Genomic DNA, 54,432 nt, shown 5'->3' with positions numbered 1-54,432 from the left:
TCAGGCACCGGCCTGCACGTTCGACGGAGATCCGCCGGTGGGCACGCTGGGCCGGTACCGTACGTTCACGACCGCCGTCGGGTCGCCTTCGCCGACCCGGTGGAGGCGGATCGGCTCACCGCCGGGGTTGTCGTAGAGCCGGATGCCCTCGCCGAGCAGTACCGGGGCGATGTGCAGGTCGATCTCATCGATCAGGCCCAGTTCGAGAAGCTGACGGCCAATGCCGGGCGAGAACACTTCGAGGTTCTTGCCACCGGCCGCCTCCAGCCCGATGCGCACCGCCTCGGCCGGGCCGCAGTTCAGGAACGTGACACCGTCGGCGGGTGTCGCGTCCTCGGGATGGTGGGTGAGCACGAAGACCGGGCCCTTCCAGGCGCCGCCGTACGGGCGGCTGCCGGGCGAGGCATCCCAGCCGTCCCGGCCGCCCAGCACGGCGCCCGTGGTCTGGACGTACTCGTCGATCAGGCCCGGACGGGCCGAGACGCCGGTGGCCATCCAGTCCATGGCGTGGTCCGGCCCGGCCACGAAGCCGTCCAGTGACATCGTGAAGTGCCAGAGCACCTTCCCGCCCGCGGTCTGCGGCTCGGTGTCGATCATTTCGTCGCCTCCTGCGATCCGCATACGAGGCTCGGCCCCCAAGCCCCCGGCCAGGAGCGCATCGGCGCGCCGCCCTGGCCGCGAATACCAAGCCAACAGGGGACCTTACGGCACGGAACCGGAGATACGCGCCGCGACCTGACCGAACTCCCGGCGGCCCTTCCTACCGAAGACGGACACGCCACTGACCCGAAACGCTCTTTCCGACCAGGGGCGATGGCACCGGCCGCCGGATACGGTCAGGGCCCGGCCTGTGGGCGGCCGGCGCGCAAAGGGGCGATCCCCCCGCCCCTGCGAGGCGGATGGGGCTTTTGGCACCGGCCTATTCGATTAGGGCCTGGGGCTCTGGCCTGACCGTGCCAGCGTACCCTTGCGCTGACAGGCGACCAGTGCGGTGGCCGCGCAGTGCCCGCAGAACGCGCCCGATCTGCCCTCAGCACAAGTGCAGAACCAGCACAACGAGCCCTCCACGATGGTCAGTTCGACGCGGGCCGCCGCGTCGTCGACCTCGGCGGTGACCACCAGCGGGGCGTAGCGCACGAGCTGCACCGCGCCCTCCCGCTCCAACTCCACGCCTCGGGCGCGCACCGCCTGCGACACCCGGGCCACCTCCGACTCGACCAGTTCCGCGACCGATGGCATGCGCCTCTCCCCCTGTCGCTCCTTACCTTCAAGACGTGCCCGGGAGCCGGATGGTTCCGAAGTCACCTGGAAGCCAGAAAACCGAGCTGGTTGAGTATGGAGACATGACGACTGTGGATGATGTCCGCTCGATAGCGCTCTCACTTCCGGAGGCCACCGAGAAACTCGCCTGGGGCCTGCCGACCTTCCGGGTGCGCAACAAGATCTTCGCCTCGATCGGCGACGACGACGCGGCCATCGGCGTCGCCGTACCCCGCCCCGAACGCGCCCACCTGCTCGCCGCCGAACCCACCAAGTTCTACATCCGCCAAGGCCACGACGATAACTACGACTGGATGCGGGTCCGCCTGGCAGCGGTCGACCAGGACGAGCTACGCGAACTGCTGACCGACGCCTGGCGCCTCAAGGCCCCCAAGCGGCTGATCGCCCTCCTGGAATGAGATCTCCGGCCGACCGATCACCATTGGCACGTGCCACACGGTCACTCAAATCTCACCACCGAACAACCACATGCCATTGCGCCGCACCCACTGGACAGCCGCCCAAGGCCCCCCACTCCACCCGCTTGTGCCTGGCACCGCAGGGTCGGGCGCAGCCCGCGCTGCGGCCCCCTGGACCTTCACCCGGCGGACAGCGCCCTCGCCCAGCTCCTCGTTCAGCCGTCTGACCAGCGCCGTCGCCGGCAACCGCACCTGCGTCGCCCGATCCGTCGAGTCCGCCGAACCATCCGTAAATCTCTCCGGCCTAGTGTGCGCCCCCAGATGGCGTCCCGCCGAGTGGTCCAAAGGCCCGATGGTCACGCTCATGTCTCACCGGCCGGCAGGAACGGCCGTCGTCCACCGCGTCCTCACCGCCTGGCCGCACCACCCATCGGCGCCGCAACGGCGAGAGGCACGACGGCGGCCACCGGCGCCCGTCAACGGCGACCCGCCGGAATGCTGGGCCCGGCGGAATGTACACCACTCCTGGGGACGCGATTCGCCCCCCCAGATCCGTCCCACGATGTCGCACCAGCACCCGAAGCCCCCCGACCTCGATCTCCTGCCCACCCCCGGTAGGCCAGCCGCTCGCGGATCACCGCGCCGAAGACCGGGGATCGCCTACCTCCCCACGCGCGCCGCGTGCGTCGGCCTGGGCGTGGGCCTGGGCCTGCGTGCGCCGAAGTACCCACACGGCGGGGTGCGGTTCCAACACACCCGGGGCCGACCCGACACACCCCAACGCCCGGCCTCGTGTACCGGCCTCGTGTACCGGCCTCGTGTACCGGCCTCGTGTACCGGCCTCGTGTACCGGCCTCGTGTACCGGCCTCGTGTACCGGCCTCGTGTACCGGCCTCGTGTACCGGCCTCGTGTACCGGATGCGAAACGCTTCAGCATGCTGTGACGTTCCCGGCCGAAAAGGAATTGCTGCGGACCGGGCGGCTGTGATCGCCTGGATCATGCCGACTTTCCCGTCCTACGACGGCACGCTCCTCGTCTACCACATTCTCGGACAGGGCCCCCCGCTCATCTGTCTCCCCGGTGGGCCCGGGCGGCCCTCGGGGTACCTGGGCGATCTGGGCGGCCTCGGCCTTCACCACCGGCTGATCCTGCTGGACGGCAGGGGTACGGGCGAGTCCGCGACCCCCGGGGACCCGGGCACGTATCGGGCCGACCGGCTTGTGGCGGACGTCGAGGCACTGCGGGCGCACCTCGCTCTCGACGCGATCGACCTGCTTGCTCACTCGGCCGCGGCCGACCTGGCCGTCCTCTACGCCGCTCGTCATCCCGAGCGAGTGCGCCGGCTCGTCCTGCTGACTCCCGGGCTGGCGGCGGCCGGGATCGAGGTCACGGACGAGGAGTGGATCGCCGCCGTGGAGCGCCGCTCGGCGGAACCGTGGTACGGCACCGCGTGCGCCGCACTCGACGCCTGGGACGCCGGGGACGATCGCGAAGAGGTCCGGATGGCGGCACGACCGTTCTTCTACAACCCATGGAACGCGGCGGCCGAGGAACATGCAAGATCATTCCCGTCCGCGCCGGCCGCCGCAAAGGGCTTCGCCGAGGAAGGCGCCTACCACCCGGCCACCACCCGCGCCGAACTCTCCCGGCTCACCGCCCCGGTCCTCGTGGTGTCCGGAGACGATGATCTCTCCCCCACAGCCGTCCAAGCGGAGTCCCTGGTCACGATCTTCCCCGATGCGAGAACCATCTCCGTACCCGGCGCACACTTCCCATGGGTCACCTACCCCCGCGAACTGTCCACCACGATCACCTCCTTTCTCTCAGCCGGCACCGGCATGACACCACCCTGGTGGTAGCCCACCATGCGGAGCTCATCGACGCCCGGCCCGACGCTTCGCCACCGCCGACCGGCGAATGCGCGCCCCGCCCCCTTGGCACGCCACGCGCGCGAGAGCGAGCGCCACTCACTGATCACGAATGCCGATGATGCCGACCCCGGCTGCGGGCAGAGGCAGAGACGTACGGCGAGTGGCGAAGGCGGAACGCCGACAAGCGCTCCACGACCTGGGCCGGACAAGGTCGTCGAAGCCCTTGTCGCCTCCCCGGTTCGTGCAGCACTGGGCGGCTCACGCCGCAGCGCACGTTCTCAGGACTAGCTGAGCAGATCCTCCGGACTGGCCGAGGACGGGAACCCCGCACTGGCCCCCCACAGCTCCGCGAACCGGCCATTCTCAATGCGGAAGGTCTCGACAACATGGGCTGCGCGTCGCCGCCCGGGGACGACCAGGGGCCCGGGACGGCCGGCATGCCTGGCATGGGCAGTCGGCCTGATGGCCGACGGCACAGGCCCGGCCGCGGTCGAGGGCCCAGGACGCGGCCCGGCGATGCACCGCGGGTCCTGTGGCCGTTGGGGCGGGCGAGTGGCGGCGCCGGCGGCGGCTACGGCGTGCGATCGGACCGACGTGGGAGTCCGGTGTTCTGTTGGAGATCACTCCCCCTCCGGCCTGGGCCGTACGACGCCACCGGCGCAAGGCACATCAGAGACGGGGGCGTCTGGTCAGACGCACCTCCACGCTGATCCCGCTCGTGTCGACCTCGCAGGCGCCGAATGCGCTTCCAGCGGCGAGGTGTTGGAAGTCGGCGGGGGAATAGGCGCGGCGGCGGAGGCCGCGTAGCGGGACCTTGGTCATCAGGGAGTTGATGCGGCCCAGTTCCATGCCGCGCACCTCCTCGTTGATGGCGGCGTTGGACGCCTCCTTGTTCATGTCCTGGATCACGGCGGTGCCACCGTCGCCGAGGACCCGATGCATCTCGTTCAGAGCCCGGTCCGGGCTGCCGAAGTTCTTGAACGCCGCCACGCAGACGATCAGGCGGAAGGTTCGGTCGGCGAACGGCAGGGCCGCGGCGTCGCCGCGTTGGAAGTCGACGTGCACGCCCGCCTGGCGGGCGTTGTCGGCGGCGATCTCGACCAGTGTCCGGCTGAGGTCGAGGCCGGTCACCTTGAAGCCGAGCCGGGCGAGCTCGATGGCCAGGTAGCCGGGTCCGGGGCCGATTTCGAGGACGGCGGCGCCGGCCGGCAGGCCGTCGCCGAGGCGGGTGGCGAGCCGGCGTACCTCCGCGAGCTGAGGGGCGGAAGCGCGCTGGCGCGCGTACCAGCGTGCCATCGCCCCTTCGATGGACACCGCCTGGGTGTGCTTGCGTTGCGTGTTATGCATGGTCACTCCGGTTTCGGATCTTGTGATGTCCGAACCGGCCCAGGGACGGAACCCCGCTATCCTTACGGTTGGCACCTTACGGCCGGATTTCCGTTCCACGGGTTTCGGTTCGAGGTCAAGGGCCTGGCGGCGGTGTTCCCGCACCGCCGCCGGGCCCCTTAATGCGGTTTCAGTCGCCTTGCTCGCCCCTTTCGGTGGGGGATCGCACCTCGGACGGCAGGCGGCCGGTTTCGTACCACTCCCGCCATGCGCCCAGGTCGGGGAACGAGCCTGTGGTCAGCTCGTCGAGCAGCGATCGGATCCATGCCGCCTCGGCCTCGCGCATGGCCAGGCCGTACTCCGACTCGACGAGGAAGATGCGCGGCAGGTCGCCGGCATAGCCCATCAGCGTGGTGCGCCGCTCGGCGATCTCCGTGTCGAGCAGGGTGAGCCGCTGGCGGAGCAGCCGCATCGCCTCCTCCGGCCCGAGGACCTGCCACACCGAGAGCGCCGCCATGAACTTCGGCTGCTCGCGTTGGGGCTCGGCGAGCAGATCCCGCACCCAGTCGGCGAACTCCACCCGCCCCTCCCGGGTGAGCTGGTAGATCGTGCGCTCGGGATGCGAGCCATCCCGGACGCTCTCCGAGACGGTGATGAATCCGTACTTCTCCAGGTTGCGGACCACAGTGTAGAGGGTGCCCCATTTGATCGGCATGTCCTCGTCCTTGCCGCGTTCTCGCAGGACGGCGGCCATCTCGTAGGGATGCATCGGCCTTTCGGCGAGGGCCGCCAGCACGGCCAGGCCGAGCATGTTGTTCACCTTGCGCCGCCTGGCCATGACCACCCCCTACTCGTAGACGAGTATACGTATGCGAGTAAACCAGATCAATCCTCCAATATCGCCCATTGCATTGCGGTGAATGGCCAGGCGGATGGCACACCGGCTCCCATGTCGATCGATCACGGAGGGCGTCGCCGGGCGGCGCGGACCCGGGACATCACCGCGAGGAGGTGGTCGTGTGAGGGCTTCCAGCCACGTTCGAGCAGGGCGTTGGCGACGATCTCGATGTAGTCGGCGGTCCGGGCGGGGATGACGTCGCGGCGGACGGGGATGATCCGCCAGCCCAGCTCCCGCAACCCGGCACGGCGAACCTCGTCGTGGCGCCGATCGGCGGTGGCCGTGTGGTGCTCTTCGCCGTCGTACTCGGTCGCCAGCCGGAACTCCTCCCAGCCGAGATCGAGGTAGCAGGTGCGATCGCCGCCGGGAAGGCGCACCGGGATCTGGGTGCGCGGCGCCGGAAGCCCCGCGTCGCACAGGGCCAGCCGGATCCAGGTCTCACGCGGGGAGGCCGCACCTCCGTCGGCCAGGGCCAGCACGCTCCGGACACGCCGGCGGTCGCCCTCCCTGCGCAGCGCGGCCACCCGCGCGGCCAGCCGGCTCTCCGCGAGCCCCGCATGCAGGAACTGGTCGAGAACGGTCACCGCCTCAAGGCGAGGCAGATGCAGGGCGCAGTCGATCGCGGTACGCTCCCGCCCGGTGAGCCGGACGCCCAGATGAGTCGTCACATCAGAGTCGGCGACGCCCCCCTCCCGCACCAGGCACCCCGGTGGATCACCGAACCCCGGCGGCACGATGAACTCCATCGGCCACGGCTCGGCGGGCGCCCTCGCCGCCGCCGTGTCGATCCCCCACAGATGCGCCGCCGTCTTCCCCCACGCGACCACGCGGGGATCGAGCCCGGACACCAACAACGCATGGCCGAGAAATCTCGGCGTAACCGTTTCCGTCATGGACAGCAGCATGCGCCACCCGGCCAGGCCGCCCACCCGCCGAATCCCATTCTGTGGACAACCACCGAGCGCACCGCACCGCCACCTGTGGACAACCCGCTGCGGCGTCTCATGGGACGCGATGACCTCCTGCCGAGTGGCGCGCTTTCCGGCCGCCGTACCGGCTTCGCGCGGGAGTACCGCTGCCGCAAGGGGAGCAGGGGGAGCAGCCTTGGCTACGGAGGTTCCACCATGCTGACGGCCGCACAGGGCTCGCAGAAGACGGGATCGCAGGGTGCGACCGGAAGCCCCACGATCCGGTGGCTGTGCAGCTCCCATGGACCGAAGACGCCCGCGAACCGGAGCACGGCAGGGCGACGCCCAGGCCATGCCCTGGAGTCCGGTCCGCATGACGCCGGCTACCGCGACCATTCATGATCAGGTTCCTGCCGGCTCTACCCCGGGCACTCGCACAGCAGGTGGCGTTCTTTTCGTCGCTTGGCGCCCCACGAAACCGCCCATGTTGAATGGAAGCGAGTGATCAGTGGCGAACGGCCGATGCTCTGACGGGCACGGTGTACGTCCACGCGAGCGGCGGCGTACCTGACAAGGCCGTCATCACTAACTGGACGCCGAGCGAGACATGCTCGGATCGCAGATCACCGACCGCCTGACCGGCTCCGTCGATAATGCCGGACTACTCCGTGTCCTTGGAGTGCCGAGGCGATGCGTAGATCACCCAGACGGTACGTGTCGTGCCATCGATGGCATGGCGCACTCGCCCGCCATTGGTGACCTCGAATTCGCATCGTGGCGATGGCTCGCGAGGTCACCGCGTAGGCGATGTTGACGGTCGTGGCCGACGCCCGAACGAGGATCTACGCGCAAAATCTCGAAGCATCGACGCGTGTTCGCCAGCGCATGGCGGCACAGTTCTTCCCGGCCACGGGCTGCGTCACCGGTGCCGAACCGGACATCCCATTCGTCCTCCGGCGGCGGCACTGTTACCCGATCTCCGCGCTTCGGGCTCACGCCGAGACCTGCACCGGCCCGAAATCGCCACTTGTGGCTTTGCGGGCCTCGGCGTAACTGGCGTGGTCCGCCTTGATTCTGGCCGTGGATCGCCAGCCCGCGATGACCTCACGGGTCGTGACATCGGCATCCAGCTCAGCGGCATCGGAGAGCGCTTCGACGAGTTCCAGCGTGAAGGCGCGTAGTTCGTCCGAAGACAGGTGGCGAACCCAGGGGAAGACCTCCGGCATGGCTATGACCAGCGCACGCGCGGTGGGGTCGCGCTTGATCAACGCCAGGAACGGCCGGGACGCGGTGGCCAGCGTCCGGTCGCGTTCCTCTTCGTGGTCTGCTGCGGTCAGGTAGAAGTCTGGAGCATCCCGATGTGTGACACGAACCCGCCCCAGACGTGCCGCCGGCTCGGCGACCGCGCGCGGATTTCGCGACAAGTCCGAGAAGGTCACTGCGTCAGCATGGCCGGCTCTCGCCCGGCAAGGCTATGTCAGAACACGTTCCGATGTTGGCGATGCCGGTAAATCCAGGGAAACGTGGTCGCCAGTGTAGGCGGGCCCCCCCAGGGAGGCGCCTTAGGTGGCCCTTATGTGGCGCCTCGGCTTGCTGCTTGATGGCGGGCGGGTCGCACCTGGGTCATGGCGCGTCGAGGGGGGCGCAGGGCCTGTGTTGCCGAGTGCGTCGCCACGCGGACGCGCGCATGACCCCTGGTACGAAACTCCGCCGGGCGTCCTCTTAACCCGCTGGAGGCCCGGCGGGAGGGATGTCGCTCACTTACCGGCGGACGCGATGCCCACCGGGCAGGAGACGCCGGTGCCTACGGGTGCAAGACTATGTAACCGAAAGTTTGTGATCTTGAAAGCATATCAGCGCTGATCAGCGCGTTCTTGCTCACGATACCGCCGATGTCAACGGACCGCACGGCAGCGCGTCACGCTCCGTTGCGCCGCGTCTCGCCCTGAGGCGCAAGGAAGTGGGTGGCCCCGGCTACCGGAGGACCGAGGCCACCCGCCCCGGCCCGCACCCACGGGGAAGACAGGGCTTTGCTCACGCGGGCCGGGAGTTTCAGGTGGTCTCGACAGCCCCCTCGGGGTCGGGCGGCCGGTGCGGGCCACGGATGGTCTTGATCCTTTCGGCCTTCTCACACTGGGCAGGTGGAAGCGTCTGGGCCTCCACGGCTATCCAGACGAGGCCCCACACGTTGCTCAAAGTCCTCACGATCAGCAGGCCACAGGTTTCGCAGCGAACCTCAGGCAAGTGCAGTGGGTTCGGCAGGCTCCAGCCGCTCTGTAGCGACTCGGGTGATTGCTCGGTCACACATCGCCGCACGGATCGCGGCCGGTGAGTTCACTCCCGGCGACCGTTTGCCGTCCGAGCTCGATCTCAGCAACTCGTATGGAGTGGCGAGGATGACCATCCGCCGCGCCATGCAGGAGCTGACGGAACGCGGGCTCGTGTGCCGCGTTCACGGCAAGGGCACGTTCGTACAGCCGCCGCCGAGCGAGGAGCCGACCGAGTAGGGGTTGCTATCCCAGCTTTCGCCAACCCCGTAGCCCTCTAGCCTTACCCCTACCGCTTGTATTTGCTCACCCATCGGGTCTTCTGGCACCGCCGCGCCGCCGATGCCATGCAATGACCTCATGCTTCCGAAACCCAAGCCACGCCTACAGCGATCCGAAGCGGAGCGGAAGGCGTCACGGTTCAAAACCTTCACTGTGATCTTGATGACCTTCGTGGTACTGGGCGCCGTTGCCCTCATCCAGCAAATGCCACGGTCATCAGCCTCTGGGGACTGGGCGGCAATCGGCATCGTGATCTATATCCCAATGATCGTGTTCTCAGCGCTCGTCACCCGGATGCGGCGACTAACAGCCGCAGCACGGGAGCAACAGCAGGAGGCCGAGGCAGACCCTCGCGAACGGCTGCACAGGCGTATTGCTGCAATCAACACCACCTTCGCCGACGCGGCCACCCTCATGAACGAGCTACGCCGCGATCTCGAAGCCCAGCAGGCCGTGCGCGATGCCCTCGTCGCGGAAACCGAAGAACATCGCGAAGTCCTCGCCATAGAGCCCGAGCGGGCACAGAGGATCCGCCAGATCCTCGTCGGGGAGACGAAGGCCACCATCCGTGCCGAGCGTCGTCAGCAGTGGATATTCTTCGCCCTCGGGGTGGCTATTTCGGTTCCGATCGGCGTGCTGATCAACCTTTTCGTACCCTAGCTTGCAACTTACTAATAAGTAACTTTTGAGAATCTTCATTCTCGTGAGTTGCATACAAAGATCATTTGTGTGCTGAGCGCACGTCACGCACTGCTGAAACCACCCCAAAAACAAGATCATCGTTCGACGCATACCGATCGACTCAGCGCGCGAGCACGGCTCTGCGAGCGACAGAGACGCATCCACCTACGCAGGTTACAGACCCGCCCATGTTGCCTGCGGAGCCCTGCGCAAGAGCCGGGCCCGCCGCCCAAATAGTCCACAAATCGGCCGATCTTGTAGGTCAGCATCGGTCAGCCCGCATCAGGGTGGCAGCTCAGCCCGCCCGCCACGCACCCCGCAGCTCGTCCACACTGCGCGTGGCTCGCGTCTCGACGAAGTCCCCGCCGGAGCGTCCGGCCGCCCGGCCGCTGCCCACCTGCTCGATGTCGATGACGCGCCGCGCACGGCGCAGCACCCCGGCCGCGTCGCGCTCCAACGACTCGATGAAGGAGCGGGCGGCGGCGACGGCGACCCGATCTTCCTTGACGCGCTCGGCCAGTTCGTCCAACTTCTGCACGGCGGCGGCCCGCAGTTCGTCGGTCAAGTGCGGCGGGTCCATGCGCACCAACTCGGCGATGAGCTCGCGTTGAACCGTGTTGGCAGCATTCGCGATGGTGGCCATCTTGATCTCCCTGTAGGCGGCGATGGTGCCCGTGGCCGCAGGCGCGAGACCGGGCGGCCGCAGGCGTGACGATTAGCTGGCCCGCTGGGTGGGCCAGACGGGGGACGTGCCGTGACCGGTCGGGTCAATGGTCGGTTCACGCCTGTGACCTTGAGCTGACTGGACCGACTGAACCGACTGGAGCACAGTTGGCTCAGTTAGTTCAGTCAGATCGTCTCCCCTAGGCGAATGGCCCGACCCTTGAATCGACTGTGCGTCGAGGGGCAGCGACCAGTAAGTACGGCGCGGGAAGGTGTCAGTGGACGTGCTGTCCACCTGGGCCTTCTTGCGAGCGCGCTTGATCGCGGACTCACTGTGTCCGGCCGCCTTGCCCGCCGCCATGATGGCGTGGCTCTCGTCCACGCCAGCCCTGCCCCTCAGATGCGCGAGGAGCCATTCCGTCGCCTTGCCCACAGCCGTGGTCATGCCCTCCGCCTCGGCCGCCACGCTCCGACGGAGCGCGTCGGCGATCGTGCCCTCCACGGCCTCGCCCCACACGAGGCGGCCCGTATTCGCGGGTCCCTCCTCGGTGTCGATCGCATGGCCGACGATCGTGAACGAGAGCGTGGACAGGTCCGTGCGGCCGAGGTTGTTCTTCGGCGTGCCGAACAGACGACGCTGCTCGGTCTCATCGTCCGGATCTTTGATGACCGTGTGGACGGAGCGGGCGACGGCGGTGAACGCCTTCGAGGCCATCACCAGTTGCAGCGGGTCGGATGAACCGGACTTGTTGTGGTGCATCAGCCCGAGAACAGCCATGCGTACGCGATCTGCCAGGGCCACCAATGGCTCAAGGGCACGCCGAACGTCGGCGTCCTTATAGCTGTCCAGCGCACCATCCAGACGCGACATGAGCGGGTCGAGGATCATCAGCGCGGCCTCTACTTGCTCGGCTGCGGCCTCCACCCGGGCAGTGTCCTGTGGCAGTGAGAGGCCGACCGTGATGTCGTCAGCGGCCTTGATCTCGACGCGGAACACGCGGTCGAGGTCAGCCCCGGCTGCCATCAGGCGAGGCACGATGGTGTGCTCCCAGGAGTCCTCCGCCGCGCACACCAGCACAGCGCGCGGTGTGCCTTGGTACTCCCCCGGCAGCGCGCCTCTGGTGATCTCGGCGGCGATCGTATAGGCGAGCGTGGACTTGCCCAGCCCTTCGCCTCCCGCGAGCAGTCCTAGCGTGCCGAGTGCCAGGCGCCCCTTCCACAGCCACCGCACCCGGCGCGGCTTGATGGCGGACGCCGGGGTCAGCACGACCCGGCGCCCTACGGCCCGATCGTCGTCGGGCGGCTGCCCAGCGGGTTCGTCGGGGAACGGCACATCGCGGCGCTCCGCGCAGTCGCAGCCCTTCACCGGCAGGTCGGCGGGCTCGGCCAGGATCAGCTTCACACCGCCCTCAGTGAACGAGTCGAACTCACTCCCGGCGCTGTCACGATCCTTCCCCACGTTTTCCACGAACTCCGCCCGGATGAACGTCAGCGCGGCAAGCACGCCGGGGTGCCGGGACTCACCCGCGCGCAACAACGCCAGCACAGCGTCCCGCGTGCTGTCGTGGCGGCTTCCGGCCTCCCCTCGTGCCGCAGCCAGGGCCTTAGCCGCGCGTAGCCGGACCAGCGTGCACGGCTCCCTCGCCGGCAGTTTCGCCAACCAGTCCCGCACGTTCTGCACGCTCACCTGAACGCCGCTAGGTGTGCTGCTATTAGTGTGGCTGCGGCCATTCTTGTCGCCCGCGCCCGTGCTGCCGGTCAGCCCAGTGACCCACGCGTCCGGTAACGAAGGGATGTCGCCGAACTCGGGGATGCCGCAGGGCTGGCCGTCCGGTCCGAGCCACCGGTAGGTGTCGCCGGTGTCGGGATGGACACTCGGCCACACGATGGCGTACCGGATTCCGTGGTGGACGATCTCGATATCCGAGCCGGCCTTGCCCGGCCACATCAGCCCAGCCGGGACGCGGTACAGGCGGATACCCGAGACGCCATCACGGCGCGAGGTCGTGATATACGTCGGCGGCAACTCGCCCCACCTGGCCCTCAACGCGGCCAGCGTCCTCGCGCCCTGCTTGGGCGGGTATGCGTCCACGTCGATGCCTACGATGATCGGGGGCAAACGCAGCGCGATGTTACCGACCTGATGGTCCACGAGGTGACCAGTGTCCCGGTCAGTCGCGTTCCACCCCCTGGCTCGCCACACACGAATCTGATCGGTGGTGGGCATGGAAGGTCCTCTGCCGGTGCACCCACCGGGCGGAGGAAACTTCGCACCGGGCGGCAGAGGGATGGTACCGGTCCACCCGCGATTGCGATACTCCGAGGCATGGTCGAACGGCACCCCCGTCAGCAGATTCTCCGAATCGGGTTCCGAGACGCAACGCCTGGCGTTGCGCGGCCTGGGTCTCCGCATGCCATTCGGGCCGTCAACGGCGGCTAGGCTGGCGTCACGGATGGCGTTGGCTGCGGACCGGTCCTCCACACCTGGAGTCGGAGGTCCGGTCCGCTCCACGTCAGGCTGCACGCCTACGTGCCTCCCGCTCCTGCTTCGGCGGCGTCGTCGGCATGTTGCGCGCCCGGCGGTCGGCCTCTCGCAATATGGATGCCACCTTGTCCAGCACCACCGGGTCGGAGATGAGGAACGGGACGCCCTGGGCCTCACAAGATCGCCTGACCCACGCGCGCAGTTCCTCACGCGGCATCATCCGGCAGCCTCGAACAGGTCGTCGATGCGGCACGACAGTGCGTCGGCGAGGCGGCCGAGCCGGTCGGCGGACGGGGCGCAGTGGCCACGCTCGAACCGGAAGATGGCGTCAGGAGTGCAGTGGGCTGCGAGCCCTAGGGCGTGTGCTGACAGACGCGCGAACCTCCGCCTGTCGCGGAGGCGCGCGCCAGAAAATTGGCGCGCCAACGTGAACCTTTCCCGATATTTGAACGGCACGACTAATAGGGCCTAACGGCCCGGACGAGACCGTCCAGAAGACCTTTAATTGGTCCATGCATCGGGTGGGGTAGAGCAACACTCAGAGTACTAGACGTGCATCTACCTGCGCAAACAGCGCAAAAGTAGCGAGCCTGTCCGGGTTCCTCGAAAAGCGCGACTCAGTCAGCCTTTTCGTCCAACGTGCGGCGAGCAGCGTCTGTTACGGCGACTCACGCCTTCCAGACGATCTCGAACCGCTTCGGGTCGGTCCGCTTGCCAGGAGTGTTCGGCTTGACCTTGATGTGGTCGATCACAGCGCTGAGCAACGCTCGCCGCTGACCTATTGTGAGCTGCGCCCACTTGTCCTCGAAGTCGCCTTCCAACTGCTCCAGTACCACCAATATCGCGCCATTCTCGGAGCGTGCCAGCATGCGCCGTAGCTCCTCTCGCTTAGCATCGGCCACGCCCTTGGCCGCCTTCCACTCGGCGCGGGTGAGGACGCCAGCGCCATAGTCTGCGGCGATGTACTCCAGTCGCTCCTCCACCGCTCGCAGTGCCTGAGTCACCGCGTCGGCGTCCACGTCCCTGCGATACAGGCGGTCAACGAAGTCCGCCGACTCCAACCGCACCCCTGCGGCCTCGCGTACGTGCTTGTCCACGGGATCCATCGCGGCGGTGATCTTGCCGCAACCGCCGCGCCCATCGGGGCTGGGCGCGCAGATGTAGCGGGTCTTGCCCTTCTGCGATCCCTTGTCGTGGCGAATCCGCCCGACAAGGCCGTGGCCGCACCAGCCACACTTCAGGATGCCGGACAGGAGGTAGCGCCGCCCGGTCGAAGCACCGTTGGTGCCATGCGGGATGGAGAAGAACGCCCTGAGCCGGTCGGAGGTCTGAGCATCGATGATCGCGGGCCACTCGGCGGTATCGCAGACGATCTCCCCCATGAGCGCCCGCTTGGTCTCTCCCGATTTGCGGGGGCTGTACTCGCGGCGGCCGGAGATGCGCGCCGACGCCAGCACCGCGCGAAGCGTGGTCTGCGTGAACGGCTTGCCGTTCGTCGAGGTGATCTCTCTGTCAGCGAAGTCACGGACGATGGCGGACAGCTTCTCCCCTGAGAGCGCCCGGCGCGCGGCCTCGCGGACCACTTCCGCCTCCGGCTCGTTGATCTCCTCGCGGAGCACTCGCCGTGGCGGCGTGTCGTGATCGTAGATCAGGGTGTATCCGAACGGGCGGGTGCCGCCGCCGTTCCGCCGTCCCCGTTCTGCGGCCTGCACGCGGGCGCGTTGCTGGCGCTCGGCCTTGTGCTCGGCTTCCTGTCTGGCGGCGGCTCCCAGCATGCGCGCCACCATACGCCCTGACGGAGTCGAAAGGTCGATTTCCCCCGTGACGGTGGCCAGAGCGACATCGTGCCGGTCGTGGAGGTCGATCACGTCTTCCAACTCGCGCGGGCTGCGGGTGAGCCGGTCCACATGCCAGCACACGATGCCGTCGATCTCGTCCGCCCGTACATCGGCGAGAAGCCGCTCCCATTGCGGGCGCGGCTTCCCGGAGTAGGCGGACACGTCGTTGTCGGGATAGACATCGATGACATTCCAGCCGAGTCGCTCGGCTAAGGCCCGGCAGTCCTCTTCCTGGCGAGCTATGCCGAGCCCGGCACCGGTCCTGTCCTGCGAGATTCGAGCGTAGATCGCTACTCTTGATCGTTTTCCCACGGGTTACATACTTTCAGCCCCGTGCCGCCGATGCCGCAGTAGCCGTTGGGGTTGGCCTTGAGGTACTGCTGGTGGTAGTCCTCGGCGAAGTAGAAGGGGCCGGCGGGGGCGATCTCGGTGGTGATCTCGCCGTAGCCGGCGTCGGACAGGGTCTGCTGGTAGGTGTCGCGCGTGGTGTGGGCGGACTTTTCCTGGGCCGGGCCATGCGTGTAGATGGCCGAGCGGTACTGGGTGCCCACGTCGTTGCCCTGGCGCATGCCCTGGGTGGGGTCGTGGGTCTCCCAGAAGACCCGTAGCAGTTCCTCGTAGCTCACCTTGGCCGGGTCGAAGACGACGCGGACCACCTCGGCGTGGCCGGTGAGGCCGGAACAGACCTCCTCGTACGTCGGGTTGACCGTGTGGCCGCCCTGGTAGCCGACCACCGTGGTGATGACCCCGGGGATCTGCCAGAAGGCCCGCTCGGCCCCCCAGAAGCAGCCCAGCGCGACATCGGCGATCTCACTGCCCTCGGGGTACGGCGGGGCGAGCCGGGTGCCGAGGACGAGGTGCCGCTCGGGCACCGGGATCGGGGTGGGACGGCCGGGAAGCGCGTCCTGGGCGGAAACCATGGTGGTCTTGTCTCTGCCGAACAGCCAGCCCATCAGGGACCTCCTCATCCGTTGTCGCCCTACCCCAACCATCCGCGCGTCCCGGTTGTTCCTTGGCGTAAGCAGGACTTAAGCATCCCTACAGAACAGCTTATTTGCCCTAATGTCCGGTAAGGAGGGAAACTTGGCTACATGCCTGACGAACAGCGTGGAGTCCTCTATGGCGCGACCGCCTATGCCCTGTGGGGAGTGTTCCCGCTCTACTGGCCGCTGCTCGAACCGGCCAGCTCCATGGAGATGCTCGCCCACCGGATGGCCTGGTCGCTGATCGCGGTCGTCGGAATCCTCGCGGTCAGGCGGCACTGGTCCTGGGTACGGCCGCTGCTGCGGCAGCCGGGCCGGCTCGGCCTGCTGGCCCTGGCCGCCGTGCTGATCACCTTCAACTGGGGCACCTACATCTACGCGGTCACCACCGGCCATGTCGTGGAAAGCGCCCTGGGCTACTTCATCAACCCGCTGGTCAGCGTGATGTTCGGGGTGGTACTACTGCACGAGCGGCTGCGCCCTGCCCAGTGGGCCGCAGTGGGCCTCGGCACGGTGGCCGTGCTGGTGCTCACCCTCGACTACGGCAGGCTGCCGTGGATCGCGCTGGTCCTTTCGGTGTCCTTCGGCACGTACGGGCTGGTCAAGAAGATGGCGAACGTCGGCGCGGCCGAGAGCCTGACCGTCGAGTCGCTGCTGCTGTTCTTCCCCGCGCTCGGCTACCTGCTGTTCCTGCAAGGTCAGGGCGCCGGGACGTTCGTCGGCCACGGCTGGGGGCACACCCTGCTGCTGGCGACCTCAGGCATGGTCACCGTCGTACCGCTGCTGCTGTTCACCGCCGCCGCCATCCGGGTGCCGCTGACCGTGATCGGGCTGCTGCAGTACATCGCGCCGGTCCTGCAGTTCCTGACCGGCGTGCTGATCGTGCGCGAGACGATGCCCGCGGAACGCTGGGCGGGGTTCGCCATCGTGTGGGTCGCGCTCGGCATCTTCACCTGGGACGCGCTGCGCCAGGCGCGGCGCTCGCGGATCGCGGCGCAGGCCGTACGGCCTCAGCCGGAGCGGGCCACCACGTAGTCGCACAGCGACATGAACGCCTCCCGGGCCGGGATGTCCGGCAGCTCGGCCAGGTCGGCCCTGGCCCGGTCGGCCCAGCGGTTCAGCTCTGCTCTGGCCTGGTCCATCGCCCGATGGGAACGCAGCGCGGTCAGGGCCTCGTCCAGGCGCTCCTCGGGCACCGGGCCGGACAGCAGCTCGCGCAACCCCGCGTCCGCCGGGTCGTCGGAGGCGAGTACGTACAGCACCGGCAGCGTGCGGATGCCCTCGCGCAGGTCGGTGCCGGGGGTCTTGCCGCTCTCGGTCGTACTGGCGGCCACGTCGAGCAGGTCGTCGCTGAGCTGCCAGGCGATGCCGATGGCCTCGCAGGCGTCGTCCAGCCGATCGACGATCCGCGGCGGGGCCCCGCCGAGCAGCCCGCCGAACCGTCCCGAGGTGGCGATCAGCGAGCCCGTCTTGTCCGCCAGGACCTCGATGTAGTGCTCGATCGGGTCATCGCCGGGGCGCGGGCCCCTGGTCTCCCTGATCTGGCCCTGAACGAGCCGGGAGAACGTGGTGGCCTGGGTGCGGATCAGGTCGTTGCCCAGGTCGGCCAGCAGGATCGACGCCTGGGCGAACAGGTAGTCGCCGGTGAGGATGGCGATGGTGTTGTCCCAGCGCGCGTTCGCCGAGGCCGAGCCGCGGCGCATCCGCGCCTCGTCCATGACGTCGTCATGGTAGAGCGTGGCCAGGTGGGTCAGCTCGATCACCACCGCGCCGGGCACGACGCCCGCCGCGGCGGCGTTGCCGAACTGCGCGGCCAGCAGCACGAGCGTCGCCCGGAACCGCTTGCCGCCCGCCTCGATGAGGTGACGGGACGCCTCCGTGATGAAGGCGTCCTCGCTCTCCACCGCGGCGCGTAGCAGCTTTTCCACCTCGGCGAGGCCGCCGGCCATGTCCCGCGCCAGCCGTTCGTCGCCGATGGGCAGGTCCACAACGGGTGGCGCGGCCATAGTGATCCCCTTAACGAATGAACAATGTCGACGCGGCGTCCTCCGCCAGCCGGAGCACAGGCTCCGGGTAGATCCCGAGCACTACGGTAGCCGCTGCCGCGATGGCGACCACACCCGCGGTACCGACACTCGGGACGGCGATGGTCGGGCCGTCCGGCGCGGGCTCGCTGAAGAACATCAGCACGATCACCCGGACGTAGAAGAACGCCGCCACCGCCGAGCTGACCACGCCCACGATGACCAGCGGAACCGCGCCACCGGCGACCGCCGCCGCGAACACCGCGTACTTCCCGAAGAACCCCGACGTCAGCGGGATGCCCGCGAACGCCAGCAGGAAGAACGCGAACACGCCCGCCAGCGCGGGCGACCGCTTGCCGAGGCCCGCCCAGCGGGACAGGTGCCCGGCCTCGCCGCCCGCGTCGCGCACCATGGTGACGACCGCGAACGCGCCCACCGTGGTGATGCCGTAGGCCACCAGGTAGAACAGGATGCCCTTGAGCGACAGCGCGTTCTGCGCCTCCGCGCCGGTGGCGATCACGCCGGTGAGCAGGAAGCCCGCGTGCGCGATCGAGGAGTAGGCGAGCATCCGCTTGATGTCGGTCTGGGTGATCGCCAGGACCGCCCCGGCGACCATGGTCAGGATCGCCACGCCCCACATCACCGGACGCCAGTCCCAGTCCAGGTTGCCCAGCGCGACCCAGAAGACCCGCAGCACCGCGCCGAACGCGGCGACCAGCGTGCCGGAGGCCATCAGCGCGGTGATCGGGGTGGGCGCGCCCTGGTAGACGTCGGGCTTCCACGCCTGGAACGGCGCGGCGCCGATCTTGAACAGCAGGCCGACGCCGAGCATGCCCGCGCCGATCAGCAGCAGCGTGTTCTGGCCGCCCACCGCGCCGAGCGCGTCGCTGATCCCGGCCAGGCTGACCGTGCCGGCGAAGCCGTACACCAGCGCCATGCCGTACAGGAAGAAGGCCGAGGAGAACGCGCCGAGCAGGAAGTACTTCACCGACGCCTCCTGCGACAGGAGGCGGCGCCTGCGGGCCAGGCCGCACAGCAGGTACAGCGGCAGGGACATGACCTCAAGGGCCACGAACATGATCAGCAGGTCGTTGGCCGACGCGAACAGCATCATGCCGCCGATCGCGAACAGCGCCAGCGGGTAGATCTCGGTGTGCGCGCCGCCCGCGGCGATCGCGTCCTCTTCCTCGGGCGTGCCGGGTACGGCGGCGGCCGAGGCGACGAACTCGTTGTCGTCGTTGATCAGCAGCACGCTGATCACCGCGAGCACCAGGATGACGCCCCAGATGAACAGCGCGGGGCCGTCCACCGCGATGGCGCCCTCGGCCGCGGCCTTGGTCGGCACACCCTGCATGACCACCGTGAGCACCAGCGCGAACGCGCCCACCAGGCCGAGCAGCGTGACCGGCATCTGGAGCGACTTACGCAGGTAACGCGGGGCGAGCGCCTCGATCAGCACCCCGACGATGGCCGCGCCGAAGACCAGGAGCAGCGGGCTGAGCTGCCCGTACTCGATCGTCGGCGGTTGGATGCCGTTCAATTGCCGGCCCCCTTCTCCTCTGCCTGGCCTACGCCCGCGACGGGCGGCTGGTCCTTCACACCCACGCTGGTCAGCGTGTGCTGCACGGCCGGATTGATCACGTCGAGGACCGGCTTGGGGTAGAAGCCGAGCCCGATGATCAGCACCAGCAGCGGGGCGATCACCAGTTTCTCCCGAACGTTGAGGTCCTTCATCCCCGAGACCGACTCGGCGGTGGGCCCGTTGGCGACGCGCTTGTACATCCACAGGATGTAGATGGCGGCCAGGACCACGCCGGTGGTGCCGATGATCGCGGACGTGACGAACAGCACCTCATCGCGCTGGTAGGTGCCGATCAGCACCATGAACTCACTGACGAACGACGACAGGCCGGGCAGCGCCAGACCGGACAGACCGGACACCAGGAACGTGCCCGCCAGCACCGGCGCGATCTTCTGCACCCCGCCGTAGTCGTCGATCCTGGCCGAGCCCCTGCGGTAGATCAGGAATCCGGCGATCAGGAACAGCGCGCCCGTGGAGAACCCGTGGTTGACCATGTAGAGCGTCGCGCCCGCCTGGGCGTTGCTGGTCATCGCGAACACGCCCATAGCGATGAACCCGAAGTGCGAGATCGACGTGTAGGCGATGAGCCGCTTCATGTCGGTCTGGCCGATTGCCACGATCGCGCCGTAGACGATGCCGATCACCGAAAGAATGATCACCAGCGGGGTGAAGTCCTTCGCCGCCTGCGGGAACAGCTCCAGGCACAGCCGCAGCATGCCGTACGTGCCGACCTTGTCCAGCACGCCGACCAGCAGCACGGCCGCTCCGGCCGGGGCCTGCGCGGCGGCGTCGGGCAGCCAGGTGTGGAACGGCCAGAGCGGCGCCTTGATCGCGAAGGCGATGAAGAAGCCGAGGAACAGCCACTTCTGCACGCCCGGGTCGGTGACCGCCCCGATCAGCTCGGGGAACATGAACGTGTTCTTGCCGGCGATGACGTACAGCGCGATCACCGCGACCAGCATGAGCAGCCCGCCGAACAGCGAGTACAGCAGGAACTTGACCGCCGCGTAGGACCGCTGCGCGCCGCCGTAGGACCCGATCATGAAGTACATCGGGATCAGCATGGCCTCGAAGAACACATAGAACAGGAAGACGTCGGTCGCCGCGAAGACGCCGATCATCATCGCCTCGAGGACCAGCAACAGCGAGAAGTAGGTCTTCACCGACCGCTTGGGCGGGTTCTCCGCGCCGGTGCCGTCGGCGTCGTGCCAGGAGGCCAGGATCACGATCGGCACCAGCACGGCGGACAGCGCGATCATCACCAGGGCGATGCCGTCCACGCCGACGCCGAAGTGGACACCGAAGGACGGGATCCAGGAGTAGGTCTGCTCGAAGGCGAAGCGCTTGCCGCTCTCCAGCGGGAACTGGAAGGCCATCGCCAGGGTCAGCGCCAAGACCACCAGCGACACCGCGAGGGCGAGCTGTTTGGCGGCCTTGTCGCTGCCCTTGGGCAGCGCGGCCACGCCGACCGCGCCCAGCACGGGCGCGGCGATCAGTATCGGAAGCCAGGGCATCACAGGTTCCCTACAAGGAGCAGAGCGCCGGCCACCACGGCAGCGCCGAAGAGGATGGACAACGCGTACGATCGGGCGAATCCGGTCTGGACCCTGCGCAGCCGTCCCGAGGTGCCGCCGATGCCCGCGGCCAGGCCGTTGACCAGGCCGTCCACCCCGCGGTTGTCGAAGAACACGGCGAACCTGGTGAGCCACTGGCCGGGCCGCATGAACAGCGACTCGTTCAGCGCGTCGCCGTACAGGTCACGCCGGGCGAAGGTGGTGAGGAAGGAGCCGCGTGGGGCGGTGACCGGGACGGGGACCCTGCCGTACCGCAGCCAGGCGATGGCCGCGCCGACCGCGACCAGCGCCAGCGTGGCCAGGCCGGGAACGGTGAATGGGTCGAACGCGGGCGCGCCGCCCTCCGGCATGCCGACGGCGGGGCCGATGAAGGTCATGAACCTCCCGCCCAGGACCAGGTAGCCGCCCAGGAAGATCGACCCGATGGACAGCAGGATCAGCGGGATCGTCATCACCGCGGGCGACTCGTGCGGGTGCGCGTCGTCGGCCCAGCGCTTCTCCCCGAAGAAGGTCATGAAGACCATCCGGGACATGTAGAAGCCGGTCAGCCCGGCGCCGAGGACGGCCAGCCAGCCGAGCACCTGGTTGTGGTGGATCACCGTCTCGATGATCCCGTCCTTGGTGAAGTATCCGGACAGCAGCGGGAAGCCGATGATCGCCAGGTAACCGATGAGGAACGTGTAGAACGTCACCGGCAGCGCCTTGCGCAGCGCGCCGTACCTGCGCATGTTGACCTCGTCGTTCATGGCGTGCATGACCGACCCGGCGCCCAGGAACAGGTTCGCCTTGAAGAAGCCGTGCGTGATCAGGTGGCCGATGGCGAAGGCGTAGCCCACCGGGCCGAACGCCGCGCCCAGCATCATGTAGCCGATCTGCGACATCGTCGAACCGGCCAGGCCCTTCTTGATGTCGTCCTTGGCCATACCGATGATGGCGCCGGCCAGCAGCGTCACCGTGCCGACGATGGCCGCGACCAGCGCCGCGGTGGAACCCTCGGGGAAGAACATCGCGCCGGAGCGGACCACCAGGTAGACGCCCGCGGTGACCATGGTCGCCGCGTGGATCAGGGCCGACACCGGGGTCGGGCCCTCCATGGCGTCCAGCAGCCAGGACTGCAGCGGCACCTGGGCCGACTTGCCGCACGCGCCGAGGAGCAGCAGCAGGCCGACGGCGGTCAGCACGCCCTGCTCGGGCTTGAGGGTGCTCTCGAAGACGCCCTGGAAGGTCACGCTGCCGAAGGTCGTCCAGATGGTGAAGATGCCGATCGCCAGGCCGAAGTCACCGACCCGGTTGACGATGAACGCCTTCTGGGCCGCGGTGGCCGCCGAGGGCTTGTACTGCCAGAACCCGATCAGCAGGTAGGAGGCCAGGCCGACGCCCTCCCAGCCGATGTAGAGCCCGACGTAGTTGTGCGAGAGCACCAGGAGCAGCATCGCCGCGACGAACAGGTTCAGGTAGGAGAAGAACCTGCGCCGTCCGGGGTCGTGCGACATGTAGCCGATCGAGTAGATGTGGATCAGCGAGCCGACCCCGGTGATCAGCAGGGCGAACGAGATCGACAGCGGGTCGATCAGCAGGCCCATGTCCACGAGGCCGGGGATGAACTCGAAAAGCCCGACCGCCCTGCGCCGCTCGTTCTCGGGAAGCCCGATCAGCTCGAAGAACGTGACGACGGCCACCACGAACGAAGCCAGCGACATGGCGACGCCGAGCAGATGGCCCCACCGGTCGGTACGGCGTCCGCCCAGCAGCAAAATCGCGGCTCCGAGCAACGGAAGCGCGATCATCAGCCAGGAGGCCCCGATCACTCCCCCGGCGTGCTCGACGATCTTAGCGGGTTCCACTCGGCACCTCTTAGTACTTCAGCAGGTTGGCGTCGTCCACGGACGCGGACCTGCGGGTTCGGAAGATCGTCACAATGATCGCCAAGCCGACCACGACCTCGGCCGCCGCCACCACCATCACGAAGAACGCGATGAGCTGGCCGTCGAGGTTGCCGTGCTGCCGCGCGAAGGTGACGAACGCGAGGTTGCAGGCGTTGAGCATCAGCTCCACGCACATGAAGATCACGATCGCGTTGCGCCGTACCAGCACGCCGACCGCGCCGATGGCGAACAGCAGGGCGGACAGCACCAGGTAGTGCGTCGTCACTTGCTCTCCTCCTCAACCTCGACGGCCTGCCTGATGGCCTCGGCCAGCCTCGGGTCTTCCGGAAGCGTGCCCTCCTGCACGTCGTGCCGGGCGATGATCCGGTTGACCGAGAGCTCCGAGACCGTGCCGTCGGGCAGCAGCGCGGGCATGTCGTTGGCGTTGTGCCTGGCATAGACGCCAGGGCCGGGCAGCGGCGTGGGGTGCGGTCCGGCGAAGCGGGCCCTCGCCAGGTCCTTCTGGGTGGGCTTGGCCTTGGCGCGCTCGCGGTGGGCCAGCACCATGGCGGCCAGCGCGGCGGTGATCAGCAGGGCCGAGGCCACCTCGAAGGCGAACACATGGCGGGTGAAGATGAGCTGCGCGAGTCCCTGGACGTTGCCGCCGTACTGCGAGGTCGCGCCGCCCAGGCCGGTCGGCCGGACGAAGGCGACGTTGCCGATCGCGAGGGCCAGCAGGGCCGCGAAGCCCAGGCCGGCCACGATCGCCCAGAAGCGCTGCCCCTTGATCGTCTCCACCAGCGAGTCGGTCGAGTCCACGCCGACCAGCATGAGCACGAACAGGAAGAGCATCATCACCGCGCCGGTGTAGACGATGATCTGCACCGCCGCCAGGAAGGGCGCCTCCTGCACCGCGTACAGCACCGCCAGGGAGCCCATCACCACGCCGAGCATCAGCGCGCAGTAGACCGCCTTGCGGCTGAGGACGAGCCCGAGCGCCGCGGCCACGGAGACGACCGCGAGCACCCAGAACGTGATGGTCTCACCCATTGTTGCGTCCAAGCCGGTAGTAGTCCTCTTCGGTCTCCCCCAGACGCATCGGGTGCGGCGGGGTCTCCATGCCCGGACCGAGGGGGGCGAGCAGCATCTCCTTGGTGTAGATGAGGCTCTCCCGGCTGTCGTCGGCTAGCTCGTACTCGTTCGTCATGGTGAGCGCGCGAGTCGGGCACGCCTCGATGCACAGGCCGCACAGGATGCACCGGAGGTAGTTGATCTGGTACGTGCGACCGTACCGCTCCCCGGGGGAGAACCGGGCGTCTTCGGTGTTGTCCGCGCCCTCCACGAAGATCGCGTCGGCCGGGCACGCCCAGGCGCACAGCTCGCACCCGACGCACTTCTCCAGCCCGTCCGGCCAGCGGTTGAGCTGGTGGCGGCCGTGGAAGCGCGGCGCGGTGGGCCGCTTCTCCTCCGGGTACTGCACCGTGAGGGGCTTCTTGAACATATGGTGGAAGGTCACCCCGAAGCCCTTGACGGGGTTCAACCAATCAGTGAATCCCACTGGAGATCTCCTTGCGGTCCGCGCCGTGGTAGTGCGGCAGGTCCAGCGGCGGTACCGGATAGCCTCCCGCGGCCGGCTGCTCTTCGAGCAGCTCGAACTCCTGCTTGAGTTCTTCCGCCCTGGTCTCGCGGCGGCGCTGGAGCACGGTGTCGAAGCGGAAGAACAGCGCCAGGCAGCCGACCACCACGAGCGCCGCGATGGTGAACAGCGCGGTGCGGTCCGCGCCCTCGATGCGGAACGCCCGGACGGTCGCCACCAGCATGATCCACGCCAGGTTCAGCGGGATCAGCACCTTCCAGCCGAAGGCCATGAGCTGGTCGTAGCGGATGCGCGGCATCGAGGCCCGTACCCAGATGAATCCGCCGAACACCAGCACCAGCTTGATGAAGAACCACAGCAGCGGCCAGTAGCCGACGTTGGCGCCCTCCCACAGGGAGATCGGCCACGGGGCCCGCCAGCCGCCGAAGAACAGCGTGATGGACACCGCCGAGACGACGAACACGTTGACGTACTCGCCCATCTGGATCAGCGCGAACTTCAGCGAGGAACTGTACTCGGTCTGGTAGCCGCCGACCAGCTCGCCCTCGCCCTCCGGCAGGTCGAAGGGCACGCGGTTGGTCTCGCCCAGCATGGTGATCGCGTAGATCAGGAAGGACGGGATCAGCATGACCACGTACCACGACGGCATCGGGATGCTGAGCCCGAGGACCTCCCAGGTGCCGCCGCTCGCCTGCTTGGCGACGATCTCGGAGGTGGACAGCGTCCCGGCGAACAGGAAGACGCCCACGAACGACAGGCCCATCGCGATCTCGTAGGAGACCACCTGCGCGCTGGAGCGCAGCCCGCCCAGCACCGCGTACGGCGAGCGCGAGGACCACCCGGCGAGCACGATGCCGTACACGCCGATCGAGGCCATCGCCAGCACGAACAGCACGGCGATGGGCAGGTCGGTGAGCTGTAGCGGCGTCTGCTCGCCGAACATGGACACGGTGGGCCCGAACGGGATCACCGAGAACGCCATGAACGCGGGCACCACCAGGATGACCGGCGCGATCGCATAGAGGAACCGGTCCACCTTGTTGGGGTAGAGGTCCTCTTTGAAGCCCATCTTCAGCGCGTCGGCGATCGACTGCAAAAGCCCGAACTTCCCGGCCCGGTTGGGGCCGTACCTGTGCTGCATGCGGGAGATGAGCTTGCGCTCCATCCACACCCCGTACATGACGGAGAGCAGCAGGAACACGAAGATCGCCACGGCCTTGATGATCGTGATCCACAGCGGGTCGTGGCCGAAGCTCTGCACGTTCGGCAGGGCGGGCTCGGGCGCCGCGAGCACTCGGATCGCGTTCATCGGTCCCTCACCGCTCCGCTCATCAGGGATTCCTCCCGCATCGGTAGCTCACCGCTCCTCATGACGCGCTCCCGATCTTGACGATGTCGCCGGCCCCGGCCCGCAGGTCGCGGGTCACCGAGCAGCCGGCGGAGTTCGCCGGCAGCCAGACCATCCGGTCGGGCAGGTCGGCGACCCGCACCGGGAGCCGGATCGAGCCCTGGTCGGTGGTCACGGAGATCTTGCCGCCGTCGGCGACGCCGATCTCCGCCGCGGTGTCCGCGGACACCAGCGCCTCACTGGCCCGCGCCGTCCCCGCGAGGTACGGCTCGCCGTCCTGCATCCGCCCCGCGTCGAGCAGGTGATGCCAGGTGGCGAGGACCGCCTCGCCGGCCTGCGGCTCGCCCGCGAGCCGGCCGGAGACGGTGGGCGCGGCGGCCCGAGTGCCGCGCCACGCGCCGAGCGAGCCGAGCTCGCGGCGGGCGGCGGCCTCGTCGGGCAGCCCCAGATGCACGTCCATGTGGTCGGCGATGGCGCCGATGACCGCGAGGTCGCTCATCACGCCGGGGGTCTTGATGGCCGCCGCGAAGGTGCGGCCCCGGCCCTCCCAGTCGACGAACGTCCCGGCCTTCTCGGTGGTGGTGGCCACCGGGAGCACCACGTCGGCGCGGTCGGTGACCGCGCTCGCCCGCTGTTCGAGGCTGACGATGAACGGGGTGTTCTCCAGCGCGGCGAGCACCGCGTCGGGGTCGGGCAGGTCGTAGGGGTCGACGCCGGCGACCAGCAGCGCGTCGAGCTGCTCGTCCAGGGCGGCGGCGAGGATCTGCGCGGTGGAACGGCCCGGGGTGGCGGGCAGCGTCGCGACGTCCCAGGCGCGGGCGACCTCGGCGCGCGCCTCGGCCTCGGCGACCGGCCGCCCGATGGGCAGCAGGTTGGGCAGCGCGCCGGCCTCCAGCGCGCCGCGCTCACCGGCCCGGCGCGGGATCCAGGCGAGCTTGGCGCCGGTGGCGGCGCTCAGCCGCGCGACGGCCGACAGCGCGCCGGGCAGCGCGGCCAGGCGCTCGCCGGCCAGCACCACCGCGCCGGGGCGCTTGAGCGCCTCGGCCAGCGGGTGGTCACCGCCGATCAGGCCGCCGAGCACGTCGGCCTCGGCGCCGGGCAGGGCCGAAAGCAGCGTGCCGGACAGCTTGCGCAGCCCCGGCGAGGCGAACGGCGCGACGCTGTAGACCGAAAGACCCCGCTTGCGCACGCCCTTGCGCAGCCGGAGCTGCACGATCGGCGACTCCTCCTCGGGCTCGAAGCCCACGAGCAGCACGACCGGGGCCTTCTCCAGGTCGGCGTAGGAGGTCTCGATGCCCTTGCCGGCCACGGCGTGCGCGAGGAACTGCGCCTCCTCCGCCGAGTGCGGGCGGGCGCGGAAGTCGATGTCGTTGGTGGCCAGCGCGATCCTGGCGAACTTGCTGTAGGCGTAGGCGTCTTCGACCGTGACCCGCCCGCCGACCAGGACTCCGGCCCGGCCCTTGGCCCGCGTCAGCCCGGCCGCCGCGACCGCCAGGGCCTCCGGCCAGGAGGCGGGCACGAGGTTGCCCTCCTCGTCACGGATCAGCGGGCTGCGCAGCCGGTCCGGCTGGGTGGTGTAGGCGAAGGCCCAGCGGCCCTTGTCGCAGTTCCATTCCTCGTTGACCTGCGGGTCGTCGCCGGCCAGCCGGCGGGTGACCTTGCCGCGGCGGTGGTCGGTGCGCATCGCGCAGCCGCTCGCGCAGTGCTCGCAGGCGCTCGGCGTGGACACCAGGTCGAACGGCCTGGCCCGGAAGCGGTACGCCGCGCCGGTGAGCGCCCCCACCGGGCAGATCTGGACGGTGTTGCCGGAGTAGTAGGACTGGAACGGCTCGCCGTCGGCCGTCCTGACCTGCTCCTGGGCCCCGCGCTCGAAGAAGTCGATGAGCGGGTCTCCGGCGATCTCGTCGGAGAAGCGGATGCAGCGGGCGCACTGGATGCAGCGCTCGCGGTCCAGCAGCACCTCGGTGGACAGCGGGATCGGCTTTTCGAAGGTGCGCTTGTCCTCTTGGAACCGGGACTCGCCCTGCCCGTTGGACATCGCCTGGTTCTGCAGGGGGCACTCGCCGCCCTTGTCGCAGACCGGGCAGTCCAGCGGGTGGTTCATCAGCAGCATCTCCATGATGCCGCGCTGAGCCTTCTCGGCGACCGGGCTGGTGAGCTGGGTCTGCACCACCATGCCCTCGGTACAGGTGGTGGTGCAGGAGGCGGCCGGCTTGGGCATGCCCTCGACGGTGACCAGGCACTGGCGGCAGGCGCCGACCGGATCGAGCAGCGGGTGGTCACAGAACCGCGGGATCTGGATGCCCAGCAGCTCGGCGGCGCGGATCACCAAGGTGCCCTTGGGCACGCTGATCTGGAACCCGTCGATGGTGAGGCTGACCAGGTCTACCGGCTGCTCGACCGCGCCTCCTGCGGTCGCCTGGATGGTCATGCGTTCTCCCAGACAGTGGACGCGGCACGATCGAACGGACAGCCGCCCACTTCGAAGTGCTTGAGGTATTCGTCGCGGAAGTGCTTGATCGACGAGTGGATCGGCGCGGCGGCGCCGTCGCCGAGGGCGCAGAACGCCCGGCCCACGATGTTGTCGGCGATGTCGGTGATGGTGGTGAGGTCCTCTTCGGTGCCCTCGCCCTTCTCCAGCCGCTTGAGCACGTGCTTGAGCCAGTACGTGCCCTCCCGGCAGGGAGTGCACTTGCCGCAGGACTCATGGGCGTAGAACTCGGTCCACCGCAGCACCGAGCGGACCACGCAGGTGGTCTCGTCGAAGATCTGCAGCGCCCGGGTGCCGAGCAGAGAGCCCTTCGCGCCGACGGACTCGAAGTCCAGCGGGACGTCCAGGTGCTCCTCGGTGAAGATCGGCGTGGAGGACCCGCCCGGTGTCCAGAACTTCAGCCGGTGCCCGGCGCGCACGCCGCCCGCCATGTCGAGCAGTTCGCGCAGCGTGATGCCGAGCGGGGCCTCGAACTGGCCGGGCCGGGTGACGTGGCCGCTCAGCGAGAAGATGCCGAAGCCCTTGGACTTCTCGGTGCCCATCGAGGAGAACCAGGAGGGGCCGTTCGCCACGATGCTGGGAACGCTCGCCACCGACTCGACGTTGTTGATGACAGTGGGGCACGCGTAGAGCCCCGCGACCGCCGGGAAGGGAGGCTTGAGGCGAGGTTGCCCGCGATATCCCTCCAGCGAGTCGAGCAGCGCCGTCTCCTCGCCGCAGATGTAGGCCCCCGCGCCGGTGTGCACGGTAAGTTCGAGGTCGAAACCGGAGCCGAGGATGTCGGTGCCCAGCAGGCCCGCGTCGTAGGCCTCCTGTACGGCGGCGCGCAGCCGGCGCACCACGTGCAGCACCTCGCCGCGCACGTAGATGAACGCGTGGGCGGCCCGGATCGCGTAGGAGGTGATGACGATGCCCTCGACCAGCGCGTGCGGGTTGGCCATCATCAGCGGGATGTCCTTGCACGTGCCCGGCTCGGACTCGTCGGCGTTGACCACCAGGTAGTGCGGTTTGCCGTCGTTCTGCGGGATGAAGCCCCACTTCAGGCCGGTGGGGAAGCCCGCGCCGCCACGGCCCCGCAGTCCCGAGTCCTTCACCGCCTGGATGACGGCGTCCGGATCCATGCCGAGCGCCTTGCGGGCCGCGGCGTAGTCTCCGTAGCCCCGCAGGGTGAAGGAGTCGGGCTGGTCCCAGTTGCGGGTCAGGACCGGTGTCAGGGTGGTCATTCGCTGTCTTCCTTAGCGGGGGCGGTCCAGCCGTTCTCTTTGGCGATCCGCAGGCCCTCCAGGGAGGGCGCGCCCGCCGCGGGGCCGTCGCCGGCGAGGTCGTCGGGGAAGCCGGCCAGCACCCGCGACGCCTCCTTGAACGTGCACAGCCGCTTGGGGCCGCGGGTCGGCGTGACCTGCTTGCCGGCCCGCAGGTCGTCCACGAGCTGCTTGGCCGAGGCCGGGTTCTGGTTGTCGAAGAACTCCCAGTTGACCATCATCACCGGGGCGAAGTCGCAGGCCGCGTTGCACTCGATGCGTTCGAGGGAGACCTTGCCGTCCGGCGTCGACTCGTCGTGGCCGACGCCGGCGTGCTCGCTCAGCTCGTCCCAGATCTGGTCGCCGCCCATCACCGCGCACAGCGTGTTGATGCACACACCGACGTGATACTCGCCGACGGGCTTGCGCTTGTACATCGTGTAGAAGGTGGACACGCCGACGACCTCGGCCTTGGTCAGGCCCAGCATCTCGGCACAGAACTCCTCGCCGCGGTCTGAGACGTAACCCTCCTCGGCCTGCACCAGGTGGAGCAGCGGCAGCAGCGCTGATCGGGGCTTCGGATAACGCCCGATGATCTCCTTCGCGTCGTGCTCCAGCCGTTCCCTGGTCTCCGGGGAGAATCCACGGCTCATCGGTCCACACCTCCCATGATCGGGTCGAGCGAGGCGACCGCCGAGATGACGTCGGCGACCATACCGCCTTCGCACGTGGCCGGGATGGCCTGAAGGTGCGTGAACGACGGGTCGCGGAAGTGCACCCGGTAGGGGCGGGTGCCGCCGTCGCTGACGACGTGTGCGCCGAGCTCGCCGCGGGGCGACTCCACCGCCGCGTACGCCTGCCCGGCCGGCACCCGAAAGCCCTCGGTCACCAGTTTGAAGTGGTGGATCAGCGCCTCCATCGAGGTGCCCATGATGTGGGCGATGTGGTCGGGCGAGTTGCCGAACCCGTCGGGGCCGAGCGCGAGCTGCGCCGGCCAGCCGATCTTCTTGTCCTCGATCATGACCGGCTTGCCCTTGAGGTCGGGGCCGGCGAGCCGGTCGAGGCACTGCTCGATGATCTTGAGGGACTCTTCCATCTCCGACATCCGCACGAGGTAGCGACCGTAGACGTCGCAGGTCTTCTCGGTGGGGACGTCGAAGTCGTAGGTCTCATAGCCGCAGTAGGGCTGCGACTTGCGCAGGTCCCAGGGCAGGCCGGCGGAGCGCAGGATCGGCCCGGTCACCCCGAGCGCCATGCAGCCGGTGAGGTCGAGGTAGGCGACGTCCTTGGTGCGGCGCAGGTAGGCCGGGTTGGCGTCGAGCAGCTTGCGCATCTCGTAGATGCGCTTGGGCATGATCTTCAGGAACTCGCCGATCTTGTCGACCGTGCCCGCGGGCAGGTCGACCGAGACGCCGCCCGGCCGGATGTAGGCCATGTTCATGCGCAGGCCGGTGATGTACTCGAACAGGTCGAGCACCATCTCCCGCTCCCGGATGCCGAACAGGAACGGCGTGGTGGCGCCCAGCTCCATGCCGAAGGTGGCGATCGCCATCATGTGCGAGGAGATCCGGTTGAGCTCCATCATCAGCACCCGGATCACGTCGGCCCGCTCCGGGATGCGGTCGGTGATGCCGAGCAGCTTCTCGATCCCCAGGCAGTAGGCCGTCTCGTTGAAGATCGGTGCCAGGTAGTCCATCCGGGTCACGAACGTGGTGCCCTGCGTCCACGTCCGGAACTCCATGTTCTTTTCGATCCCGGTGTGCAGGTAGCCGATGACCGTGCGGGCCTCGATCACCGTCTCGCCGTCGAGGGTCAGCACCAGCCGCAGCACGCCGTGCGTGGAGGGGTGCTGCGGGCCCATGTTGATGACCAGGCGCTCCTCGTCGGAGCCGGCGACCTCGGCGACCAGCTCGTCCCAGTCCTGGCCGGTGACGGTGTAGACCTTGCCTTCCGTCGCCTCTTCCTGGGCGTTGTCGTATGCGGTGCTCATGCGTACGACCTCCTCTCGTCGGGCGCGGGGATCTCGGCGCCGCGGTATTCGACCGGGACGCCGCCGAGCGGGTAGTCCTTGCGCTGCGGGTGCCCCTCCCAGTCGTCGGGCATCTGGATCCGGGTCAGCGCCGGGTGCCCGTCGAAGATCAGGCCGAAGAGGTCGTACGCCTCGCGTTCGTGCCAGTCGTGGGTGGGGTAGATCTCCACCGTGGAGGGCATGTGCGGGTCGGCGTCGGGGGCGGCGCACTCCACGCGCAGCCTGCGGTTGTGGGTGATCGAACACAGGTGGATCACCGCGTGCAGCTCGGCGCCGGTGTCGTCCGGATAGTGCACGCCGGAGACGCCGAGCGACAGCTCGAAACGCAGCGCCGGGTCATCGCGCAGGTGCCGGCAGACCTCCAGCAGGCGTTCCCGCTTGACGTGGAAGGTCAGCTCGCCGCGGTCGACCACGACGCTCTCTACGGCCTCGGTGAGGTCGCCGCCCAGGGCACGTTCGAGCTGGTCGGCGATGTCGTCGAAGTCGCCGCGCCCGGACGGGCCGACCGGCCCGCCGTACGGGCGGGGGGTGGACAGCTTGGGCGCGCGGCGCACCACGAGCCCGCCGTACCCGGAGGTGTCGCCGGTGCCGGCCGCGCCGAACATGCCCGTGCGGGCCACCGGCTCCTCGGGCAGGCCCGGGAGGTTGGCGGGCGGGTTGCCGGTCACGATGCCCCCTGGTGGATCAGCGGCAGCGAGCGGAGCGCGCGCTTTTCCAGCTCGTCGATCTGCTTGGCGCGGTGTGCTCCGAACTTGGTGTTCTGGATCTTGTCGTGCAGCTTGACGATCGCGTCCATCAGCATCTCCGGCCGCGGCGGGCAGCCGGGCAGGTAGATGTCCACGGGCACGACGTGGTCGACGCCCTGGACGATGGCGTAGTTGTTGAACATGCCGCCGCTGGAGGCGCACACGCCCATCGCGATGACCCACTTCGGCTCGGCCATCTGGTCGTAGATCTGGCGCAGCACCGGCGCCATCTTCTGGGACACCCGACCGGCGACGATCATCAGGTCGGCCTGCCGGGGCGTCGCCGAGGCCCGCTCCATGCCGAAGCGCGCCAGGTCGTAGGTGGGGCTGCCGGCCGTCATCAGCTCCATGGCGCAGCAGGCGAGGCCGAAGGTGGCCGGCCACACCGAGTTCTTGCGGCCCCAGCCGGCAAGTGCCTCTACCGTGCTGAGCAGGAATCCGCTGGGGATTTTCTCTTCAAGACCCATTGTCAGTCCCAATCCAGGCCCTTGCGGCGCCACACGTACGCGTAGGCCACAAGCACGGTCACGATGAACAGCAGCATCTCGATCAGCCCGAACACGCCGAGGGCGTCGAAGGCGACCGCCCACGGATAGAGAAAGATGATCTCGATGTCGAAGACGATGAACAACATCGCCGTGATCATGTACTTCAGTGGGAATCGCCCGCCGCCGACCGGCTGGGGCGTCGGCTCGATGCCGCACTCGTAGGCGTCGAGCTTGGCGCGGTTCCAGCGCTTGGGACCGGTGAAGGGCGCGATCGTCAGCGAGAAGATGGCGAACCCCGCCGCGAGCACGGCGAGCACCAGGATGGGCACATAAAGCTCCATCGCTACGCTCCCATCTCCGCGTGTCCCCGCTCCTCGTGCCGGGGCGCGCGGTCGGTCGTGATGTGTCGTGCAAGTCTAGGCAGGGCGATCATCGTCATTCGTTCCAGTCGCGGGGGCGTAACGGAGGTCATGCCGACGGCACGACCTTCGACAGGGCGTTGATGATGCGGTCTCCCGCGTCTCCTCGCCGGTCGGTCAGATTACCGAGCAGCTTGAAGGCGAGCCGCATCAACCGGGGGTGCGGAAGTGCGTGCCGGGTGGCGAAGTTCATCACCCCGGGTCTGCCGATCGCCTCGACGAACAACCTGCCCATGGTGAAGTAGCCACCGTAGGCCTCCTTCAGCACACCAGGGTATGCCCGCAGCAGGCGCTCCCGTTGCGCAGGGGTGGACCGGGGCAGCGCCTGCGCGATCGTCCGGGCGGCGATCTCGCCGCTCTCCATGGCGTAGGCGATGCCCTCGCCGTTGAACGGGTTGATCATGCCACCGGAGTCGCCCACGAGAACGAGGCCGCGCGTGTAGTGGGGCTGGCGGTTGAAGGCCATCGGGAGCGCGGAGCCGCGTACCTGGCCGCGCATGTTGTCCTCGGAGAAGCCCCACTCGGGCGGCATGTTGCGGACCCAGCGGCGCAGCAGGGCGCGGTAGTCGACGTCCTTGAACTTGTCGCTGGTGTTGAGCAGGCCGAGCCCGACGTTGCTGGTGCCGTCGCCGACGCCGAACACCCAGCCGTAGCCGGGCAGCAGCGTCGCGCCGTCCCACAGCTCCAGCCAGATCTCCAGGAAGTCGTCGTCGTGGCGGGGGCTTTCGAAGTAGGTGCGCACGGCGACGCCGATCGGCCGGTCCTCGCGCTTGTGCAGGCCCATGCCCAGGGCCAGCCGCGCCGAGTTGCCGTCGGCCCCGACCACCAGGCGGGATCGGTAGGTGACCGGCTCGCCGTCCTTCTTGGCGGTGACGCCGACGATGTGGCCGCTGCGGTCGTCGAGCAGCGGGCCGGTGACGTTGACCCCCTGCAGCAGCTTGGCTCCGCCTCTGACCGCGTTGACGGCCAGGATCTCGTCGAAGTCCTTGCGCACGCGGACCAGCCCGAAGTCGGGGAAGGACGTGAGCTGCGGCCACTCCAGCTCGAAGCGCCGGCCTCCGCCCACGACCCGAAGGCCCTTGTTCCTGCTCCACCCGGGACTGTCGATGTCGATGCCCATCGCGATCAACTGCTTGACCGCGCGCGGGGTGAGGCCGTCGCCACAGACCTTCTCCCGGGGGAAGGTCGTCTTTTCCAGCAACAGAACCTCAAGCCCGGCTTGGGCGAGATAGAACGCCGTGGTGGAACCGGCGGGCCCGGCGCCGACGACGATTACGTCGGCGTCGATGTCGGCGCTGCGTTGTGCGGCGGCTGGCTCGGTCACGGGACCTGTCCTGTCCTACACGCTGGGCGGCCTTGGGTGCGGCCTCGTTCCTTTGTGAAGCTCTTCACAAACTTGTCGGCGTGAAGTCTAACGCGTTTTACACAAGAGGTGACAGCCGGTCCCCTACCCGGATTTGCGCGCGCGGTGCAGGGCGACGACGCCGAACGTCAGGTTGCGCCAGGCGACCTCGCGCCACCCGGCCTGCTGGATGAGCCCGGCCAGCGACGCCTGGTCGTGCCAGTCGCGGATCGACTCGGCGAGATACTCGTAGGAGTCGTCGTTGGAGCCGATCGCCTTGGCCACCTGTGGCAGCAGCCGCATGAGGTACTGGGAGTAGACGAGGTCGAAGGGCTTGAGCGGCGGATGGGAGAACTCACAGATCACCAGCCGCCCGCCGGGCCTGGTCACGCGCAGCATCTCGCGCAGCCCGGCCACCGTGTCGTGCACGTTGCGCAGCGCCACCGAGATCGTGACCGCGTCGAAGGTCTCGTCGGCGAACGGCAGGCGCATCGCGTCGCCCGCGATGAAGCTCACCCCGCGCACGCCGCCGCCGCTCAGGCCGGAGGAGCCCCGGCGGCGCACCCCGGTGGCGAGCATGCCCATCGAGAAGTCGCACGCGATCGCCCGTGCGCCGAGCCTGGTGAAGGTGTCGGTCGAGGTGCCGGTGCCCGCGCCGAGGTCGAGGACCAGCTCGCCGGGGCCGGCGTCCACCGCCGCCGCGGTGGCCTTGCGCCACTGCCTGACCTGCCCCGCCGAGATGACGTCGTTGACCAGGTCGTAACGCCGCGCCGTACGGTCGAACATGGCGGCGACCTCGTGCGGGTGCTTGTCCAACGATGCGCGGGTCATGCGCTCAAGGGTACGGCCTGCGCCTGAAGGGCACGCGGCGGGAAGCCGCCGACGGAAAGTAGCGACACGGCTACGTTGCGTCTGGTACCTATTAGGGAGTGCTCGTCCCCACCGCAGCGGTCCTCACCGCATTAAGCCTGGCCGTCCCGCCGCCGTTCCCTCCGGCGAGGATCGCCCACAACAAGGTCGTCTCGGCCGATCCGGCCGACTTCACCCCGCATGTCCTCGATGGCATCGTCAACGCGATCGCGCTGGTCGGCCGCACGGTCGTCGTCGGCGGCTCGTTCGGCGAGGTGCGCGACGCCGGCCGGCGCGGCCCGGTCCTCGACCGGCCCAACCTGTTCGCCTTCGACCTGGTCAGCGGCCGGGTCCTGCCCGGCTTCGCGCCGCGGGTCAACGGACCGGTCCACGCGCTGGCCCCCGGCCCCGACGGCACGGTCTACGTGGGCGGGTCGTTCACCTCCGCCGGTGGCGGCGGTCCGGCGCTGGCGCGGCTGCGGGTGCCGGACGGCGCGGCCCTGGCCGGCTTCCGGCCACGGGTGTCCGGCGGCGGCGTCCAGGCGCTGGCGATCCACCGGACGGGCCTGTACGCGGGCGGCGACTTCACCAGGGTCGGCCGCACCTCGCGCACCGCGCTGGCCCGCCTCGATCCGGTCACCGGCGCGCCCGACCCCGGTTTCACGATCACTCCGGGCGCCCCGGTCAGCGGCCGGCCCAAGGTGCTCGCCCTCGCCGCGGCCGGCTCCCGGCTCGCCGTGGACGGCGCGTTCACCACGCTCGACGGCCTGTCCAGACCGCAGCTCGGGCTGATCGACATCGGCCGCCCGGCCGCGTCGGTCGCGCCCTGGCGCACCGAAGCCTACAAACCCGCCTGCAACGATCGGTTTCCGACTTACGTGCGGGGCCTGGATTTCTCACCGCGCGGCGACTACTTCGTGGTCGTCACGACAGGCGGGTACGGCGGGCCCGCGAAACTGTGCGACACCGCCGCGAGATTCGAGACTTTCTCCCGGGGTGACACGATCAAACCGACGTGGGTCAATCACACCGGCGGCGACTCGCTGTATTCGGTTGCGGTGACCGGCGCGGCGATCTACGTCGGCGGCCACCAGCGCTGGCTGGACAACCCCCGAGGTCACAACGACGCGGGGCCGGGCGCCGTGGCCCGGCCGGGCATCGGCGCGATCCATCCGGTCAGTGGTAAGGCCCTGCGCTGGAACCCCACCCGCGACCGGGGGATCGGCGTCAAGGCTTTTCTTCCGCATCCTCGCGGTCTGCTGGTCGGGAGCGATACGACCCGTCTTGGCCGGGAGTATCATGCGCGGGTCGGGATGTTCCCTCTTTCGTGAGGCGGGCGCTGACGGCGTCGCGCTGCTGGGAGAGCAGGACGTAGCTCGCCAGGCCGCTGAGCACGAACGAGATGATCAGCAGCAACGGCCAGTTGCGCAGGCCGAGCAGGAAGAGCACGCAGAAGGCCACGGCGAACAGACCCAGCCTGGATGCGGTGTAAACGAGTAGGGCACGCACAGCGTCGAGGTTACGTCACCCTTCCCGCGCAGCGAGCGCACTTCGCATCGGGCGCGAGCGCTGCTAGTCTTCCCCAACACCGCCTTTCGTAAAGAAACACCCATGAGAGCCCCAAAGAGGCTCTATCATATAACAATCGGGCAGTCGGCCTATAACAACCCGTGATCTTTGCTGAAAAGCACGGATATAACAGGCTTCGCTCGGCACACTGGTTACCTGTCCGCCCGCTGGCAGGAGGCGGGATGCGAGGGGGAGAGATCGTGGAGAGTAGCAGCGAGCGTCTGCTGACACCCGGCGAGGTTGCCGCCCTCTTCCGGGTAGATCCGAAGACGGTGACGCGCTGGGCGGCCGCCGGCCGTATCAGTAGCATTCGCACCCCCGGAGGGCACCGTCGCTTCCGTGAATCGGAAGTGCACGCCCTCCTTCGCGGCGAGGACGTTCTGACGGCCGACCGGCCGAGCGGTGAGTCCCCGCGCGTCTGACGATGATCTGGCACGAATCGTCAGCACGGTGATCCCTGCGCACCCAACAGGAGGCCGCAGGGTCACCGTGTCAGGTGGACGGGCTCGGGGGCCGTTCATCCTTCGTGTTCGGCCTTGAAGGCCAGGAACTCTCGTTCGAGATCGTCGTTCTCCTCCTGCCAACGACGACGGCGCTCGTGCCACTCCTCCTCGGTCAGCGCCTCGGGCAGCCAGCGGTCGTACTCGGGGTCGCCGGGAGACAGATCGACGTAAGCGTTGCCGATCAGGCGACCGTCATCGCTTGCCAGGCTTTGCGGTACGCGCAGTGTCCCGTCCGCGAGCCGGATGACGTTCATGATCGTGACCTTTCCACGCCCCTAGATTCCGTAGCGCCGGTTGAAGAACAGCATGACGTTGAGGGCCATCCGCGTGTCACCGCCCAGCATGTCCACCAGCGCGGGACGCTGGCGCGAGGCGATCGCCGCGAAGGCGTCGGCGAAGAACTCCTTGCGCCCGAGCCCGGCCGGCTGCCGGTGGAAGGCGGAGAAGAGCAGCGGCTCGCACGCCTCGTACAGCGCGACGAACTCGGGGCAGTCGGAGACCCACTCCCCCGGCCGCGAGTCGATGTCGTCGAGGGCATGGCCCACCTCGTGCATCATCACATCGGGTGTCGGCGAGGGCCGGTCGCCCACGACGATCTTGCGGTCGCCGTACGCGCCCGCGCAGATGTCCCAGGTCGCCCGGCCCGAGGGCAGCGGCGCGCCGCGCAGGTAGCCCATGTCGTCGAGGTCCGGGACGCCGCCGGGCCCCACGTAGATCCCGTCCAGCCCAGCGGCCAGCACGGCCTTCAGCCGCTCCGGCAACTTGGCGAGGCTCTCAACGGCCCGCACGGCCTCCGGAGAGGGGGGACCCTGCCAGGAGTCCCACTGCCGGTGCAGGATGCTCTCCAGGGCGCCACAGTGCCGCAGGCCGTCGCCCAGGTCGGGCGACTCCGGAGAGTTGGGCTGGGCCCTCGGCTGCTCGTCGTCCAGCTCGAAGTCGCGCCAGGTGTACTGCGGGCGGTAGCCGCCCGCGGCGGCCGACCGGCCGCCGCCGTTGCGCATCTCGTCCGCCTCGCCGGGGACCTCGCGCACCTGGCCCTGGCGCCCCGGCTGGTAACCGCTCTGCTGACCGGCCGGGTGATCGGTCTGGTTTCCGGTCGGATATCCGGCCGGGTATTCGCTGGGGAACGCCCGGGTCGCCTCCCAAGGGTCGGCGCGTTCCCGCGTACTGTCCTGGCGCTCTCGTGACCCCTCGCCCTCGCGTACCGTCTCGCCCCGGTACGGCGAGGCGTACGGCCCGCGCTGCCACCAGCGGGTGGTGCCCCGCCGGTGCCGCCCCTTCTCGCCCGAATGCGCCATCGCGCCCCTTCATCGCCCCACGGTTCGCGCATCCACGGTACGACGCCGGGCCCCGCCCGTCATCCGAAATGTCCGCGCAGTACGGTGTCCGCAACCTGACTCGACGTGATGGACGCACCACCGACGCCGATGGCTTACGCTGCGGGCATGCCCATGGTTCTCGGCCTGGCCCTGCTGGCCTTCTGGCTCTACTGCCTCTTCGACGTCATCACGACGCCCGAAGAAGAGACCAGGAATCTCCCCAAGGTGCTGTGGGTGCTCATCGTGGTGCTCCTGCTCGCCATCGGCGGCCTGCTGTGGCTGCTCCTCGGCCGGCCTCGGGTGCCTTCCCCGCTCGCGCCGGAAGCAGGGCCGGGCGAGACCGCCCGTCCCGCGGCCCCGCGCGGCCCCGACGACGACCCCGAGTTCCTGAAAGACCTCGACCGCCGCCTGCGCGACGAGGACTGAACCCCGGGAGACCGTCAGGGGCTGCCCGGAATGTCGGCGTAGGAGTGCAGCCCGCCGAGGAACATGTTGACGCCGACCAGGTTGAACAGCAGGCAGCCGAAGGCCACGAGCTGCACCACCATGGCCGCCCTGCCCCGCCATCCGCCGGTGGCGCGGGCGTGCAGGTAGGCCGCGTAGGCGATCCAGGTGATGAACGCCCAGATCTCCTTGGGGTCCCAGCCCCAGTAGCGCCCCCACGCCTTGTCGGCCCACAGGGCTCCGGCGATGACGGCGAAGGTCCACAGCGGGAAGGCCAGCACGACCACCCGGTTGGTGATGCGGTCCAGGTCGGCCCGGGTGGGGAGCCGGGAGGGACGGCCGTCCTTGCGGAACAGGTAGATGATCCCGGCGACGCCGCCCACCGTGAACAGCCCGGTCGCGATGATCGCGGCGCTCACGTGGATGGCGACCCAGTAAGAGTTCAGTGACGGCTGCACGGGGCCGGCCTGGACGTGCAGGTAGCGTACGGCGAAGCCGAGCGAGAGCGCGGCGGCGACGGCGACGAACGCGCCCAGGAAGCGCAGTTGCGGAAACTTGTGGCGCATCACCAGGTACGCGGTCACCGTGGCCAGGCAGATGGCCACCACGAACTCGTACATGTTCGCCCACGGCCAGCGGCCCACCGCCAGTCCCCTGGTGACCAGGCAGCCCGCGTTGGCCGCCCAGCCCAGCCAGGTCAGCGCCAGGGCGATGAACCCCGCCCGGGCCGGCCATCGGGGGCCCGCCGTGTCGTCGCCCGCGGGCGCGGGCTCCGCGGCGGGAGCGGCTTCGGGCACCGCCGCGCCCGCGCCGACCAGCGCGTGCTCGCGCACCACGGCCGCCTGCTGTACCGAACGGCGGCCGAAGCCGAGGTGCAGCGCGTAACCGATCATGGCGAAGACGTAGAGCAGCACCGTCACCAGCAGGAGCTGGTCGCTCAGCGTGGCGAGACCGGTGTCGACCTCAGCGGGCATGTTCACCTCCGGAAGGTGGGATGGGTGTGGCGTGGCCGGTCAGCCGGGCGCGCCCTTACGCCCTGCGGGCTCCGTGGACCTCTGAGCCTCCTCGGACCCCTCGGGCTCCTTGGGCGCCGTGGAGTCCTTGAGCGCCTTGACGATGTCGGCGAACTCGTCGGCGAAGCCGCCGTCGCCGCTCTCGGTGCGGGTGAGCCCGCCGACCTCGATCACCTGGCCGGTGCCGTCGTCCCGGACGCGGACCCACAGCCGGCGACGGCGGATCATCAGCGACAGCAGTACGCCGAGCACCGCCGCCACGGCGGCCACCAGGGCGGGCAGCCGGCCCGGGTCGTGCGCGATCTGGAGCGCGGCCCACTCCTTGACGCCGGTGAAGGTGATTTTGCCGTACCCGCCCGGAAGGTCCAGGCTCTTGCCCAGCTCCACCGGCTCGGACATCATGACCAGGCGCTTCATCTTCTTCAGCCGCTCCTGGTCGAACAGGTAGACCGACTGCGGCACGCCGGAGCGCAGGCCGAGGTCACCGGCGAAGGCGGTGACCTGGACGACCGGGTTGATCGCGGCGGGGAAGGTGGAGTCCCAGGAGCCGTCCTGCATCTCGGTCGCGGTGGGCAGGAACCTGATCGCCAGGCCGAGCTGGTCGGGTTTGGCGTCCGGGACCTTGATGGTGCACTCGGAGGCGAAGGTCCGGCTGCTTTGCGGCAGGCAGGCGACCGGCCCCTCGAAGGCGACCTGACCTGCCCCGTCGGTGACGGTGAAGGTCGGCGCGTAGCCGTGGTCGATCAGGTAGGTCAGCGTGCCGTTGACGTCGAGCGGGTGGTTGACCTTGAGCGTGTAGTCGCGTTCGGCCGCCGCGGGCGAGTCGTGCACCGACAGCCGGGCCGTGTAGTCCAGCACCTGGCCGGGCCGGTCACCGGCGATCTGGTAGTCGACCTTGAAGTCGTCGAGCTGGAAGGAGAACGGCTCCAGCGACTCGGCGGAGACCTGGCTGCCCGGGATGTACCGGTCGTAGGCGGCGACGGTGTTGGCGAAGCCGTTGCCCTCGACGATGAGCACGTTGCCTCGGTAGCCGTACAGGGCGCCGATGCCGAGCGCGAGCAGGATGCCGACCAGCGCGGTGTGGAAGAGCAGGTTGCCCGCCTCGCGCAGGTAGCCCTTCTCGGCGCCGATCCAGCCGGGGCCGGTGACCACCCGAAAGCGCCTGCGGCGCAGCGCGGCGACGAGCCGGTCGGTCGTGGCGGTGCCCTCGAAGGCGGCATGGTGCGGCAGCCGGTTCAGGTGGCGCGGCGCGGCGGGCGGCTCACGGCGCAGCTCGCGCAGGTAAACCCTGGTCCGCGGCAGGATACAGCCGATCAGCGACACGAACAGCAGCAGGTAGATCGCCGCGAACCAGGGGGCCTGGAACACGTCGAACATCCACAGCCGGTCCAGCCACTCGGCGGTGCCGGGGTTGTTCTGGAAGTAGCGGGTCACCGCGCCCGGCTCGACGCCGCGCTGCGGGAACAGCGAACCGGGCACCGAGGCGAGCGCGAGCAGGAACAGCAGCACCAGCGCGGTCCGCATGGCGGTGAGCGTGCGCCAGAACCAGCGCAGCCAGCCCACCACGCCGAGCCCCTTGGCGGCGGGACGGCCCCCTGGCGCGGCGGCGCTCTCGCGTGTCGTCGTGTCGTCCGTAGTCGTCTTCTTCATCAGATCACCGGCCGGAACCCTCCGATCCAGCCCTGCATGGTCATGACGAGATCGCCCCACAGCCCGGTGACCAGCAGGACGCCGACCGCCACCAGCATGCCACCCCCGACGCGGGTGATGAGCCGCGAACGGCGGCGCACCGCCGGGAGCGCGTGCAGCAGCCTGCGGTAGCCGAGCCCGGCGATCACGAAGGGCAGGCCCAGCCCGAGCGCGTACGCGAAGGCGAGGATCGCCCCGCGCCCCGCGCTGCCCTGGTCCAGGCCGAGGGTGAGCACCACCGCCAGCGTCGGCCCGATGCAGGGGGTCCAGCCGAGGCCGAACACCACGCCGAGCAGCGGCGCGCCCGCCAGCCCCGCGTTGGGCAGCCGGTGGATCCGCACGTCTCGCTGCAATCCTGGGATCAGCCCGAGGAAGGCCAGCCCGAGCACGACGGTCAGCACGCCGAGCACCCTGGTGATGATCTCGGAGTTGCCGAGCAGGGCCGCGCCGACGCTCCCGGCGAGCGCGCCGCCCGCCACGAACACCAGCGCGAAGCCGAGCACGAACAGCCCCGAACCGATCAGCAGCCGCCCGCGCTTCGGGTCTTCGCCGCTCATCCCCGTGACGTACGACAGATAACCGGGCACCAGCGGCAGCACGCACGGCGACAGGAACGACACCAGCCCGGCCGCCAGCGCGATGGGCAGTGCCAGCGCCAGCGACCCCGACGCGACGGTGTCAGCCAGACCTTCGTTCATCACTCACCGTCTTGACCGCGTTGAGCAGGTCGGTGTACTTGACCGCGCCGAGCGCCCTGGCCGCGATGCGGCCCTGCCGGTCAATGATCAAGGTGGACGGGATGGCGGCGGGCGGCACCGTGCCCTGGAAGGCCAGCGCCACCTTGCCGGGCTGGTCGTACAGGCTGGGGTAGCCCGGCTGGTGGTTGCGCTCGAAGGCCAGGGCGGCGGCCTTGTCGTCCTTGAAGGCGACGCCGATGAACTCGACGCCATCGCCCTTGGTCTTGGCCGCGACGTCCTTCAGCACGGGGGCCTCGGCCACACAGGGAGCGCACCACGACGCCCAGAAATTCAGCACGACGACCTTGCCCTTGGCCGCGGCGAGCGCGACCTTGCTCCCGTCGAGCGCGGCACCGTCGACGGCCGGAGCGGGCTTGCGCCCGTCAGCCGGGAAGACCGACACCTTGCCGTCGCCCGCGATGAAGCGGGTGTCGCCGGTGCTGGGCTGGCCTCCCTGCGAACCCGCGCACCCGGCCAGCGCGAAGACCGGCACGAGCGCGTAGGCGAACGCCCGGAACACGGCGGATTTCCTGGTGATCACGGGAGGGAGGCTCCTTGCACTACAAGCAGTAGAGCTGTCACTCTACCGGCGCACGGAGTCGCCCGGCACACCGCCCCGCCGGGTGCCGGCCCGGCGCGCGGCACGTTCAGCGGGGGCCGGTGAGGCCGGGGTCGGGCCAGCCCTGGTCGGGGCGTCCGGGCTGCGCGCTCCGGGGGTCGTCGGCCTCGCGGGCCAGCGACCCGGCGGGCTCGCTGTAGCCCACGCTGGCCAGCCGGTCGCCCTCGAAGGTGAAGGAGGTCAGGCTGGCCAGGCCGCACTGGCGGCGGCGCGGGTCGTGCCACAGCCGGCGGCCCTCGGCGGCCAGCCGGATGATCCAGATCGGAAGCTGGTGGCTCACCAGCACCGCCTCGTGGCCGCGCGCGGCGCGCCTGGCGTCGTCGATCGCCGCGCGCATCCGGGCCAGCACATCGACGTAGCGTTCGCCCCACGAGGGACGGAACGGGTTCCAGAAGTGGCGGTAGTGCCGCGGGTTGCGGAACACGCCCTCGCCGGGGCGGATCGGCACGCCCTGGAACACGTTGACGGCCTCGATCAGTCGGTCGTCCAGGCCGACGGGGAGGCCGAGCTTTTCCGAAAGCGGCGCCGCGGTCTCCTGCGCGCGCTCCATCGGAGAGCTGACCAGCAGGGACACGTCGCGGTCCGCGACCGCGCCGGCCACCATCTCGGCCATCCGCCGGCCGGCGTCCGACAGGTGGTAGCCGGGCAGCCTGCCGTACAGGACGCCCCCGGGGTTGTGCACCTCACCGTGCCGAAGCAGGTGGACGACGGTGGTTTGAGCCATGGTGGGCCTCAGCCTACCCATACGTACCTTGCGTGACGCGCGCAGGGACCCGGCGCGGGCCGGGGCTACGCCTGGACCGGTTCGGCACGGGTCTCCTCGCCGCCGGCGATGTACGGCTCGGCGGCGCGGCGCAGCGCCTCGACCGCGGCCCGGATGGCGGGACGGCGGGCGGCGTCGGTGCGCCACACCGCGAAGATCCGCCGGGTCGGCCGGGGCCTGATCGGTACGGCGCGCGCGCCGTCCGGCAGGCGTTCGCTGCCCAGCCGGGGCACGATCGCGCAGCCGTGCCCGGCCGCCACCAGCGCGATCTGCGTGGCGTACTCGTCGACCATGCAGGTGATCTCCGGCTCGACCTCGGCCGAGCGCAGCGTGAAAACCAGCCAGTCGTGGCAGATCGTGCCCGGCGAGGAGCTGATCCACCGCTCGCCGCACAGCTCGGCGAGCTGGATCTCGGCCCGCCCGGCCAGCGGGTGGTCCGCGGGGATGATCACGTCGGCGATGTCGTCGAAGAGTGTGGCGCGAGACAGCCCGTCGGGCAGGGCCATCGGGCGGTTGAGCCAGTCTTGGGCCACCGCGAGGTCGAGTTCGCCGCGGGCCACCTCGCGTATCTCCCGGTCCGGCTCGCGCTCGAAGAACTGGAGCTCAAGGTCGGGGTGCCGGGTGCGCAGCGAGGTGAGCGCGGCGGGGATCAGCCCGCGCGCCGCGGTGGGGAAGGCCGCCATGGACAGCTTGCCGACCACCGCCCCGCGCAGTGCCTCGAAGTCGGCTTCCGCGGTCTCCACCAGGGCGAGGATGCGCTCGGCGTGCTCGGCGAGCAGGCCGGCCGCGTCGGTCAGCCGCACGCCGCGCCCGCTGCGCTCCAGGAGCGTCGCGCCGGTCTCGCGCTCCAGCTTGGCGAGTTGCTGGGAGATCGCCGAGGGGGTCACCATCAGCGCTTCCGCCGCCGCGCCCACCGATCCGTAGACCGACACCGCGTGCAGCGCCTTCAGACGGTTGAGGTCCAACATGTAAGCAAGTCTAAACTACGCCCCCAAGAAATACTCGCTTGTGCTGAACAGTCCCCTGCCCGGAAAATAGATGCATGAGAATACAAACCGCCTCGCGCAAGCAGCACGAAAGCCAGATCAACTACCTGGAGAAGCTCGCCACCGCCGAGCGGGAGCGCCGCGCCCGGGCCCGCAGGACCGGCCGCGACCCCCGCCCGGTGAAGTCGGCCGAGACCAACTGATCGACCGGCCGGCCCGGATTCACCCGCGCGCGGCGGCCTTGGCCGCCAGAGGGAGGGCGCCGGTGACCCGCTCCACCGCCTCGTCGTCGTGCGAGGCCGACACGAACCACGCCTCGTAGGCCGACGGCGGAAGATACACCCCCTGGTCCAGCATCGAGTGGAAGAACGCCCGGTACGCGGACGTGTCCTGACGCTGGGCCCCGGCGAAGTCAAGCACCGGCTCGTCGGTGAAGAAGATCGAGAACAGGCTGCCCGCCCGCTGCAAGCGGTGCGGGACGCCCTCAGCGGACAGCGCCGCAGAGGCCGCGGAGCCGATCTGCGCGGCGACGGTGCCGAGCCGCTCGTACACCCCGTCATCGCATCCGCGCAGCATCGCCAGGCCGGCGGCGCAGGCCAGCGGATTGCCCGACAGCGTGCCCGCCTGATAGACCGGCCCATCAGGGGCGAGCCGGTCCATCACCTCCGCCCGCCCGCCGAACGCGGCGGCGGGCAGACCACCGCCCATCACCTTGCCGAAGGTCATCAGGTCGGCGTCCACCGGGTCCAGCCCGTACCAACCGGCGCGGGAGACCCGGAAGCCGGTCAGCACCTCGTCCAGGATGAGCAGCGCGCCGCTGGCCGTGCACAGCTCGCGCAGCCTGGCGTTGAAGCCGTCGCGCGGCGGCACGATGCCCATGTTGGCCGGGCACGCCTCGCTGATCACACAGGCGACCTCGAACGTCCGGAACGCCTCCTCGACCGCCGCCACGTCGTTGTACGGGAGCACGATCGTGTCGGCGGCCGACGCGCCGGTCACGCCGGGGGTGTCCGGCAGGCCGAACGTCGCCACCCCCGACCCCGCCGCGGCGAGCAGCGCGTCCACGTGCCCGTGGTAGCACCCGGCGAACTTCACGACCTTCGCCCGGCCGGTGTAGCCACGGGCCAGGCGCACGGCCGACATGGTGGCCTCGGTACCGGAGTTGACCAGCCGGACCTTCTCCACGGGGGCGACCCTCGCCACGATCTCCTCGGCCAGCTCGACCTCGCCGGGCGTCGCGGCGCCGTAGGAGGTGCTGTGCTCGATCGCGGCGCGCAGCGCCTCGACCACGGCGGGATGCCGGTGGCCGAGGATCATCGGACCCCATGAGCCGACCAGATCGACGTAGCGGTTGCCGTCGACGTCGGTGATGTAGGGCCCCTGGCCCGAGGCCATGAACCGCGGCGTGCCGCCGACCGCGCCGAACGCGCGGACCGGGGAGTTGACCCCGCCGGGGATCACCGTGCGGGCTCGGTCGAACAGATCCTGGGAGGACTTGGCGCTACTGGTCACGTCACAAGCCTACGACCGGCCCTCTCCGGTCACTCGAGTGCCACTCCAGTGCGCCCGAAGAACCGGGGGTCACTCGAAGGAGTCGGCCAGCCAGTCCAGGACGCGCAACGGGTCGGGCAGGGGACGGCCGTCGGGCGGGCGCAACCAGGACACCGGCTGCCCGGTGGGCAGCGTCGAGGGCGGGGCCAGGACGTAGCTGTCGCGGCAGTGCCAGCGCAGGCCAGGCGTGTCGTCCACGCTCTCGGGCACGCAGTCGAGGTTGCACGACCACCATTCGTCCTCGTCGTCCGGATTGCCGCGGGTGGCCACATAAAACAGAACCCGGTCGCCGTTGGCGGCGACCGGGCCGGTGCCAGAGCCGGATGCGTCCATCCGGGTGAGGGCGGCGAGCCCCGCGTCGAGCGGGGCGTCGAAGACGTCGAACACGCGTCCGGTGGGGAGGATCACATTGGCCTCGGGGTCACGCTCCCACCAGCGGCCGAGCTGCGCGGCGTCGAGAGTGGCCTGCATCTGCCACGCCGGGGACTGCGGATGCGCGCCCGGGTCGGGGCACCCGAGGCGGTCACAGGAACAGGCCCGCGAGCCGGTACGCAGCGGATGCGCCCCCGGGCAGACGGCCCAGCCGAGCGCGGCGTACTCCAGCACCGAGGCGATCCGCGACGTGTGCCGCCCCCGCCGTTTGGCACGCCGAGCAAGTGGTACCCCCACCATTGGTCTCCTCCGTCCGCGCGCCGGGATCGCCTACGCGAAGGCCACGGCGGGCGGCGCCGGAAAGGGCGCGCCAAAGCCACCGTGGGACACATCCGCGTGGGTGCTTACGCCTTCTTGCACTTTAACGCACGCGCCCCGGCAACCCACCGGAAACCCCCCGGTTGCCGGTGGTTCCCGGTGGTCACCCGTGGTGCCGCCGGCGCCGGTCAGACCGGCAGGCGGCGGGCCACCTCGGTCGCCCAGTAGGTCAAGATCAGGTCGGCCCCGGCGCGCCGGATCGCGGTCAGCGTCTCCATGATCACCCGCTCGCGGTCGATCCAGCCGTTCGCCGCCGCCGCCTCGACCATCGCGTACTCGCCGCTGACCTGGTAGGCGGCCACCGGCACGTCCACCGCGTCGCGGATCTGGCGCAGGATGTCGAGGTAGGCCAGCGCGGGCTTGACCATCACCGCGTCGGCGCCCTCGGCGAGGTCGAGACGCACCTCGCGCAGCGCCTCGCCGATCGGGCCCGCAGGGTCCTGCTGGTAGGAGCTGCGGTCGCCGAACTGCGGCGCGCACTCGGCGGCCTCCCGGAACGGCCCGTAGAAGCCCGAGGCGTACTTCACCGAGTAGCCCATGATCGGCACCTGCGCGAACCCGGCCGAGTCGAGCGCGTCTCTGATCGCGGCGACCTGGCCGTCCATCATGCCGCTCGGCGCGATCATCTGGGAGCCCGCGCGGGCCTGGGACACCGCCGCCGAGGCGTAGCGTTCCAGTGTCGCGTCGTTGTCGACCTCGCCGTCCGGCGTGAGGATGCCGCAGTGCCCGTGGTCGGTGAACTCGTCCAGGCAGGTGTCGGTCATAACCACGAGCGCGTCGCCGACCTCGGCCAGCACGTCGCCCAGCGCCCGCTGCACGATGCCTTCCGGGTCGTCGGCGCCCGACCCGCGCCCGTCCTTGACGGCCGGGATGCCGAACAGGATCAGGCCGCCCACCCCCGCCTCGGCGGCGTCGTGGGCGGCCTTGCGCACCGAGTCGAGCGTGTGCTGGACCACGCCCGGCATCGACCCGACCGGGTTGGGCTCGGCGATGCCCTCCTTGACGAAGACCGGCAGGATCAGGTCCCCCGGGTGCAGCCGGGTGCCCGCCACCATCCTGCGCAGCGGCGCCGTACGGCGCAGCCTGCGCGGGCGGGCGACCGGAAACTCAGCGCTCATCATGCCCCTTCTCGCTCACTTGGCCCGGCGGCGTGCGCCCCTGCGGGTCTGGGACGGCCGGCGAGGCGTCTCCCCCGCGGCGACGGCCGCCTGCCGCTGCTTGGCACCGTACTCCGCCAGAGCCGCCGCGAGGGCCGAAGCCGACGGACGATCGGCCATCACATCGACCCTGAGCCCGAACTCCTCGGCGGTCCGCACGGTCTGCGGGCCGATCGCGGCGATAACGGTGACGTTGTGTGGCTTTCCGGCGATTCCTACGAGATTGCGAACCGTGGACGACGACGTGAACAGCACCGCGTCGAACCCGCCGCCCTTGATCGCCTCACGGATCGGCGCGGGCGGCGGCGCGGCCCTGACCGTCCGGTAGGCGGTGACGTCGTCGCACTCCCAGCCCAGCTCGGTCAGCCCCGCCACCAGGGTCTCGGTGGCGATGTCGGCCCTGGGCAGCAGCACCCGGTTGATCGGGTCGAGCATCGAGTCATACGGCGGCCACTCGGCGAGCAGGCCCTCAGAGGACTGCTGCCCGGTGGGCACGAGGTCCGGCCGCACGCCGAAGTCCACCAGCGCCCGCGCGGTCGCCTCGCCCACCGCGGCGACCTTCAGGCCCGCGAAGGCCCGCGCGTCCAGCCCGTACTCCTCGAACTTCTCCCGCACCGCCTTGACGGCGTTGCCGCTGGTGAAGGCCACCCACTCGTACCGGCCGGTGACCAGGCCCTTGATCGCCCGGTCCATCTGCTGCGGGGTGCGCGGCGGCTCGACCGAGATCGTCGGGACCTCCTCGGGCACCGCGCCGTAGGAGCGGAGCTGCTCCACCAGCCGGGCCGACTGCTCCTTGGTGCGCGGCACCAGCACCCGCCACCCGAACAGCGGCTTGGTCTCGAACCACGACAGCGAGTCGCGCAGCGTCACCGCCTCGCCGACCACCATCAGCGACGGCTCGTCGATCACCGTGTGCTTCAGGTCGGGCCCGAGCCTGCCCAGCGTGGAGGCGACCGTGGTCTGCTCGGTCGTCGTGCCCGCGCCCGTCACCGCGACCGGCGTGGTGTCCGGGCGGCCGGCCGCGACCAGCGCCTTGCCGACCGACACCGTGTCGCCGCCGGCGTTGTAGATCACCAGCGTGCCCGCGGTCGCCGCGTGGACCGACCAGTCGTCCACCAGCCCCGCGTCCACGACGCGGAACTCCGGCCCGGACGCCGCCGCCGGAATCCCGGCGTAGGCCAGCACCGCGGTGGCCGGCGGCACCCCGGGAACGATCTCGAAGTCCACCTCCCCCTTGGCGCAGGCGGCCACCTCCTCACTGATCGAGGAGAAGAACATCGGGTCGCCAGGGCACAGCCGTACGACGCGCCTGCCGCCCTTGGCGGCCTTGACCGCGCCCAGCGGGGCGGGGTCGTCGTCAGTGACGTCGATCACCTCGACGTCGGGCCGGGCGTGCCGCAGCAGCGCGCCGAACGCGGCGCGGTCCAGCACGACAGCGTCGGCCTTGCCGAGCAGCGCCGCGCCGCGCAGCGTGAGAAGGTTCTCATCACCGGGACCCGCGCCGACGAAGGCGACGAACCCGCCCGCGTGCTCGACGAAGGGCGGTGGTGAGTTGGTCGGTGTCGGTGAGGTCGGACTCGCGGAGCTCAATGGGACTGCTCCCCCATCAACGTGCCGGCCCCCTCGGCGACCATGGCGGCGGCGAGGTCGCGGCCGATCTCCATGGCCGCCGGGAGAGGCCCGGCGGCGGACTTACGGACCGCACGCGCGCCATCGACTGCGATGACGGCGGCGGTCATGTTCAGGACATGGGCATCGGCGACCGCGTACGCCCCGACAGGGGCGGCGCACCCGGCCTCCAGTGCGGCCAGCAGGGACCGTTCGGCGGTCACCGCCGCCCGCGTGCCGGGATCGTCCAGCACGCCGAGCAGCTCGACCAGATCGTCCCTGTCGGCGCGGCACTCCACCGCCAGGGAACCCTGTCCGGGCGCCGGAAGCATCTCCTCGATCTCAAAGATCTGGGAGATCTCTGACTCCCGGCCGAGCCTCGACAACCCCGCGACGGCGAGCACGATCGCGTCCAGCTCGCCGGACAGGACCTTGCCGATCCTCGTGTCGGCGTTGCCGCGGATCGGCACGAAGTCGAGGTCGGGGCGGAGCGCCCGAAGCTGGGCGATCCTGCGCGGCGACCCGGTGCCGACCCTGCCCCCCGGGGGGATGTCGGCGAGCTTGGCGGACCCGATCAGCGCGTCCCGGTGGTCGGCGCGCGGCGGTGTCGCCACCAGCGCGATCTGGGGATCGGGCGCGGTCGGCAGGTCCTTCAGCGAGTGGACCGCGAAGTCGATCTCACCGTCGATCACCTTGTCGCGCAACGCGCTCACGAAGACGCCGGTGCCGCCGAGCTGGCTGAGCTGCGCCTTGGTCACGTCGCCGAACGTGGTCACGCCGACCAGCTCCACCGGCCGCCCGGTCAGCTCGGTGAGCCGGTCGGCGACGAGCTGGGACTGGGTGGTCGCGAGCAGGCTGCGGCGGGTGCCCAGCTTGAGGGGGGGCATCTCGGTCACAGCTCCCCCTTTCGCCTGGTCGCCGGAGAAGCCGGAGAAGCCGGAGAAGATCGAGTCGTCTGAGAAGATTGAACGGACCCGTCGATCCCCGCCTGGCGTACGGCCTCGGGCATCTTCGGGTCGAGGTTGAACAGCTCGCGCAGCGCCTCGGCATAATGATCGCCCGAGGGCGAGGCGGCGAGCTGTTTGACACGCACGGTCGGTTCGTGCAGCAGCTTGTCCACGACCCGGCGCATGGTCTGGGTGACCTCGTCCCTGACCCGCTGGTCCATGTCGGGCACCCGGGACACCAGCCGCCCCAGCTCGGCCTCCACCACACCGGCGGCCTTGCTGCGCAGCGCCACGACCGTGGGGGTGACCCGGGCGGCGCGTACGACCTCAAGGTGGCCGGCGACCTCCTCGGCCACGATCCGCCTGGCCGCCTCTACCACGTCGCCGGCGTCCGTGCCCGTGCCTGAGCCCAGGCCGGAGTTCTGGATCGCTTCGAGGTCGACCAGCGTCACGCCGGGCAGCGCGCGGACGCCGGGGTCGATGTCGTGCGGCAGCGCGAGGTCCAGCAGGAACAGCGGGCCCGTCCCGGTGATCATCTCGGGGGTGATCACCAGGTTGCCGCCGCCGGTGCAGGAGATCACGATGTCGGCCTGGGCCAGTTCGGCGGGCAGGTCGTCCAGCCGGGCGGGACGGCCGCCGACCGTCTCGGCCAGCCGTACGGCGCGCTCGTAGGTGCGGTTGGCGATCACGATGCCGGTCACCCCGGCGCGGGCCAGCGTGGCGGCCGACAGCGCGCTCATCGACCCGGCCCCGACGACCAGCGCGCGCTTGCCCTGGATCGGCCCGAGCACCCGCTCGGCCAGCTCCAGGCCGACGCCCACGAGCGACGCGCCCGCGTGGTCGATGCCGGTGTCGGTGTGGACGCGCTTGCCGACGCGCAGCGCGTGCTGGGCCATCTCGTTGAGCGTGGAGCCGAGCGTGCCCTCCTCCTGGGCCAGGCGCAGCGCCTGGCGCACCTGCCCGAGGATCTGACCCTCGCCGACCACCATGGACTCAAGGCCGCTCGTGACCGAGAACAGGTGGGACACGGCCCGGTCTTCGTAGTGCACGTACAGGTGCGGCGCGAGATGCTCGACCGGTACGTTCGCGTAGGTGCCGAGCAGTTCGCTCAGCCCGCTCACCGCGCTGTGGAAGCGCTGGACGTCGGCGTAGATCTCCACCCGGTTGCACGTGGAGACGACCATGGCCTCGGCCACGCACTCGCTCCTGTGTACGTCGTGCAGCAGCTTCACCAGCGAGTCGCCGGACACGGCCACGCGTTCCAGCAGTGCCACCGGTGCCGTCCGGTGGCTCAACCCGACAGCAAGGACGCTCATGCGCTGGCTCCCTGCTGCAACTCCTCGGCCATCACTGGGCCCCCACTTTCGCGATCACCCTTGCGCTGCTCATGGAACGCGAGGATCTGCAGTTCGATGGACAGATCGACCTTCCGGACATCGACGCCCTCTGGGACGGAGAGCACGGTGGGGGCGAAGTTCAGGATGCTGGTCACCCCGACGGCGATGACCCGGTCGCAGATCTGCTGGGCAGCCGCAGCCGGCGTCGCGATCACCACGATCGACACCCCCCGCCGCTCGATCACGGCTTCAAGCTCGTCGATGTGCTCGACATTCAACCCCGCGATGTGGTCGCCCACGACTTCGGGGTTGGCGTCGAACAGCGCGGCCACCCTGAAGCCGCGCGACACGAATCCACCGTAGTTGGCAAGCGCCCGGCCCAGGTTTCCTATTCCGACGATCGCCACCGCCCAGTCCTGGGTGAGGCCGAGTTCGCGGGAGATCTGGTAGATCAGGTACTCGACGTCGTAGCCGACACCGCGCGTGCCGTACGAGCCGAGATGGGAGAGGTCCTTGCGGAGCTTGGCCGAGTTGACACCTGCGGCCAGCGCGAGATCCTCCGAGCTCACGGTGGCCACCCCGCGCTCGGCCATGCCGGTCAGCGCCCGCAGGTAGAGCGGCAGCCGGGCAACGGTCGCCTCGGGTATGCCACGGTCGCGGGATTGGGGCAGGCGGCGTATCACGTGCCGGAACTCCAGGGGACGGGCCTCCGGCGCGGCGCTGCCGCGTGCCCGGACGCGGTGGATAAGATGATGAGCAGCGTCTTCCAGGTTAATCCCTTTGTGAACGTATGCACAAAGTGAGAGGCAGCGAGTCTTACCGTCCCGTGCCTGGGCTAGCGTTGGCGGACATGACCCACCGGATCACGCTGCTCGGCAAGCCGGGCTGCCATCTCTGCGACGACGCCCGCGAGGTCATCGCCCGCGTGGCGGGCGAACTGGGGGTTCCGTGGGAGGAGCGGGACATCACCCGATCTCCCGAGGACCAGGAGAAATACTGGGAGATGATCCCGGTGACGCTGATCGACGGCGTGCAGCACGACTTCTGGCGGGTCGACGAATCCCGCCTCCGCGCGGCCCTGGCCACCTGACCAACTGACCACGTTCTGGATCAGAGCGGGGCCGTCCACCACTCCGACGCGATGGACAACCCGGCGAGGCGCAGCGCCTGCCGCTTCGCCTCGTCCATGTGCCCGCACACCACCACGACCTGCACCGCCCCGCGTCGGCGCGCCTCTTCCGTGACGGCCTTCAGAAGATCGACGCCGACCGTGGTCCAGTCGCCGTCCTCCTCGACCGCGAAGTCGTCGAGCGTGCAGGTCGGCCCGCCCGGGTCGTACACCGGAGGAGCGGGCACCAGCGAGCCGATCGCGAACCCGACGAACCGCCCATCCCACTCGGCCACCCGGCAGACGACCTTCGCGTCCTCCACCAGGGTGGCGATGAACTCGGCGTGACGGTCCTGAGCATCCGCCGCACAACGCCAGAAGACCGGCTGATGCTCTGCGTACTTCTCCCTGCACCGGGCCATCAGGGCGACGATCGCCGCCACGTCATCGGACAAGGCGCTCCGGACAGCTAGCATGATCCCCATGCTAGGAGGGCCGAACCCCGCCCTCCCCATCGGCCACCCCAGGCAAGATCCCCCCTCCTGCCCTGGCGAATACACCTCAGCAAAGCCACCGAAAACCACCCCCTGGCCGAGCCCCCCGGCGACCACTACACCGAAGTCCGACACAGCCCCCGGAAGACACACCCCAGGTGAAGCACCGGACGCGACTCCCGGCCGGCGGGCAACGCACCGTACTCCGGGCCCGGCCCACCGGCACCGCCCGAAGGACACACCCCAGGCCAGGCACGAAAAGCGGCCCCACCCGGCGACCACTACACCGAACTCCGACACAGCCCCCGGAAGACACACCCCAGGTGAAGCACCGGACGCGACTCCCGGCCGGCGGGCAGCA

Annotated in this window: 57 protein-coding genes; 10 read left to right on the top strand and 47 right to left on the bottom strand. The window is 69.5% G+C overall.

The features are described from left to right. Complete coding sequence (locus ACH34R_RS34210; RefSeq protein ID WP_397565688.1) at window positions 1–597, bottom strand: dihydrofolate reductase family protein; 597 nt, start codon at window positions 595–597, stop codon at window positions 1–3. A gap of 330 nt (window positions 598–927) precedes the next feature. Next, window positions 928–1,239: a hypothetical protein gene (locus ACH34R_RS34205; RefSeq protein WP_397565687.1), complete on the bottom strand. Its 312-nt coding sequence runs from the start codon at window positions 1,237–1,239 to the stop codon at window positions 928–930. Between the two features lie 104 nt (window positions 1,240–1,343). On the opposite strand from ACH34R_RS34205, the gene ACH34R_RS34200 reads away from it, so the two are divergent. Continuing rightward, a complete protein-coding gene (locus ACH34R_RS34200; protein WP_397565686.1) occupies window positions 1,344–1,679 on the top strand; it encodes an MmcQ/YjbR family DNA-binding protein in 336 nt (111 codons plus the stop codon). A 45-nt stretch (window positions 1,680–1,724) separates the two neighbouring features. Here the strand turns inward: ACH34R_RS34200 and ACH34R_RS34195 are convergent, their stop codons facing one another. Continuing rightward, entirely contained in the window at window positions 1,725–2,045 is a 321-nt protein-coding gene (locus ACH34R_RS34195; RefSeq protein WP_397565685.1) for a DciA family protein, read from the bottom strand. A 633-nt stretch (window positions 2,046–2,678) separates the two neighbouring features. Between ACH34R_RS34195 and ACH34R_RS34190 the strand changes: the two genes are divergently transcribed. Then, window positions 2,679–3,539 (top strand): alpha/beta fold hydrolase, encoded by an 861-nt coding sequence (locus ACH34R_RS34190; protein ID WP_397565684.1) that lies wholly within the window; start codon window positions 2,679–2,681, stop codon window positions 3,537–3,539. A 681-nt stretch (window positions 3,540–4,220) separates the two neighbouring features. On the opposite strand, the gene ACH34R_RS34185 is transcribed toward ACH34R_RS34190, so the two are convergent. From ACH34R_RS34185 to ACH34R_RS34170, 4 genes are all read right to left on the bottom strand, one after another. Further along, window positions 4,221–4,898: a class I SAM-dependent methyltransferase gene (locus ACH34R_RS34185; protein ID WP_397565683.1), complete on the bottom strand. Its 678-nt coding sequence runs from the start codon at window positions 4,896–4,898 to the stop codon at window positions 4,221–4,223. Window positions 4,899–5,067: 169 nt separating this feature from the next. Next, window positions 5,068–5,715, bottom strand: coding sequence for a PadR family transcriptional regulator (locus ACH34R_RS34180; protein WP_397565682.1), 648 nt, complete (start codon window positions 5,713–5,715; stop codon window positions 5,068–5,070). 122 nt (window positions 5,716–5,837) lie between these two features. After that, the gene (locus ACH34R_RS34175; RefSeq protein ID WP_397565681.1) at window positions 5,838–6,668 is read right to left on the bottom strand and encodes a hypothetical protein; all 831 of its coding nucleotides are present in this window, start codon (window positions 6,666–6,668) and stop codon (window positions 5,838–5,840) included. Window positions 6,669–7,675: 1,007 nt separating this feature from the next. Continuing rightward, window positions 7,676–8,122, bottom strand: a complete 447-nt coding sequence (locus ACH34R_RS34170; RefSeq protein ID WP_397565680.1) for a hypothetical protein — start codon at window positions 8,120–8,122, stop codon at window positions 7,676–7,678. A gap of 702 nt (window positions 8,123–8,824) precedes the next feature. Here ACH34R_RS34170 and ACH34R_RS34165 point away from each other — a divergent pair. Together ACH34R_RS34165 and ACH34R_RS34160 are read left to right on the top strand one after the other, a co-directional pair. Then, on the top strand, window positions 8,825–9,190 hold the full coding sequence (locus tag ACH34R_RS34165) for a GntR family transcriptional regulator (protein ID WP_397565679.1): 366 nt from the start codon (window positions 8,825–8,827) through the stop codon (window positions 9,188–9,190). A gap of 204 nt (window positions 9,191–9,394) precedes the next feature. Then, entirely contained in the window at window positions 9,395–9,892 is a 498-nt protein-coding gene (locus ACH34R_RS34160; RefSeq protein WP_397565678.1) for a hypothetical protein, read from the top strand. Between the two features lie 316 nt (window positions 9,893–10,208). Here the strand turns inward: ACH34R_RS34160 and ACH34R_RS34155 are convergent, their stop codons facing one another. The 6 genes from ACH34R_RS34155 to msrA form a co-directional block, all read right to left on the bottom strand. After that, window positions 10,209–10,556: a hypothetical protein gene (locus tag ACH34R_RS34155; protein WP_397565677.1), complete on the bottom strand. Its 348-nt coding sequence runs from the start codon at window positions 10,554–10,556 to the stop codon at window positions 10,209–10,211. Window positions 10,557–10,628: 72 nt separating this feature from the next. Next, a complete protein-coding gene (locus tag ACH34R_RS34150; protein WP_397565734.1) occupies window positions 10,629–12,989 on the bottom strand; it encodes an AAA family ATPase in 2,361 nt (786 codons plus the stop codon). Between the two features lie 100 nt (window positions 12,990–13,089). After that, window positions 13,090–13,281: a hypothetical protein gene (locus ACH34R_RS34145; RefSeq protein WP_397565676.1), complete on the bottom strand. Its 192-nt coding sequence runs from the start codon at window positions 13,279–13,281 to the stop codon at window positions 13,090–13,092. After that, the gene (locus tag ACH34R_RS34140) at window positions 13,278–13,517 is read right to left on the bottom strand and encodes a helix-turn-helix domain-containing protein (protein WP_397565675.1); all 240 of its coding nucleotides are present in this window, start codon (window positions 13,515–13,517) and stop codon (window positions 13,278–13,280) included. Before ACH34R_RS34140 ends, ACH34R_RS34145 begins: the two co-directional genes overlap by 4 nt. Before the next feature lie 212 nt (window positions 13,518–13,729). Then, window positions 13,730–15,211: a recombinase family protein gene (locus tag ACH34R_RS34135; protein ID WP_397565674.1), complete on the bottom strand. Its 1,482-nt coding sequence runs from the start codon at window positions 15,209–15,211 to the stop codon at window positions 13,730–13,732. Continuing rightward, window positions 15,190–15,852 (bottom strand): peptide-methionine (S)-S-oxide reductase MsrA, encoded by a 663-nt coding sequence (msrA, locus tag ACH34R_RS34130; protein ID WP_397565673.1) that lies wholly within the window; start codon window positions 15,850–15,852, stop codon window positions 15,190–15,192. Before msrA ends, ACH34R_RS34135 begins: the two co-directional genes overlap by 22 nt. Window positions 15,853–15,990: 138 nt before the next feature. On the opposite strand from msrA, the gene rarD reads away from it, so the two are divergent. Then, window positions 15,991–16,917, top strand: coding sequence for an EamA family transporter RarD (gene rarD / locus ACH34R_RS34125; RefSeq protein WP_397565672.1), 927 nt, complete (start codon window positions 15,991–15,993; stop codon window positions 16,915–16,917). Here rarD and ACH34R_RS34120 read toward each other — a convergent pair. The 17 genes from ACH34R_RS34120 to ACH34R_RS34040 form a co-directional block, all read right to left on the bottom strand. After that, complete coding sequence (locus ACH34R_RS34120; protein WP_397565671.1) at window positions 16,893–17,888, bottom strand: polyprenyl synthetase family protein; 996 nt, start codon at window positions 17,886–17,888, stop codon at window positions 16,893–16,895. The two genes, rarD and ACH34R_RS34120, sit on opposite strands and share 25 nt — an antisense overlap. A 10-nt stretch (window positions 17,889–17,898) precedes the next feature. Continuing rightward, window positions 17,899–19,446 carry an NADH-quinone oxidoreductase subunit NuoN gene (nuoN, locus tag ACH34R_RS34115; protein WP_111165447.1) on the bottom strand — a complete coding sequence of 516 codons (1,548 nt, stop codon included), beginning with the start codon at window positions 19,444–19,446 and terminating at the stop codon, window positions 17,899–17,901. Continuing rightward, window positions 19,443–21,002 carry an NADH-quinone oxidoreductase subunit M gene (locus ACH34R_RS34110; RefSeq protein WP_397565670.1) on the bottom strand — a complete coding sequence of 520 codons (1,560 nt, stop codon included), beginning with the start codon at window positions 21,000–21,002 and terminating at the stop codon, window positions 19,443–19,445. The genes nuoN and ACH34R_RS34110 overlap by 4 nt, the downstream gene beginning before the upstream one ends. Then, window positions 21,002–22,849, bottom strand: a complete 1,848-nt coding sequence (gene nuoL / locus ACH34R_RS34105) for an NADH-quinone oxidoreductase subunit L (protein WP_397565733.1) — start codon at window positions 22,847–22,849, stop codon at window positions 21,002–21,004. The genes ACH34R_RS34110 and nuoL overlap by 1 nt, the downstream gene beginning before the upstream one ends. A gap of 67 nt (window positions 22,850–22,916) precedes the next feature. Further along, window positions 22,917–23,213: an NADH-quinone oxidoreductase subunit NuoK gene (gene nuoK, locus ACH34R_RS34100; RefSeq protein ID WP_111165450.1), complete on the bottom strand. Its 297-nt coding sequence runs from the start codon at window positions 23,211–23,213 to the stop codon at window positions 22,917–22,919. Continuing rightward, a complete protein-coding gene (locus ACH34R_RS34095) occupies window positions 23,210–23,977 on the bottom strand; it encodes an NADH-quinone oxidoreductase subunit J (protein WP_397565669.1) in 768 nt (255 codons plus the stop codon). The genes nuoK and ACH34R_RS34095 overlap by 4 nt, the downstream gene beginning before the upstream one ends. Continuing rightward, window positions 23,970–24,485, bottom strand: a complete 516-nt coding sequence (gene nuoI / locus ACH34R_RS34090; protein WP_111165452.1) for an NADH-quinone oxidoreductase subunit NuoI — start codon at window positions 24,483–24,485, stop codon at window positions 23,970–23,972. Before nuoI ends, ACH34R_RS34095 begins: the two co-directional genes overlap by 8 nt. Continuing rightward, window positions 24,472–25,833, bottom strand: a complete 1,362-nt coding sequence (nuoH, locus tag ACH34R_RS34085) for an NADH-quinone oxidoreductase subunit NuoH (RefSeq protein WP_397565668.1) — start codon at window positions 25,831–25,833, stop codon at window positions 24,472–24,474. The genes nuoI and nuoH overlap by 14 nt, the downstream gene beginning before the upstream one ends. A gap of 58 nt (window positions 25,834–25,891) precedes the next feature. Further along, window positions 25,892–28,303 carry an NADH-quinone oxidoreductase subunit G gene (locus tag ACH34R_RS34080; protein WP_397565667.1) on the bottom strand — a complete coding sequence of 804 codons (2,412 nt, stop codon included), beginning with the start codon at window positions 28,301–28,303 and terminating at the stop codon, window positions 25,892–25,894. Then, window positions 28,300–29,586 (bottom strand): NADH-quinone oxidoreductase subunit NuoF, encoded by a 1,287-nt coding sequence (nuoF, locus tag ACH34R_RS34075; RefSeq protein ID WP_397565666.1) that lies wholly within the window; start codon window positions 29,584–29,586, stop codon window positions 28,300–28,302. The genes ACH34R_RS34080 and nuoF overlap by 4 nt, the downstream gene beginning before the upstream one ends. After that, the gene (gene nuoE, locus ACH34R_RS34070; protein ID WP_397565665.1) at window positions 29,583–30,257 is read right to left on the bottom strand and encodes an NADH-quinone oxidoreductase subunit NuoE; all 675 of its coding nucleotides are present in this window, start codon (window positions 30,255–30,257) and stop codon (window positions 29,583–29,585) included. Before nuoE ends, nuoF begins: the two co-directional genes overlap by 4 nt. After that, window positions 30,254–31,594 (bottom strand): NADH-quinone oxidoreductase subunit D, encoded by a 1,341-nt coding sequence (locus ACH34R_RS34065; protein ID WP_397565664.1) that lies wholly within the window; start codon window positions 31,592–31,594, stop codon window positions 30,254–30,256. Before ACH34R_RS34065 ends, nuoE begins: the two co-directional genes overlap by 4 nt. Further along, a complete protein-coding gene (locus ACH34R_RS34060) occupies window positions 31,591–32,238 on the bottom strand; it encodes an NADH-quinone oxidoreductase subunit C (RefSeq protein WP_397565732.1) in 648 nt (215 codons plus the stop codon). Before ACH34R_RS34060 ends, ACH34R_RS34065 begins: the two co-directional genes overlap by 4 nt. Window positions 32,239–32,297: 59 nt before the next feature. Beyond that, complete coding sequence (locus ACH34R_RS34055; protein WP_397565663.1) at window positions 32,298–32,846, bottom strand: NuoB/complex I 20 kDa subunit family protein; 549 nt, start codon at window positions 32,844–32,846, stop codon at window positions 32,298–32,300. A 2-nt stretch (window positions 32,847–32,848) separates the two neighbouring features. Next, window positions 32,849–33,208 carry an NADH-quinone oxidoreductase subunit A gene (locus ACH34R_RS34050; protein ID WP_111165459.1) on the bottom strand — a complete coding sequence of 120 codons (360 nt, stop codon included), beginning with the start codon at window positions 33,206–33,208 and terminating at the stop codon, window positions 32,849–32,851. Window positions 33,209–33,335: 127 nt separating this feature from the next. Next, window positions 33,336–34,610 (bottom strand): geranylgeranyl reductase family protein, encoded by a 1,275-nt coding sequence (locus ACH34R_RS34045; RefSeq protein ID WP_397565662.1) that lies wholly within the window; start codon window positions 34,608–34,610, stop codon window positions 33,336–33,338. A gap of 123 nt (window positions 34,611–34,733) precedes the next feature. Then, on the bottom strand, window positions 34,734–35,459 hold the full coding sequence (locus ACH34R_RS34040) for a demethylmenaquinone methyltransferase (protein ID WP_397565661.1): 726 nt from the start codon (window positions 35,457–35,459) through the stop codon (window positions 34,734–34,736). A 98-nt stretch (window positions 35,460–35,557) separates the two neighbouring features. On the opposite strand from ACH34R_RS34040, the gene ACH34R_RS34035 reads away from it, so the two are divergent. Further along, window positions 35,558–36,808: a hypothetical protein gene (locus ACH34R_RS34035; RefSeq protein ID WP_397565660.1), complete on the top strand. Its 1,251-nt coding sequence runs from the start codon at window positions 35,558–35,560 to the stop codon at window positions 36,806–36,808. Here ACH34R_RS34035 and ACH34R_RS34030 read toward each other — a convergent pair. Further along, window positions 36,705–36,926, bottom strand: a complete 222-nt coding sequence (locus ACH34R_RS34030; RefSeq protein ID WP_397565731.1) for a hypothetical protein — start codon at window positions 36,924–36,926, stop codon at window positions 36,705–36,707. The two genes, ACH34R_RS34035 and ACH34R_RS34030, sit on opposite strands and share 104 nt — an antisense overlap. 302 nt (window positions 36,927–37,228) lie before the next feature. On the opposite strand from ACH34R_RS34030, the gene ACH34R_RS34025 reads away from it, so the two are divergent. After that, complete coding sequence (locus ACH34R_RS34025; protein WP_111165463.1) at window positions 37,229–37,468, top strand: BldC family transcriptional regulator; 240 nt, start codon at window positions 37,229–37,231, stop codon at window positions 37,466–37,468. 95 nt (window positions 37,469–37,563) lie between these two features. Here the strand turns inward: ACH34R_RS34025 and ACH34R_RS34020 are convergent, their stop codons facing one another. Both ACH34R_RS34020 and ACH34R_RS34015 read right to left on the bottom strand, forming a co-directional pair. Next, window positions 37,564–37,803: a hypothetical protein gene (locus tag ACH34R_RS34020; RefSeq protein WP_397565659.1), complete on the bottom strand. Its 240-nt coding sequence runs from the start codon at window positions 37,801–37,803 to the stop codon at window positions 37,564–37,566. A gap of 21 nt (window positions 37,804–37,824) precedes the next feature. Continuing rightward, window positions 37,825–38,847, bottom strand: coding sequence for a hypothetical protein (locus ACH34R_RS34015; protein WP_397565658.1), 1,023 nt, complete (start codon window positions 38,845–38,847; stop codon window positions 37,825–37,827). Between the two features lie 147 nt (window positions 38,848–38,994). On the opposite strand from ACH34R_RS34015, the gene ACH34R_RS34010 reads away from it, so the two are divergent. Further along, a complete protein-coding gene (locus ACH34R_RS34010) occupies window positions 38,995–39,294 on the top strand; it encodes a PLDc N-terminal domain-containing protein (protein ID WP_397565657.1) in 300 nt (99 codons plus the stop codon). 14 nt (window positions 39,295–39,308) lie between these two features. On the opposite strand, the gene ccsB is transcribed toward ACH34R_RS34010, so the two are convergent. The 6 genes from ccsB to ACH34R_RS33980 all read right to left on the bottom strand — a co-directional run bounded on the left by ccsB (window position 39,309) and on the right by ACH34R_RS33980 (window position 45,101). After that, complete coding sequence (gene ccsB, locus ACH34R_RS34005; RefSeq protein WP_397565656.1) at window positions 39,309–40,286, bottom strand: c-type cytochrome biogenesis protein CcsB; 978 nt, start codon at window positions 40,284–40,286, stop codon at window positions 39,309–39,311. Window positions 40,287–40,325: 39 nt separating this feature from the next. Further along, the gene (locus ACH34R_RS34000; protein ID WP_397565655.1) at window positions 40,326–41,975 is read right to left on the bottom strand and encodes a cytochrome c biogenesis protein ResB; all 1,650 of its coding nucleotides are present in this window, start codon (window positions 41,973–41,975) and stop codon (window positions 40,326–40,328) included. After that, a complete protein-coding gene (locus ACH34R_RS33995) occupies window positions 41,975–42,712 on the bottom strand; it encodes a cytochrome c biogenesis CcdA family protein (protein ID WP_397565654.1) in 738 nt (245 codons plus the stop codon). The genes ACH34R_RS34000 and ACH34R_RS33995 overlap by 1 nt, the downstream gene beginning before the upstream one ends. Next, the gene (locus ACH34R_RS33990; RefSeq protein ID WP_397565653.1) at window positions 42,693–43,292 is read right to left on the bottom strand and encodes a TlpA family protein disulfide reductase; all 600 of its coding nucleotides are present in this window, start codon (window positions 43,290–43,292) and stop codon (window positions 42,693–42,695) included. The genes ACH34R_RS33995 and ACH34R_RS33990 overlap by 20 nt, the downstream gene beginning before the upstream one ends. 106 nt (window positions 43,293–43,398) lie before the next feature. Next, window positions 43,399–44,094, bottom strand: coding sequence for a histidine phosphatase family protein (locus ACH34R_RS33985; protein ID WP_397565652.1), 696 nt, complete (start codon window positions 44,092–44,094; stop codon window positions 43,399–43,401). A 65-nt stretch (window positions 44,095–44,159) separates the two neighbouring features. Further along, entirely contained in the window at window positions 44,160–45,101 is a 942-nt protein-coding gene (locus tag ACH34R_RS33980) for a LysR family transcriptional regulator (protein WP_397565651.1), read from the bottom strand. A 74-nt stretch (window positions 45,102–45,175) separates the two neighbouring features. On the opposite strand from ACH34R_RS33980, the gene ACH34R_RS33975 reads away from it, so the two are divergent. Next, window positions 45,176–45,322: a hypothetical protein gene (locus ACH34R_RS33975; RefSeq protein WP_397565650.1), complete on the top strand. Its 147-nt coding sequence runs from the start codon at window positions 45,176–45,178 to the stop codon at window positions 45,320–45,322. Between the two features lie 19 nt (window positions 45,323–45,341). Here ACH34R_RS33975 and hemL read toward each other — a convergent pair whose 3' ends face one another. The 7 genes from hemL to ACH34R_RS33940 form a co-directional block, all read right to left on the bottom strand. After that, complete coding sequence (hemL, locus tag ACH34R_RS33970) at window positions 45,342–46,631, bottom strand: glutamate-1-semialdehyde 2,1-aminomutase (RefSeq protein WP_397565649.1); 1,290 nt, start codon at window positions 46,629–46,631, stop codon at window positions 45,342–45,344. Window positions 46,632–46,700: 69 nt separating this feature from the next. After that, a complete protein-coding gene (locus ACH34R_RS33965) occupies window positions 46,701–47,342 on the bottom strand; it encodes a bifunctional DNA primase/polymerase (protein ID WP_397565648.1) in 642 nt (213 codons plus the stop codon). Window positions 47,343–47,548: 206 nt separating this feature from the next. After that, on the bottom strand, window positions 47,549–48,538 hold the full coding sequence (hemB, locus tag ACH34R_RS33960) for a porphobilinogen synthase (RefSeq protein ID WP_397565647.1): 990 nt from the start codon (window positions 48,536–48,538) through the stop codon (window positions 47,549–47,551). A 15-nt stretch (window positions 48,539–48,553) separates the two neighbouring features. Beyond that, window positions 48,554–50,167 (bottom strand): uroporphyrinogen-III synthase, encoded by a 1,614-nt coding sequence (locus tag ACH34R_RS33955; protein ID WP_397565646.1) that lies wholly within the window; start codon window positions 50,165–50,167, stop codon window positions 48,554–48,556. After that, a complete protein-coding gene (gene hemC / locus ACH34R_RS33950) occupies window positions 50,164–51,072 on the bottom strand; it encodes a hydroxymethylbilane synthase (RefSeq protein WP_397565730.1) in 909 nt (302 codons plus the stop codon). The genes ACH34R_RS33955 and hemC overlap by 4 nt, the downstream gene beginning before the upstream one ends. 5 nt (window positions 51,073–51,077) lie before the next feature. Then, window positions 51,078–52,448: a glutamyl-tRNA reductase gene (locus ACH34R_RS33945; protein WP_397565645.1), complete on the bottom strand. Its 1,371-nt coding sequence runs from the start codon at window positions 52,446–52,448 to the stop codon at window positions 51,078–51,080. After that, complete coding sequence (locus tag ACH34R_RS33940; RefSeq protein ID WP_397565644.1) at window positions 52,445–53,152, bottom strand: redox-sensing transcriptional repressor Rex; 708 nt, start codon at window positions 53,150–53,152, stop codon at window positions 52,445–52,447. The genes ACH34R_RS33945 and ACH34R_RS33940 overlap by 4 nt, the downstream gene beginning before the upstream one ends. A gap of 167 nt (window positions 53,153–53,319) precedes the next feature. On the opposite strand from ACH34R_RS33940, the gene ACH34R_RS33935 reads away from it, so the two are divergent. Further along, window positions 53,320–53,559 carry a glutaredoxin family protein gene (locus ACH34R_RS33935; protein WP_397565643.1) on the top strand — a complete coding sequence of 80 codons (240 nt, stop codon included), beginning with the start codon at window positions 53,320–53,322 and terminating at the stop codon, window positions 53,557–53,559. 20 nt (window positions 53,560–53,579) lie between these two features. Here the strand turns inward: ACH34R_RS33935 and ACH34R_RS33930 are convergent, their stop codons facing one another. Beyond that, on the bottom strand, window positions 53,580–54,053 hold the full coding sequence (locus ACH34R_RS33930) for a GNAT family N-acetyltransferase (RefSeq protein ID WP_397565642.1): 474 nt from the start codon (window positions 54,051–54,053) through the stop codon (window positions 53,580–53,582). Between the last annotated feature and the right edge of the window lie 379 nt (window positions 54,054–54,432).

Origin of the sequence: Spongiactinospora sp. 9N601, assembly GCF_044326295.1 — a bacterium.
GTDB lineage: Bacteria > Actinomycetota > Actinomycetes > Streptosporangiales > Streptosporangiaceae > Spongiactinospora > Spongiactinospora gelatinilytica.
This window is presented reverse-complemented; position numbering and strand designations above follow the sequence as displayed.

What these genes read in the sequence shown, in the direction of transcription:
- ACH34R_RS34210 (WP_397565688.1), bottom strand. Translation starts at nt 597, where the DNA reads ATGATCGACACCGAGCCGCAGACCGCGGGCGGGAAGGTGCTCTGGCAC.
- ACH34R_RS34205 (WP_397565687.1), bottom strand. Translation starts at nt 1,239, where the DNA reads ATGCCATCGGTCGCGGAACTGGTCGAGTCGGAGGTGGCCCGGGTGTCG.
- ACH34R_RS34200 (WP_397565686.1), top strand. Translation starts at nt 1,344, where the DNA reads ATGACGACTGTGGATGATGTCCGCTCGATAGCGCTCTCACTTCCGGAG.
- ACH34R_RS34195 (WP_397565685.1), bottom strand. Translation starts at nt 2,045, where the DNA reads ATGAGCGTGACCATCGGGCCTTTGGACCACTCGGCGGGACGCCATCTG.
- ACH34R_RS34190 (WP_397565684.1), top strand. Translation starts at nt 2,679, where the DNA reads ATGCCGACTTTCCCGTCCTACGACGGCACGCTCCTCGTCTACCACATT.
- ACH34R_RS34185 (WP_397565683.1), bottom strand. Translation starts at nt 4,898, where the DNA reads ATGCATAACACGCAACGCAAGCACACCCAGGCGGTGTCCATCGAAGGG.
- ACH34R_RS34180 (WP_397565682.1), bottom strand. Translation starts at nt 5,715, where the DNA reads ATGGCCAGGCGGCGCAAGGTGAACAACATGCTCGGCCTGGCCGTGCTG.
- ACH34R_RS34175 (WP_397565681.1), bottom strand. Translation starts at nt 6,668, where the DNA reads ATGACGGAAACGGTTACGCCGAGATTTCTCGGCCATGCGTTGTTGGTG.
- ACH34R_RS34160 (WP_397565678.1), top strand. Translation starts at nt 9,395, where the DNA reads ATGACCTTCGTGGTACTGGGCGCCGTTGCCCTCATCCAGCAAATGCCA.
- ACH34R_RS34155 (WP_397565677.1), bottom strand. Translation starts at nt 10,556, where the DNA reads ATGGCCACCATCGCGAATGCTGCCAACACGGTTCAACGCGAGCTCATC.
- ACH34R_RS34150 (WP_397565734.1), bottom strand. Translation starts at nt 12,989, where the DNA reads ATGCGGAGACCCAGGCCGCGCAACGCCAGGCGTTGCGTCTCGGAACCC.
- ACH34R_RS34145 (WP_397565676.1), bottom strand. Translation starts at nt 13,281, where the DNA reads ATGATGCCGCGTGAGGAACTGCGCGCGTGGGTCAGGCGATCTTGTGAG.
- msrA (WP_397565673.1), bottom strand. Translation starts at nt 15,852, where the DNA reads ATGGGCTGGCTGTTCGGCAGAGACAAGACCACCATGGTTTCCGCCCAG.
- rarD (WP_397565672.1), top strand. Translation starts at nt 15,991, where the DNA reads ATGCCTGACGAACAGCGTGGAGTCCTCTATGGCGCGACCGCCTATGCC.
- ACH34R_RS34120 (WP_397565671.1), bottom strand. Translation starts at nt 17,888, where the DNA reads ATGGCCGCGCCACCCGTTGTGGACCTGCCCATCGGCGACGAACGGCTG.
- ACH34R_RS34110 (WP_397565670.1), bottom strand. Translation starts at nt 21,002, where the DNA reads ATGCCCTGGCTTCCGATACTGATCGCCGCGCCCGTGCTGGGCGCGGTC.
- nuoL (WP_397565733.1), bottom strand. Translation starts at nt 22,849, where the DNA reads ATGATCGCGCTTCCGTTGCTCGGAGCCGCGATTTTGCTGCTGGGCGGA.
- ACH34R_RS34095 (WP_397565669.1), bottom strand. Translation starts at nt 23,977, where the DNA reads ATGGGTGAGACCATCACGTTCTGGGTGCTCGCGGTCGTCTCCGTGGCC.
- nuoH (WP_397565668.1), bottom strand. Translation starts at nt 25,833, where the DNA reads ATGAACGCGATCCGAGTGCTCGCGGCGCCCGAGCCCGCCCTGCCGAAC.
- ACH34R_RS34080 (WP_397565667.1), bottom strand. Translation starts at nt 28,303, where the DNA reads ATGACCATCCAGGCGACCGCAGGAGGCGCGGTCGAGCAGCCGGTAGAC.
- nuoF (WP_397565666.1), bottom strand. Translation starts at nt 29,586, where the DNA reads ATGACCACCCTGACACCGGTCCTGACCCGCAACTGGGACCAGCCCGAC.
- nuoE (WP_397565665.1), bottom strand. Translation starts at nt 30,257, where the DNA reads ATGAGCCGTGGATTCTCCCCGGAGACCAGGGAACGGCTGGAGCACGAC.
- ACH34R_RS34065 (WP_397565664.1), bottom strand. Translation starts at nt 31,594, where the DNA reads ATGAGCACCGCATACGACAACGCCCAGGAAGAGGCGACGGAAGGCAAG.
- ACH34R_RS34060 (WP_397565732.1), bottom strand. Translation starts at nt 32,238, where the DNA reads ATGTTCGGCGCGGCCGGCACCGGCGACACCTCCGGGTACGGCGGGCTC.
- ACH34R_RS34055 (WP_397565663.1), bottom strand. Translation starts at nt 32,846, where the DNA reads ATGGGTCTTGAAGAGAAAATCCCCAGCGGATTCCTGCTCAGCACGGTA.
- ACH34R_RS34050 (WP_111165459.1), bottom strand. Translation starts at nt 33,208, where the DNA reads ATGGAGCTTTATGTGCCCATCCTGGTGCTCGCCGTGCTCGCGGCGGGG.
- ACH34R_RS34040 (WP_397565661.1), bottom strand. Translation starts at nt 35,459, where the DNA reads ATGACCCGCGCATCGTTGGACAAGCACCCGCACGAGGTCGCCGCCATG.
- ACH34R_RS34025 (WP_111165463.1), top strand. Translation starts at nt 37,229, where the DNA reads ATGCGAGGGGGAGAGATCGTGGAGAGTAGCAGCGAGCGTCTGCTGACA.
- ACH34R_RS34020 (WP_397565659.1), bottom strand. Translation starts at nt 37,803, where the DNA reads ATGAACGTCATCCGGCTCGCGGACGGGACACTGCGCGTACCGCAAAGC.
- ACH34R_RS34015 (WP_397565658.1), bottom strand. Translation starts at nt 38,847, where the DNA reads ATGGCGCATTCGGGCGAGAAGGGGCGGCACCGGCGGGGCACCACCCGC.
- ACH34R_RS34010 (WP_397565657.1), top strand. Translation starts at nt 38,995, where the DNA reads ATGCCCATGGTTCTCGGCCTGGCCCTGCTGGCCTTCTGGCTCTACTGC.
- ccsB (WP_397565656.1), bottom strand. Translation starts at nt 40,286, where the DNA reads ATGCCCGCTGAGGTCGACACCGGTCTCGCCACGCTGAGCGACCAGCTC.
- ACH34R_RS34000 (WP_397565655.1), bottom strand. Translation starts at nt 41,975, where the DNA reads ATGAAGAAGACGACTACGGACGACACGACGACACGCGAGAGCGCCGCC.
- ACH34R_RS33995 (WP_397565654.1), bottom strand. Translation starts at nt 42,712, where the DNA reads ATGAACGAAGGTCTGGCTGACACCGTCGCGTCGGGGTCGCTGGCGCTG.
- ACH34R_RS33985 (WP_397565652.1), bottom strand. Translation starts at nt 44,094, where the DNA reads ATGGCTCAAACCACCGTCGTCCACCTGCTTCGGCACGGTGAGGTGCAC.
- ACH34R_RS33980 (WP_397565651.1), bottom strand. Translation starts at nt 45,101, where the DNA reads ATGTTGGACCTCAACCGTCTGAAGGCGCTGCACGCGGTGTCGGTCTAC.
- ACH34R_RS33975 (WP_397565650.1), top strand. Translation starts at nt 45,176, where the DNA reads ATGAGAATACAAACCGCCTCGCGCAAGCAGCACGAAAGCCAGATCAAC.
- ACH34R_RS33965 (WP_397565648.1), bottom strand. Translation starts at nt 47,342, where the DNA reads ATGGTGGGGGTACCACTTGCTCGGCGTGCCAAACGGCGGGGGCGGCAC.
- hemB (WP_397565647.1), bottom strand. Translation starts at nt 48,538, where the DNA reads ATGAGCGCTGAGTTTCCGGTCGCCCGCCCGCGCAGGCTGCGCCGTACG.
- hemC (WP_397565730.1), bottom strand. Translation starts at nt 51,072, where the DNA reads ATGCCCCCCCTCAAGCTGGGCACCCGCCGCAGCCTGCTCGCGACCACC.
- ACH34R_RS33945 (WP_397565645.1), bottom strand. Translation starts at nt 52,448, where the DNA reads ATGAGCGTCCTTGCTGTCGGGTTGAGCCACCGGACGGCACCGGTGGCA.
- ACH34R_RS33935 (WP_397565643.1), top strand. Translation starts at nt 53,320, where the DNA reads ATGACCCACCGGATCACGCTGCTCGGCAAGCCGGGCTGCCATCTCTGC.
- ACH34R_RS33930 (WP_397565642.1), bottom strand. Translation starts at nt 54,053, where the DNA reads ATGCTAGCTGTCCGGAGCGCCTTGTCCGATGACGTGGCGGCGATCGTC.